Below are 55,793 nucleotides of genomic sequence, written 5' to 3'. Positions count from 1 at the left end.
GCGGTCCAGCTGATCGACGGCGGCCGCAAGAAGTGGGAACTGGACGGCCGCACCCTGGTCGCCGAGGTGCCCGAGCGCGCCGCCACCAGCTACGTCGCCAAGGACCAGGACCTGTCGATCCGGGCCTTCCGCGACGAGGCCGTGGCCGCGATCAACACGAAGAACCTGGTCGACGTGCGCTCTCCCGACGAGTTCTCCGGCAAGCTGCTCGCCCCGGCGCACCTGCCGCAGGAGCAGTCGCAGCGGGCCGGGCACATCCCGTCCGCGATCAACGTCCCGTGGTCGAAGGCCGCGAACGAGGACGGCACCTTCAAGTCCGACGCCGAGCTCGAGGAGCTCTACGGCGAGGCCGGTCTGGACAGCTCCAAGGACACCATCGCCTACTGCCGGATCGGCGAGCGCAGCAGCCACACCTGGTTCGTGCTGCGCGAGCTGCTCGGCAAGTCCAACGTCAAGAACTACGACGGTTCGTGGACCGAGTACGGCTCGCTGGTCGGCGTGCCGGTCGAACTCGGCGCGGGGAAGTGACGGGAACCATGACTGCGTCCTGCGGCGCGCCCGAGCAGACGGCGGATCTGCCGGCCGGTTTCGATGCCACCTCCGCCTCCGTCCTGCAGGGCAAGGTGCTGGCCGGGAACGCCCCGGTCGCCGGCGCCTTCGTCCGGCTGCTGGACTCCACCGGTGAGTTCACCGCCGAGGTCGTCTCCTCGGCCGACGGTGACTTCCGGTTCTTCGCCGCCCCCGGCGACTGGACCGTCCGGGCGCTGTCGCGCTCCGGCAACGGCTCCGCCCCGGTGACCGTCGGGACCGGCGTGCACCCGGTCGACGTGCTGGTCGCCTGACTCGTCCTGCACCTGTTCTGCACTGTTCTGCACAGACGCCCTGCCACCGGTGAGGTATTGCTCACTGGTGGCAGGGCGTTCTGCGTGGGGGCGTGGCCGGACCTGCTCCGATAAGCTGCGATGGTGGAAATCTTCTTCACCGGACTGCTGGTCGCCGTGGGCCTGTTGATCACCTGGTTCGCGATCTACGTGGTGTACCGGCTGCTGCACGAGGACAAGTGACCTCTCCTTCCGATCCATCCGACGACAACGGTGTCGCCCGCGACGGTGCGGGTGACGGACCGGTACGGGGCAGTGGCGACGCCGCCATCGTCGCCGCCGACGAGCGTGCGGTCTCGACCCGTGACCTGAACATCGCCGACGCGCCTGCGCTGCCGATCCCGCCGGACACCGCGAACGTCCGCCTCGGGCCGGAGATCCACCCGGACTGCGTCACCCTGCTGCCGCTGGTCGGCGTCTGGCAGGGCGAAGGTCTCTACGGGAACGAGCCCGACGCCCGGACACCGCAGTTCGGCCAGCAGATCGTGATCTCCCACGACGGCCGCCCCTTCCTCCGCTACGAGTCGGTGACCTGGACCCTGGGCGGCGACGGCGGCCCCGACAAGCCGGCCGCCCGCGAGGTCGGGTTCTGGCGCCCGCAGCCCGACGGCTCCATCGAGCTGCTGGTGGCGCACGCCGAGGGCCGGATCGAGATCTTCTACGGCCAGCCGCGTTCCGTGGCCAGCTGGGCGCTGTCCACCGACGGCATCTTCCGCACCGCCTCGTCCAACAACCCGGTCGTCGGCGCCACCCGCCTCTACGGCGTCACCCCCGACGGCCGCCTGGCGTACGTGGAGGAGCGCGCGCACAGCGACGTCGAGCTCGCCCCCCACGCCTCCGCCGCCCTCACCCGCGTCGTCGGCTGACCCGGGTGGGTCAGGCGAGGGCGGCGGAGACGACCTCGCGGGCCTCGGCCTGCACCTGGGCGAGGTGCTCGGGGCCGCGGAACGACTCGGCGTAGATCTTGTAGACGTCCTCGGTGCCGGAGGGGCGGGCGGCGAACCAGGCGTTCTCCGTCGTCACCTTGAGACCGCCGATGGCGGCGCCGTTCCCGGGCGCGTTCACCAGCCGGGCGGTGATCTTCTCCCCGGCCAGGGTGTCGGCCTTCACGTCCTCCGGGGAGAGCTTGGCCAGCTTGGCCTTCTCCGGCTTGGTGGCCGGCGCATCCACCCGCGCGTAGGCCGGGTCGCCGAACCTCGCGGTCAGCTCGCGGTACCGCTCGGACGGCGAGATCCCGGTCACCGCACGGATCTCGGAGGCCAACAGGTCCAGCAGGATGCCGTCCTTGTCCGTCGTCCAGACGGTGCCCCGCTTGCGCAGGAACGACGCCCCGGCGGACTCCTCGCCGCCGAACCCGATGGATCCGTCGATCAGCCCGGGGACGAACCACTTGAAACCGACGGGCACCTCGACCAGCCGGCGGCCGAGATCGCCCACCACGCGGTCGATCATCGACGACGAGACCAGCGTCTTGCCCACGCCGGTGTCCGGCGACCACTCGGTGCGGTGCCGGTACAGGTAGTCGATCGCCACCGCCAGGTAGTGGTTCGGGTTCATCAGACCGCCGTCGGGGGTGACGATCCCGTGCCGGTCGGCGTCCGCGTCGTTCCCGGTGGCGATGTCGTACTGCGAGGCCTTGTCCACCAGCGAGGCCATCGCGTACGGCGACGAGCAGTCCATCCGGATCTTGCCGTCCCAGTCGAGCGTCATGAACGACCAGGCCGGATCGACATCCGGGTTCACCACAGTGATGTCGAGACGCAGCCGCTCGGCGATCGCGCCCCAGTAGGCCACCGACGCCCCGCCCAGCGGATCCGCACCGATGTGCACGCCGGCGTCGCGGATCGCATCGATGTCGACGACGTTCTCCAGGTCGCCCACGTAGGACGCGAGGAAGTCGTAGTAGCCGGTGGTGTCGGCGTCCCGGGCCTGCTCGTAGGGCATCCGCTTCACCCCGGCCAGCCCGCCGCGCAGCAGGTCGTTGGCCCGGGCCGCGATGACCGAGGTGGCGTCGGAGTCGGCGGGGCCGCCGTTCGGCGGGTTGTACTTGAAACCGCCGTCCCGGGGCGGGTTGTGGCTCGGCGTGACGCAGATGCCGTCGGCCAGCCGGGTGGTCCGGCCACGGTTCGCCTTGAGGATCGCGTGCGACACCGACGGGGTCGGGGTGTAGCCGTCGTTGACATCGAGCATCACCGTGACGCCGTTGGCCGCCAGCACCTCCAGCGCGGTGGCGGTGGCCGGGGCGGACAGCGCGTGGGTGTCGGCGCCCATGTACAGCGGGCCGTCGGTGCCCTGGGAGGCGCGGTACTCGCAGATCGCCTGGGTGATGGCCAGGATGTGGTCGCGGTTGAACGCGGCGTCGAAGGCGGAACCGCGGTGGCCGGAGGTGCCGAACACCACCTGCTGCGACGGGTCGGAGACGTCGGGGTGCAGTTCCTCGTAGGCGGACAGCAGCGCGTCCACGTCGATCAGGTCGGACGGCTGGGCGGGCTTTCCGGCGCGGGGGTCCATGTCGCCGATTATGGTCCGCCCGGGCACGCCGCGCCGCGCGGGGGCGGGCGGCACCCGGCCCCACCGCCCGCCCACACGTCAGGCCGGGACCTCCAGCAGGGCCGCCAGCCGCGGCGTCCACCCGCCGTCGACCAACGGTGACCCGTCGAGCTCGGTGACCGGCGCCAGCAACCGGACCGAGGATGTCAGCCAGACCCCCTGGGCCGCTTGCAGATCGGCCACCGTCAGAAGTCGACGCGAGGTCGCCAGACCGGCCGCGTCGGCTGCCCCGAGCAACCGCCGTACGGTGATCCCGTCCAGAATCCCGTCGGCGGGCGGCGTGCAGAGCACCGGTCCCGTGTCGTCCTCCAGCAGCGCCACCACGCTGGACCGCGGCCCCTCCAGCACCGCTCCGTCGGATCCGACGAACAGCACGTCGTCCAGCCCGCGGGCGGCCGCCCACCGGAGCGCGCCCATGTTCATCGCGTACGACAGGGTCTTGGCGCCGAACAGCAGCCACGGCATCCGGGCCGCGTCCGCCCCCGACACCGCCCGCTCCAGCAGCGCCACCCGGATCCCGGCGGTCCGCTGCGCCACGCTGCTCGCCGGCACCGGACCACCGGTGACGTAGCAGGTCGGGATGCCGCCCTCCGGCCCGCGGGTGGCGATCAGCCGGACGACCTGGTCCGCACCCTGCCGGGCGCCCAGCACGGCGTCGACCCCGCGTGTCCAGTCCTCCGGGCCGGGCAGCACCAGGTCCAGCAGGTCGGCCGAGAGCTGCAGCCGGGCCAGGTGTTCCGGCAGGTCACGGGGAACACCGGCGACCGCGAGCGTGGTCTCGAAGCAGCCGTCGCCACGGGTCACCCCGGCGTCGTCGGCACGCAGCAGCGGCCGGTCGGCGGGCACCAGGGTGCCGTCCAGCAACGCCACCAGCAGATCGGATGCCACGGTTCAGAGCTTGCGCAGCCGCACCTTGGAGACGGCGTGGTCCGGCCCCTTGGTCAGCACCAGGTTGGCCCGCCCGCGGGTGGGCAGGATGTTGTCGACCAGGTTCGGCTGGTTGATCCCGTTCCAGTACTGGTTGGCCAGCTCCACCGCGCGGGTGTCCGACAGCTCGGCGAACCGCACGAAGAACGATTCCGGGTCGCTGAACGCCGTCTCCCGCAGCCGCAGGAAGCGCTCCACGTACCACCGGCGGATGTCCTCGGTCTCGGCGTCGACGTAGATGCTGAAGTCGAAGAAGTCGCTGACCGCCAGCGCGCTGGCCTCGTCACCGCCCCGGGCCGGCTGCAGCACGTTCAGGCCCTCGACGATCAGCACGTCCGGCCGGTGCACCACGACCTCGTCGTCGGGGAGGATGTCGTAGGTCAGGTGGTCGTACCGCGGCGCCCGCACCTCGGCGGCGCCGGACTTCACCTCGGCGACGAAGCGGAGCAGCCGGCGCCGGTCATAGGACTCCGGGAAACCCTTGCGGTCCATCAGGTTCCGCTGCTCGAGCACGGCGTTCGGGAACAGGAAGCCGTCGGTGGTCACCAGTTCGACGCGCGGCGTGTCCGGCCACCGGGCCAGCAGTTCGCGCAGCACCCGGGCGGTGGTCGACTTCCCGACGGCGACCGACCCGGCAACACCGATGACGAACGGGGTGCGGGCCGAGCGCTCGCCGAGGAACGTCGAGGTGGCCCGGTGCAGCGCACCGGTGCCGGCCACGTACAGGTTGAGCAGGCGGGAGAGCGGCAGGTAGATCGTCGCGACCTCGTCCAGGTCGATCGGGTCCTCGAGCCCTGCCAGCCGGCTCAGCTCGCCGCTGGTCAGCGGGAGCGGCGTGGACCGGGCGAGCGCCGCCCATTCCTCGCGCCCCAGCTCGACGTACGGACCGCCGCCCTGGAAACCGGCACCGAACAACGCGGCGCCTCCCGGGCCGTCGAGCAGCCCGATGTCACCGATGGAGACTTCACTGTCACCCGCCATGGGGCAGATTGTGCGCGCATCCCACCCCCGTCGTCGCTCCACAAGGGCCGGACGTGGCCCGCTTCACACCGACCGGGTGATCGACACGGGTGCGGGACGGCGACTACCGTGGAACATCTGAACGATCACTCAGATGTTCAGCAGAACAGCGTCGAAGGACCACCCATGACCGTCGCCACCGCCCGGGAGACCCCGGACCTGCCCGCCCCCGAGGCGGTGTCCGAACTGGCCGACATCTTCGGCGTGCTGTCCGATCCCGGCCGGCTGACGCTGCTGATCACCCTGCTGGACGCCGGCGAGCTGTGCGTGCACGACCTGGCCGCGGCGGCCGGGATGAGCGAGTCCGCGGTCAGCCACGCGCTGCGCCTGCTCCGCGCGCACCGGGTGGTGCACGTCCGCAAGGCCGGCCGGATGAGCTTCTACCGGCTCGCCGACTCGCACGTCCGGCAGCTGCTCGACCTGGGCCTGCAGCACATCGGGCACTCGTCATGAGCTGCACCTGCGACCGGGACGGGACGGGCGCGGGAGGGATCGCGGGAGCCGGACCGGCCTGCGCCGCCTGCCCGCTGCGCGACCTCGGCGCCGACGGCCGGGACCACGGCCACCACCGGCACGTGGACACCGCCCACGACCACGGCGATCACAGCGACCACGGCAGTAAGAACCACGGCAGCAAGGACCACGGCCACAGCCACGGCGTGCAGCCGGGGGCCGACCGCAAGTACCTGTGGATCGCACTGCTGCTGCTCGGCGGGTTCATGGTCGGCGAGGTGATCGTCGCGCTGATCAGCGGTTCGGTCGCGCTGCTCGCCGACGCCGGCCACATGCTCAGCGACGTCGGCGCGCTGGCCGGATCGCTGTGGGCAATCTCGCTGGCCGCCCGGCCGGTCACCGACCGCTGGACCTTCGGCCTCAAGCGTGCGGAGATCCTGTCCGCGGCGATCAACGGGATCACCCTGCTGGTGGTCGGCGCCCTGGTCGGCGTGGAGAGCATCGGCCGGCTGATCGACCCGCCGCCGGTGGACGGCGGCCCGGTGCTGGTGGTGGCGATCGTCGGCGTGCTGGTCAACGTCGCCGCGACCTGGGTGCTGGCGCGGGCGAACCGCACCAGCCTCAACGTCGAGGGTGCCTTCCAGCACGTGCTCACCGACCTCTACGCCTTCATCGGCACGGCGATCGCCGGCCTGGTCGTCGTGCTGACCGGGTACGTCCGGGCCGACTCGATCGCCTCGCTGCTGGTGGTGGCGCTGATGTTCCGGTCGGCCTGGAGCCTGCTCCGCGAGTCCGGCCGGGTGCTGTTGGAGGCGGCGCCGAAGGGCATGTCACTGGAGGACATCCGGTCCCACCTGCTGGAGGTACCGGAGGTGATCGCGGTGCACGACCTGCACGCCTGGACGGTGACCTCCGACCTGCCGGCGCTGTCCGCGCACGTGGTCATCTCCGACCGTTGCTTCGAGCGGGGACTGAGCCCGGTCGTGCTGGACCACCTGCAGGAATGCCTCTCGGGACACTTCGACGTCGAGCACTCCACCTTCCAGCTGGAGCCGGCGAGCCACCAGCGCCACGAGGCCGGCGCCCACCACTGAGCCGCACCACCGCGCACCCGGGAAGTGACCGGCCCGAACGGTGGTTGCACCAGACTGGGACCAGCACCCGACCCGAAGGACACCATGTGACCGCATCACCACTGCTCGGACTGCCCGGCGCCGTCGCCGGCTCCGGCGACGACGAGGCCGTCGCCTGGCACTACGGCGACCCGATGGGCGAGCAACGCGCCGCCGGGCGGCACCCGCTGCTGGTCGACCTGTCGCACCACGACGTGCTGATGGTCACCGGCCCGGACCGGCTCACCTGGCTGCACACCCTGACGACCCAGCACCTGACGGACCTGCCCGACGGCAGCCGCACCGACGGACTGGTGCTGGACCCGCAGGGCCGCGTCGAGCACGCCTTCACCATCACCGAGGTCGGCGGCACCGTGTACCTGGTGACCGACCCGGGCCACGGCGAGGCCCTGCTGAAGTACCTGACGATGATGGTCTTCTGGTCGAAGGTCGAGGTGGCGCCGGCCGACCTCGCCCGGCTCCGGCTGATCGGCGCACGCACCGACGGGACCCTCACCACCGCAGACCTTCTCGACCGGGCGCCGACCCCCGGCCAGGCCATGGAGCAGAGCGGCATCCTGATCTCCGCCGACCCCGCCGGCATCGACCTGCTGGTCCCGCGGGCGGAATTCGCCGCCGTCGCCGGGAAGCTGCTGGCCGCCGGCGCCCGCCCGGCCGGGACCTGGGCGCACGAGGCGCTGCGGATCGCCGCCGGCACCCCTCGCCTGGGCATCGACACCGACGAGAAGACCATCCCCAACGAGCTGCCCTGGCTGGACACCGCCGTGCACCTGCACAAGGGCTGCTACCGCGGTCAGGAGACGGTCGCCCGGGTGCACAACCTCGGCCGTCCGCCGCGCCGGCTGGTCCGGCTGCACCTGGACGGTTCCGTCGACCGGCTGCCCGAGATCGGCAGCGCGCTGCTGACCGCCGACGGCCGGGTCGTCGGCCGGGTCGGCAGCTCCGCGCACCACCACGAGAACGGCCCGATGGCGCTGGCCCTGCTCAAGCGGTCGGTGCCGCTCGGCGCGCCGCTGCTGGCCGACGGGGTGGACGCGGTCGCCGATCCGGACGACATGGCCGACCCGGACACCGCTCCCCCGGTCTCGGCGATCGACCGCCGCGCCTTCTCCCAGGTGCGGCGCCCGTGACCGTGCTCCCGGAGACCACCCAGGAACTCGTCGGCATCGACGAGATCCGCGCCGCCGCCGACCGGATCCGCGGGCACGCGGTGCGCACCCCGTTGCTCGACTCCCCCTGGCCGGAGCTGCTGCTCAAGCCCGAGAACCTGCAGCCCATCGGCGCTTTCAAGATCCGCGGCGCACTCAACGCCATCGCCCACCTGGACCCGGACGTCCGCGCCCGCGGGGTGCTCGCCCACTCCTCGGGCAATCATGCGCAGGCCGTCGCCTGGGCCGCGCGCTTCTACGGCGTCACCGCACACATCGTGATCCCGGACAACGCCCCGCGCCGCAAGATCGAGGCCACCGAGGCCCTGGGCGCGACCGTCGAGCTGGTACCGGTCGAGCAGCGGTTCAGCCGCCCGGAGGAACTGGCGCAGCAGACCGGGATGCCGATGATCCCGCCGTTCGACCACCGGGACGTGATCGCCGGCCAGGGCACCATCGGCCTGGAGATCGACGAGGACGCACCGGCGGACCTGACCACCGTGCTGGTGCCGGTGTCCGGTGGCGGCCTGATCTCCGGGATCGCCGCGGCCATCGCCGCGCTGCGCCCGGACGTGCAGGTGATCGGGGTCGAGCCGGAGCTCGCCGGGGACGCCGCCGAGTCCAAGCGGACCGGCCGGCGGATCGGCTGGACGCCGGCGGACACCGCCCGGACCGTCGCCGACGGCCTGCGCACGTTCAGCGTCGGCGAGCTGCCGTGGCAGCACATCAGCAGCCAGGTGGCCGACATCATCACCGTCACCGAGGACGAGATCCTCGACGCCACCGGGCGTCTCGTGCTCGACGCCCGGCTGGTCGCGGAGCCCTCCGGCGCCGTCACCACGGCCGCCTTCCTGCACCACCGGGACCGGTTGCCGGCCGGTACCACCGTCGCCGTCGTCTCCGGCGGCAACATCGACCCCACCGTGCTGCGCTCCGTGCTGGGCGCCTCCTGACGGTCACCGGGCCACCCGTTCATGGGCCAGACTGGGCACATGACGCAGCAGTCCACGTCCCCGACCGGCCCCACCGAGCTGGTCCGGGTGATCCGCTCCGGCTTCCACGAGTGCAGCCACTACGGCTCGATGGTGGTGACCGGCCCGGACGGGACGGTGCTGCACGCCTTCGGTGACGTCACGGCCCCGGTGTTCCCGCGCTCGTCGAACAAGCCGTTCCAGGCCACCGCGATGCTGGCCGCCGGCGCCGACCTGCACGATGCCGACCTGGCGCTGGCCGCCGCGTCGCACTCCGGCGAGGCCGCGCACACCGAACGGGCGCTGCGCATGCTGGCCCGGATCGGGCTGGGCGAGGACGACCTCGGCTGCCCGACCGCGCTGCCGCTGGACGAGCGCTCCCGGAACGAGGTGCTGGTCGCCGGTGGCGCGCCGCGGAGGATCTACATGAACTGCTCGGGCAAGCACGCCGGCATGCTCACCGCCTGCGTCGCGGCCGGGTGGGACACCGCCTCGTACCTGGACACCGAGCACCCGCTGCAGCGCTCCGTCGCCGCCACCGTCGCCGGGCTGGCCGGCGAGGACCCGGTCGCCGTCGGCATCGACGGCTGCGGGGCGCCGCTGTTCGCCATCTCGCTCACCGGCCTGGCCCGCGCCTTCGGCCGGGTGAACGCCTCCGCCCCGGACACCCACCAGGGCTCCGTGGCGACCGCCATGCGCGCCTTCCCGGAGATGGTGGGCGGCACCGGCCGGGAGGACACCCGGCTCATGCAGGCGCACCCGGAACTGCTGGTCAAGGGTGGTGCCGAGGGCGTGCACTGCGCCGCACTGCCGGACGGCAGCACCGTCGCGGTGAAGATCAGCGACGGCGGCGACCGGGCCCGGATGCCCGCGCTGGTCAGCGGGCTGCGGCTGCTCGGGATGGACTCGCCGTTGCTCGACGAACTGGGCACCGGGACGGTGCTCGGCGGCGGCGTGCCGGTCGGTACGGTCGAGCCGGCGCCCGCACTGCGCCCGGCCTGATCACCCGCGCCATCGGCGCAGGCCCCGCGGTGCCTGTGACACCGTCGGTGATCGGCGGGACGGCGCACGGAGAGCCCCGGCGGACCTGTACTCTGGGAACCACGACAGACACTGAACCCGGGGCCGCCCATGTGGCCGCCCCCTTTCAACGTGCAAGGGGGTCCGCTCATGGGGCGAGGCCGTCAGAAGGCGAAGCAGACCAAGGTCGCCAGGGACTTGAAGTACTCGACCGGGTCTCTCGACACCCACGCGTTGGAGCGTGAGTTGTCGACCGGTGGGCCGGTGAATCCCCCGGTCACCGAGGACGACGACGAGGACGACCAGTACTCGGACTACGCGTCCTACGCGGAGGACGACGACGAGGACGAGCCCGCGGGCGGGTACGCCTCGCGCACCTCGCACCGCTGATCGATCAGCCCCGGCGCAGCAACCGCTCGCGCTCGGTCCGGCTGACCAGCCGCTCCTCGCACTCCGCCGTCACCGCCGGTGCCTGCCACGGCCGGTCGCTGCTGCGCAGGTCCCGGGTGGGCACGAAGCGCGGATCGACGGGACGGGCGAACCTGAGCATGGTGTCCTGCCTGGGCTGTGGGTGCTGGTCGTGAGCAGGAGGCGCGGTCGGGCCGGCTGATACCCGCGGGAACCACCGACCGGGTGCCAGGATGGGCCGGTGACGGCTGATCACGGCGACCGTGTCGACGGTGCCGACCTCGATGCCTGGTGGGACTTCGACGACCCCGCGGCGAGCGCCGACCGGTTCCGGCAGGCGCTGGCGGTGCTGCCGGCCGACCGCCCGGTGATCGCGGCGGAACTCACCACGCAGCTGGCCCGCGCCCTCGGACTCGCCGGTGACGGCGCCGGCGCGAGCGCGCTGCTGGACCAGGTCGATACGAGCACACCGGTCGTGCAGGCCCGGGTGGCCCTGGAACGCGGCCGCCTGCTGCGCTCCGGTGGCGCCCCGGAGGCCGCGGTCCCCTTCTTCCGGACCGCGCTGGATGCAGCCGGATCGGCGGGCGAGGAGTACCTGACCGTCGATGCGCTGCACATGCTGGCGATCGTGCTGCCGGACGAGGCCGACGAACTCACCGGGCAGGCGCTGATCGTCACCAGCCGATCGGCCGACCCCCGCGTCCGCCGGTGGGCCGGGGCCCTGCGGAACAACCTCGGCTGGTCCCATCACGACGCCGGCGACCACCAGGGGGCGCTGCGCCAGTTCGAGGGTGCGCTGGAGGTGTACCTGGAGCACGGCACCGCCGAGCAGGTGCACATCGCGCACTGGTCGGTGGCCCGCGCACTGCGGTCGCTGGGCCGCCACGACGAGGCCCTCGCCATCCAGTCGAGGTTGAGCCAGGACGACGCGCCGGACGGCTACGTCGAGGAGGAACTCGCCGAGCTCTACGAGGCGCTCGGCAGGCCGGACGAGGCCACCCACCACCGCCACCGAGCGCAACACCTGTTGCCCCCCAGCTGATATCGCGCCGTAACGATCGGGACCAGGTATCTCGCAGTTCGAGAAGACCATCGCCACATCAGTTGTCATCGGGTGCGACAATTCCTACGCCGCAACCGATGTCACGCAAGGTACCGAAAGCACCGCACCATAGCCGGGAAAGCCCGTTTCGTCCAAGTGACAACTCGGTCACCGTTGCATGCGGACCGGCGCGCCCTGTCGTGTCGTGCGGGGTTCCGGCCGCACGATGTGCGTGCCGCCTGCTGCGGCGCCCTCACCGATCACCCGTCAGACCCCGGGAGCCCGCTCGTGACCATCCGCATCCAGCCGAACGGCACCACCACGAAGATCCAGTTCGTCCTGCCGGACGACGTGCACGACGGCCCGGTGTCCGCCGTCGGCACCTTCAACGACTGGCGCCCGGGCGCCCACCGACTGGTGCGGCGCAGCAACGGCACCCGCAGCGTCTCGGTCGCGGTGCCGGCGGGCGAGGAGATCCGCTTCCGCTACCTGGGCGCGGGCGGCGTCTGGTTCGACGACGTGGACGCGCACGAGGTCACCGCGGACGGCTCGCTGATCCGGGCCTGAGCCCGGGACCGCCGCGGATCGCTCAGAACCGCGGGTGCTCGCCCTCGAGCAGCACCCGCGGGGCGTTCGCGTCCGAGGCCTCCATGGTGCCCAGCACGTAGGCCGGCACGTGGCGGGCGGTCAGGATCGCCATCGCCCGGTCGACGTCGTCGGGGGCGAGCACGCAGGTCATGCCGATGCCCATGTTGAAGGCCTGTTCCATCTCCGGGCGCTGCACCCGGCCGTGCCCGGCGATGTAGCCGAACACCGGCAGCGGGGTCCAGGCGCGTCGGTCCAGCCGCGCGGTCAGGTGGGACGGGATCACCCGGGCCAGGTTGCCGGCCAGACCGCCGCCGGTGATGTGCGCGTAGGCGTGGACGTCGGTCTCCCGGACCAGCCGCAGGCAGTCCTGGGTGTAGATCCGGCAGGGTTCGAGCAGCTCCTCTCCCAGCGTCCGGCCGAACTCCTCGACGTGACCCTCCAGTTGCAGCCGGGCGATGTCCAGCAGCACGTGGCGGACCATCGAGTAGCCGTTGGAGTGCACCCCGGAGGACTCCATGCCGATGACCACGTCACCGGCCCGCACCCGGTCCGGCCCCAGGATGTCGTCGGACTCGACGACACCGACGGCGGTGGCGGCCAGGTCGTAGTCCTCCCGCGCCATCAGCCCGGGGTGCTCGGCGGTCTCGCCGCCGACCAGGGCGCAACCCGCCTTGACGCAGCCGTCGGCGATGCCGGACACGATGGCGGCGATCTTCTCCGGGATCACCTGGCCGCAGGCGATGTAGTCCTGCAGGAACAGCGGCTCGGCGCCGCAGGCGACGAGGTCGTCGACGACCATCGCGACCAGGTCGATGCCGATGGTGTCGTGCACGTTCATCGCCTGCGCGATCGCCGACTTGGTGCCGACGCCGTCGGACGAGGACGCCAGCACCGGCTCCCGGTACTTGTTCATCGGCATCCGGAACAGCGACGCGAAGCCGCCGATGCCGCCCATCACCTCGGGCCGGTGCGTCTTCTCGGTGAACGGCTTGATCATGTCGACGGCGGCCTCGCCGGCGGCGATGGAGACACCGGACCCCTCGTAGGTGGCCCCGGATCCGATCGGGTGTCTGGTGCTCTGGTCGTTCACGTCTCGATGGTCCTTCGTGGTGCTGCGCCGCGCACGCGCACGACGTCACCGGCAGCCGGCCGGCGCGGGTGTGGGGTCAGGGTCGGGTGAGTGCGTCCTCGGCGCCGTACCCACCGACCGCGACCGGGGCGGCGCTGCCGGCGACACCGCGCTCGATGCCCTCCAGCACGTGCTTGCCGACGACCGCGGGGATCGGGATCGGGTACTCGCCGGTGAAGCACGCCGTGCACAGCCGGTTCTTCGGCTGCTCGGAGGCGGCGATCAGCGACTCCAGCGTGACGTAGCCGAGGGTGTCCGCGCCGATGGACCGGCGCACCGCCTCGACGTCACCGGCGTTGGCGATCAGCTCCGCCCGGGAGGCGAAGTCGATGCCGTAGAAGCAGGGCCAGCGGACCGGCGGGGAGGCGATCCGGACGTGCACCTCGAGGGCGCCGGCCTCGCGCAGCATCCGGACGAGCGCTCGCTGGGTGTTGCCGCGGACGATCGAGTCGTCGACGACGATCAGCCGCTTCCCGCGGATGACGTCGCGCAGCGGGTTCAACTTGAGCCGGATGCCCAGCTGCCGGATGGTCTGCGAGGGCTGGATGAAGGTGCGCCCGACGTAGGCGTTCTTCACCAGGCCCTGGCCGTACGGGATGCCCGAGGCCTGGGCGTACCCGATGGCCGCCGGCGTGCCGGACTCCGGCGTCGGGATGACCAGATCCGCCTCGACCGGGGCCTCCATGGCGAGCCGGCGGCCGATCTCGACGCGGGTGGCGTGCACGCCGCGGCCGGAGATGGTGGTGTCCGGGCGGGCCAGGTAGACGTACTCGAAGACGCAGCCCTTGGGCTCGGCCGGGGCGAAGCGCTCGCTGCGCAGCCCGTCGGCGTCGATGGCCAGCAGCTCGCCCGGCTCGACCTCGCGGACGAAGGAGGCGCCGACGATGTCGAGCGCGGCGGTCTCCGAGGCGACGACCCAGCCCCGGTCCAGCCGGCCCAGCACCAGCGGGCGCACGCCGTGCGGGTCGCGCGCCGCGTAGAGCGTGTGCTCGTCGCAGAAGACCAGGCAGAAGGCACCCTGCAGGGTGGGCAGCAGGCTGAGCGCGGCTCCGAGCACCCCGGCATCGGTGGCCGCCGCGGCGAGCAGCCGGGTGACCACGTCGGAGTCGGTGGTGCCGCGCCCCTTGGCGGCGCGGCCGCCGAGCCGGGCCGCCTGCGCGGAGAGCTCGGCGGTGTTGACCAGGTTGCCGTTGTGGCCCAGCGCGATCCCGGAGCCGACCTCGGTCACCGCGTAGGTGGGCTGGGCGTTCTCCCAGGTGGTGGAACCGGTGGTGGAGTAGCGGCAGTGGCCGACGGCGATGTGCCCGCGCAGCGAGGACAGGGTCTGCTCGTCGAAGACCTGGGAGACCAGGCCGAGATCCTTGAAGACGACGATCTGGCTGCCGTCCGCGACGGCGATGCCGGCGGCCTCCTGGCCGCGGTGCTGCAGGGCGTACAGGCCGTAGTAGCTGAGCTTGGCGACGTCCTCGCCCGGTGCCCAGACACCGAACACACCGCACTCCTCGCGCGGGCCCTGATCGGTGGCGGCGTCCCAGTCGTCCGTGATGAGCGGGAGGGGCGTTGCAGCACCAGTACCCACGTGACCGTGCTCCTGTCGCAGATGATCGGGCGGCATTCCACCGGCCACGACGGCCGGCGAACGGAGGGGAACAGCGGTACCCCACTGTACCCGGTCCGGACCCCCGCCCGGGAGCACCGTCAGGCGGCGAGGGCCGCCGCTGTGGCGCTCACCTCACGGATCGCGGTGCGCACGCCGGCGTCGGCCATCAGGCCGTCCGCGGTGCCCAGCTCTCGCGACGACGCGTCCGGCGCGGAGGTCGACAGCACGACCACGATCCGGTTCGCGGTGAACCCGGCGGAGTGGATGGCCAGCACACCGGACAGGCAGCAGCCCCAGCCCTGCTTGGCGCCGGCGCCGGTGATCGCGTTCATCCCGAAGTCCTGGTCGAACCCGTCCCAGCCCTCGTCGGTGGAGGCGAGCATGGCGGACTCCAGCCACGGACCGGTCACCGGCGACTGCAGCGCCTGGCGGAGCAGGGACGCGACATCGGCGGCGGTGACCTGCACGTCGCCCCAGTAGCCGGGCGACGGGGTGGGGGTGCTGTCGGCGAGCCCGTACCGCTTGACGGTGCGCTCGATGATCGCGTCGCCGCCGAGGGTGTCGTAGAAGTCCTGCGCCGCCTCGTCGTCGGACTCGCTGATCATCGTCCACAGGTTCTTCGCGGTGACCGGGTCGAGGTCGTCCGGGCCACCCGCGGTGGTCAGCACGTCGGTGGCGATGAACAGCTTCACCAGGCTCATCGCCGGCACGGTGCCGCCGGACCCGGCGGAGGCGATCGTCTGCCCGAACTCCCGGTCCAGCACCACCACCTGCTCGGAGACCCCCGCCCGCGCCGCGGCCAGCACCGACCGGGACGCCAGCAGTGCCACCGTCTGGTCGTCCTGAGTGCTGACCGGCTCGGTGGGCCCGGTCGAGGAGGTGGTCGCGACTGTGCTCGAAGAGCTCGCCGACACAGTGGGTGAGTTGCTGCTCGTCGAGGTCCGCGACGGCGCCAGCGGCGCGCCCGCCGACGGCAGCACCGACAGTTGCTCCGGCGTGCTCTCGGAAGTGGTGCTCCTGGTGCTGGTGGTCAGCGGCGCCACGGTGACCGGGTCGGCGGCAGTGGCCACCGCAGTCGTGCCTGCGACGCTGTTCCCCAGCGCGACCTGCTGATCGTCGTAGTTCCGCTCGTCCAGCACCACGAGGCCGCCGGCGGCGATGACCACCACGGCACCGGCGGTCAGCAGAGCCCGGTGCAGTCGCATGTCACGCCCTTCCTGTGCATCGTGCCCGGCGGCCGGGCCCTGCCCGAACGATGTCCGCCCAGCTGGTCAGTTCCCTGCGAGCAACCTGTGAGGCGGCTGTCCGCGTCCCGGATCCGGTGTGACCTCACCCTCATGCAACGGCAGCGCAGCGGCTCCGGTTCGGATCAGGTCAGCGGCAGCAGCGCCGACAGGTCCGCCCGCGTCCCGCTGGCCCGCACCCGCCCGTCGGCGACGGCGTCCTGCCAGCCGAGCCGGCCGGCCACCAGGTCCACCCAGGTCGCGGCATCGGTCTCGACGACGTTCGGCGGGGTGCCCCGGGTGTGCCGCAGCCCCTCGACGGCCTGCACGGCGGCGATCGGCGGCACCCTGACCTCGACCGACTTCCCGGGGTGCTGCTGGGCGAACCAGAGCAGGGTGTCCCGGACGATGCGGCGCAGCTCGTCCGGCTCCAGCCCGGCGGCGGGCGTCGTGCGCGCCGTCTCGAGGGCCGCCGTGGCATCCTGCCGGTTCACAGTTCTTCTGGGCATGATGTCGCCAGGCTAACGAGTGCGGAGCGAGGTGGGGCGGTGCTGCCGGTGCTGCGCTCCCCCGACGGTGCCGCCCTGCTGCGGTGGGCGCCGCGCCGCCCGGGGCCGCCCCGGGTCAGGGTGCTGGTGCTGCACGGCGGCAACGAGATCTCGGAGTCCCCCACCCGATGGACCGACCCGGCGGTGCTGCGGATGTGGCTGATCGCCCGGATGCTGCACCGGCGGATCCCCGACGCCGCGGTCGCACTGCTGCGCGACCGGATCCGTGGCTGGAACGACAGCGGCGTCGAGGCGGTGGACGACGCCCGTTGGGCCGCAGATGTTCTCACCGGCGAGGACGCGGACGTCCCGGTGGTGCTGGTCGGCCACTCGATGGGCGGCCGGGTCGCGGTCCGGGTGGCCGGCGATCCTGGGATCCGCGGTGCGGTGCTGCTCGCCCCCTGGCTGCCGGACGACGAGCCGGTCGACACCGCGCTGCGGGCAAGGGTTCTGGTCGCCGTGCAGGGGTCGGCCGACCGCACGTGCAGCGAGGAGTCCACCCGGTCCTGGTTCAGCCGGGCCGGACTGGAGGGCATCACGCCGATCCGGGTGCTGCTGCCCGGTGCCGGACACGCGATGGTCCGGTCGTTGCGGCGGTGGGACCGGCTGACCCGGCGCGGTGTCGAGGCCGTGCTCAGGACGCCGGCGCGTCCCTGAACTGCTCCACCTCGGCCAGGGTCGCCCGCAGCACCTCGCGGTCCAGCACCCGCCGCCCGCCGGCGGCCGGCACACTCGCCGAGAAGTGCACCGTGTGCACCGCTGTCGCCCGCACCAGCGCCACCACGTTGCCCGGTCGCACTCCGCCACCGGCGATCACCTCGACCTCCCGGTCGGACCGGCGCACCAGCTCGGCCAGCAGCTCCGCACCGGCCGCGGCATCGGGCGCACCACCGGAGGTGAGCACCGCATCGACGGGCAGCTCCATCAGGTCGTCCAGTGCGTGCAGCGGATCGGTGCACGCGTCGAACGCACGGTGGAAGGTCACCGGGGCCGACCCGGCGGCACCCAGCAGCCGGTGCATCGCCTCGACATCCACCCGGCCGCCGGCGGTGAGCGCGCCGACCACCACCCCCTCGGCACCGGCGTCCAGTGCATGCTCGATGTCCTTGGCCATGCAGCGGATCTCGTCCCGGTCGTAGACGAAATCCCCTGCCCGGGGCCGGATCAGCACCCGGGCGGGCAGCAGGTCGGCGCAGGCGGCGATCATCCCGGCCGACGGGGTGATCCCGTCCAGCTCGAGGGCCGCACACACCTCGATCCGGTCCGCGCCGAGCAGGGCCGCCAGCCGCGCGGCGGGCACCGCGTCGACGCAGACCTCCGTCCGCAGGCTCACCGGTCGCCACCCAGCCCGTGCAGGAACGCGTACCGGACGGCCTGCGCCCGGTCCCGGACCCCGGTCTTGGCGAAGAGGTTGTTGATGTGGGTCTTGACGGTGGCCTCGCTGACGAACAGGGCGGCGGCGATCTCCTGGTTCGACAGCCCGCCGGCGATCTGCCGGAGCACCTCGGTCTCCCGCTCGGACAGCTCCACCGGGAGGTCCGGTACGGCAGCGACCGGGGTCGGCGGGTGCGAGGCCAGCCGGACCAGCTGTGCCTGCACCTCCGGGTCCAGCACCGACTGGCCGGCGGCCGCCGCCCGTACCGCGCGGGCGATGTCGGCGCGGCCGGCCTGCTTGGTGAGGTAGCCACGGGCACCTGCGGACAACGCCGCCAGGATCGACGGCTCGTCGGCGTGGGTGGTGAGCACCAGGACGGCGACCTCCGGCGCGGCGGCCAGGATCCGCGCGGTGGCGCCGGCCCCGTCCAGCACCGGCATCCGCAGGTCCATCAGCACGACATCCGGCCGTAGCCGCAGGGTCTCGGCCACCGCCGCGGCGCCGTCGGCGGCCGTGCCGACCACCTCCAGGCCCGGGGTGAGGTCCAGCATGGTGGCCAGCGCCTCGCGGATCGCGGCCTGGTCGTCGGCGATCAGCAGCCGGATCGGCGGGGCGTCCATACCGGCATCCTCGCTCATCCGGGCAGCTCGGCGTGCACCGACCAGCCGCCGGACAGCGGCCCGACGGTCAGCGGACCGGCGTCCACCCGGCCACCCAGCAGCCCGGCCCGCTCCCGCATGCCGACCAGCCCCATGCCCGAACCGGCGCCGGACCCCGCACCGCCCGGCCCGTTCTCCACCCACAACTGCACCGCGCCGTCGCCGAGGACCAGGCGTGCGCGGACGAGCCCGCCAGGCGCGTGTCGGCGGGCGTTGGTCAGCGCCTCCTGCGCGATCCGCACCACCGTCTGCGCCACCTCCGTCGCGGGCTCGCGGGCCGACCCGGTCACCGTGAGATCGGAGGTCCCGTCGAACAGCGCGGCCAGCGTCTCCCGCAGCGGCAGCGCGTCCGACCGGAGTGCCCGCACCGCCCGGCCCGCCTCGGTGGTGCCCTCCCGGACCAGGCTGTGCGCGGTGCCCACGGCGGCCCGGGCCCGCTCGACGTCCCCCTGCTCCAGCAGCAGGTCCGCCAGCTCCAGCTGCATGCCGACACCGGACAGCGTGTGCGCGAGCACGTCGTGGATGTCCCGGGAGATCCGCGCCCGTTCCGCCAGCGCCGCCTCCCGTGCCTCGGCGCGGGCGGCCCGGCGGTCGGCGGCCGCCGCGGCGAGCGCGCTCTCCACCGCCCGGTCGCGGCTGCGGTTGGCGATGCCGAGAAAGACGGGCAGACCGACGGTGAATCCCAGGTACCAGGGCCAGCCGGACACCACCCCGGCGTGGTCCAGCAGCAGCACGGCGAGTGCGCTCGCGATCGAGGACCCGGAGGCCAGCGGGACCGAGATGCGGGCCGGCAGACGGTATCCGGCGCTCCCGGCGACCAGGTAGGCGAAGGCCGGCGCGATGGACGCCGACGACACGGCGAGCAGGGCGACCGCCACCACCGTCCACGCGGTCAGCAGTCCGGACTGCCAGCGGTCCGGGATCCGGACCACCGTCGGGTGCCGCAGCAGCACGCCCGCGGTGTTCAGCACCAGCAGCAGGGTGGTCAGGCCGGCGAGCCCGGTCAGGCCCAGCGGCCGGATGTTGATCCAGGCCGCGGCGAGGATCAGCGCACTGACCACCAGCTGGGTCCACCGCTCCCCACGCCACAGCCGCCGCCTGCCCTCGGGCAGGTCGGCGGCGGTGGTGGCCGGTGCGTCGCTCATGGCGACTGCGATCATCGCGCACTCATGGCCGGGACCGGCTGCGGGGCGAGCCGGTGCGCCCGGACGGCGACGGCGATCACCCGGCCCAGCACCATGGTCAGCGCCATCAGCACGAAGAACGGGGCGAAGGAGTCGACCGAGATGCCGGTGTTGATCATGAACTCACCGACCTGGTTGCGGAAGGCATCGACGTTGTCCACGGCCCAGACGAAGCCGACCCGGAGCAGCATCGCGACCAGCCAGGTGAACAGGAACGGCAGGCCGGTGACGGTGACGAACCCGGTACCGGTGCGTTCCAGCTTCGTGGTGAGCACGGCGACCGCGGCGAAGGCGGCACCGATCGCGATGCCGGCGCCGTAAACGACGAGAGCCGCTCCGGTCAGCGGGATGTCGCGCAGGTAGATGACGGCGAACACCCCGACGATGATCACCGGCCGGGTCACGTGGGACAGCTTGTAGGCGCGCCGGCCGAACTGGGTCAGCATCATCATCGCGAAGATGCCGCCGCTGATCAGCAACGAGGTGACGAACTCACTCATGTCGGACTCCCTGGATGTCCGGCCCGGCGGGGTGCCCGGCCTGTTGACATCAAGGTTCGTCCGGAAAGGCCCCCGGCGGATCGGCCCGGGGGTTGGTTCCGCGCTCCACCCGGGGGTGGAGCGCGGGGTGGACCGCGAGGGTCAGCCGAAGAGCGCCGGCAGCGTCCCGGACCAGGCGGCGCGCAGCTCGTCGAGCCCGAGCACCGCGACATCCTGGATGTCCAGGGTCTTCTCGGTCGCGTCGACGACGCCGACCTTGGCCCACGGCTGCTGGCGGAAGCTGCACATCTCGGTGAACCGCAGCTCCTCGGTGCGCGGCACCGCGACCAGCACCCGGGCCGAGGACTCGCTGAACAGCGCGACGAACGGGTCGGAGTCCGGCGGCAGCACCACCCGGGCGCCGGTCTCGCCGGACAGGCACATCTCGACCAGCGCCTGCGCCAGGCCGCCCTCGGACAGGTCGTGCGCGGCGGAGATCATCCCGTCCCGCGACCCGGCCACCAGGATCTCGCCGAGCAGCCGCTCGGCGGCCAGGTCGACCTGCGGCGGGACCCCGCCCAGGTGACCGTGTTCCACCTCGGCCCAGGCGGAACCGTCGAACTCGTCGCGGGTCTCGCCGAGCAGGATCAGCGTCTCGCCGGTGTCGTGGCCGATGCCCGGGATCGTGCGCCGCCGGACGTCGTCGATCACCCCGAGCACGCCGACCACCGGGGTGGGCAGGATGGCGGTGGCGCCGGTCTGGTTGTAGAAGCTGACATTGCCGCCGGTGACCGGGATCCCGAGTTCTGCGCAGCCGTCGGCCAGGCCGTGCACGGCCTGCTGGAACTGCCACATCACCGCCGGGTCCTCCGGCGAGCCGAAGTTCAGGCAGTCGGTGACGGCCAGCGGCACCGCACCGGTGGTGGCGACGTTGCGGTAGGCCTCGGCCAGCGCCAGCTGCGCGCCCCGGTACGGGTCGAGCAGCGTGTAGCGGCCGTTGCAGTCGGTGGACATGGCCAGGCCCTTGGCCGAGTCCTCGGCCACCCGGACGATGCCGGCGTCGGCGGGCTGGGCCAGCACGGTGTTGCCGCGCACGTACCGGTCGTACTGATCGGTGATCCAGCCGCGGGAGCACAGGTTCGGCGAGGCGATCATCCGCAGCAGCAGCGGCCCGAGGTCCGAGACCTCTGGGCGGACAAGGGATGCCGTGGTGTCGGCCTGCAGGCCGTCCTGCGAGGCGGGCCGGGCGATCGGCCGCTCGTAGACCGGGCCGGAGTGGGCGACGGTACGCGGCGGCACGTCGACCACGACCTCGCCGCCGTGGGTGATCACCAGCCTGCCGGTCTCCGTCACCTCACCGATGACCTCGGCCGCCACCTCCCACTTGGCGCAGACGGCGAGGAAGTCGTCCACCTTGTCCGGGGTGACGATCGCGCACATGCGCTCCTGCGACTCGCTGGACAGGATCTCGGCCGCGGTCATCCCCTCGGCCCGCAGGTGCACCCGGTCCAGGTCGATCGCCATCCCGCCGTCGCCGGCAGCGGCCAGCTCGGAGGTGGCGCAGGACAGGCCGGCGCCGCCGAGGTCCTGGATACCGACCACCAGATCGGCGGCGAAGACCTCGAGAGTGCATTCGATGAGCACCTTCTCGGCGAACGGGTCGCCGACCTGCACGCTGGGCAGCTTCTTCCCGGAGCCCTCGCCGGAGAACGTCTCGGAGGCCAGCACGGACACGCCGCCGATGCCGTCCAGGCCGGTCGCCGAGCCGTACAGGATGACCTTGTTACCGGCGCCGGAGGCGTGCGCGGTGTACATGTCGGCCGAGCGCAGCACGCCGATGCAGGCGGCGTTGACCAGCGGGTTGCCGGCGTAGGAGGCGTCGAAGACGACCTCGCCGCCGATGTTCGGCAGGCCCAGGGAGTTGCCGTAGCCGCCGACGCCGGCGACGACACCCGGGACCACGCGCTGCGAGTCGGGGGCGTCGGCCGGGCCGAAGCGCAGCTGGTCCATCACCGCGACCGGGCGGGCGCCCATCGCCAGGATGTCGCGGACGATGCCGCCGACCCCGGTCGCCGCGCCCTGGTAGGGCTCGACGTAGGACGGGTGGTTGTGCGACTCGACCTTGAACGTCACGGCCCAGCCGTCGCCGAGGTCGACCACACCGGCGTTCTCGCCGATGCCGGCGAGCATCTTGCTCTGCATCTCCGGCGTGGTGGTCTCGCCGAAGTAGCGCAGGTGCACCTTGGACGACTTGTACGAGCAGTGCTCGGACCACATCACCGAGTACATCGCCAGTTCCGCGTCCGACGGGCGCCGGCCGAGGATCTCCCGGATGCTCGCGTACTCGTCGTCCTTGAGTCCGAGCTCGCGGTACGGCTGGGCCTGATCCGGTGTGGCGGAGGCGGTCTCGACGGTGTCCTGGGCCGGCACGGTCATGCGGCAACCTTCTGCAGATGGTCGACGACGGAGAGGAAGAAGCCGAGGCCGTCGTCGGTCGGGCCGGTCAGCGGGTCGATGGCGTGCTCGGGGTGCGGCATCAGCGCGGCGACACGCCCGTCGGCACTGCAGATCCCGGCGATGTCGCGGAGCGCGCCGTTGGGGTTGGCGGTGTAGTCGGGGGCCTGCGGGACGGCGCTGCCGATGTAGCGGGCCAGCACCCGGCCCTCCCCCTCCAGCTCGTCGAGCACCGCGGCGTCGGCGACGTACCGGCCCTCGGCGTTCTTCAGCGGGATCAGGATCTCGGCACCGGCCTCGAACCGGGAGGTCCAGGCGGAGCTGGTGTTCTCGATCTTCAGCCACTGGTCGCGGCAGATGAAGCGGAGCCGCTCGTTGCGCACCAGCGCGCCGGGCAACAGGCCGGCCTCGCAGAGGATCTGGAAACCGTTGCAGATACCGAAGACCGGCAGCCCGCCGCGGGCGGCGTCGATGACGGCGCGCATCACCGGGGCCTGCGAGGCGATGGCGCCGGCGCGCAGGTAGTCGCCGTAGGAGAACCCGCCGGGCACCACCACGGCGTCGACGGCCTTGATGTCCTCGTCGGCGTGCCAGAGGGCGACGGCCTCGCAGTCGGCGTAACGCGCGGCGCGGGCGGCGTCGACGTCGTCCAGCGTGCCCGGGAAGGTGATGACCCCGATCCGGGCCGTCATGCCTGGACCCGGGTCACGGTCCAGGTCTCGATGACCGGGTTGGCGAGCAGGGTGCCGGCGATCTGCTCCAGGTCCTCGTCGGTGACGGTGTCGTCGACCTCGAGGTCGAAGTGCTTGCCCTGGCGGACCGAGGAGACCCCCGGGTGTCCGGTACGGGCGAGCGCGGCGAGGATCGCCTTGCCCTGCGGATCGAGGATCTCGGTCTTGATCACGACGTCGACGGCAACGCGGGCCACGGCGGGGCTCCCTGTGTTGATGTTGACCCCGGTCCGCACTTCCAGCCGGGGTTCGGCCGTACCCCAGCCTATCGCGCCGCGGCGGCCCTCCTGGCCTCCGTGCGTTTGTGCCGGCGGACGAACAGGTAGATGACCGGCAGCGTCGCGATCAGCGGGAAGATGATCGCCACCGGACGCAGCAGCCACCAGATCAGCGTCGGTGAGGTGGCCTCGGACTGCAGCCCGAAGATAGCCCACTCCACGCCGCGGGACAGCGCCATGCCGGTGGTGTGGAACAGGAAGAGCGGCAGCGCGAACCGGGTGATCAGGCCCATCACCCGGGCGAACACCCCGCCGGAGCCCAGATGCCGGATCACCCACGGGCGGATCAGCTCGGACACCCCGACCTGGAAGATGGTCAGCGCGATGATGCAGACGGTGGGCGGCGCCATGTTCGACCCCTGGCCCGGCACGCCGACCATGGATCCCGGGTAGAGCCCGGAGAACACCAGACCGACCAGCGCGAACAGCCCGGTGAGGGTCATCGCCCAGGCCAGCTGCCGGGACTTCTCCGACTGGTAGGCCCAGTTGGTCCGGCCGGCCACCGAGGCCTCGGCGCGGTCCAGCCCGGCGATGCGTTCGTGGAAGTAGCCGAGCTGGAACGCGAAGCCCCAGACGAAGATCATGTTCGCCCACTCCACGTAGGGCACGTGGTAGCGGAAGCGCAGGATGTCGACGATCACCGACAGGCCGCCGAGGACGATCAGCACCAGCAGGTCGAACCGGCGGTGCAGCCAGACGGTGATCGGCATCATCAGCACGAAGAACAGGTACGCCGCGACGAACCAGAGCGGCGAGACCACCAGCATGACGGCCTTGCCCATCCAGTCCAGGTCGAACACCGTGCCGACGACGATGCCCAGCACGATCCAGGTGAGCAGCAGCAGGCCGGCCGGGACGGCCAGTTCGCGGGCCTGGCGCAGCACGAAGTGCCAGATCCGCTCACCGCGGCCGGCGGCCCGGCCCCAGGCCTTCAGGTGCACGAAGGCGCCGATGTAGAAGAAGACCGGCAGCACCTGGAGCAGCCAGGTGAAGATCCACAGGCCGGAGCTGAAGCCGAGCGGGCTGGTGGCGAACGGGCCGTCGTCGTTCCAGATCAGGATGGTGAAGCACCAGTGCCACAGGATCACGACCATCAGCGAGAAGGCCCGCAGGAAGTCGGCGAACGGATCGCGCTGGGTGAGGACCGCCTCGTCCGGTGCCGTCCCGCCCGGTGTCTTCTCGTTCATGCCCACCTCGTCACCCACCCGCGCGCCCTGCTGCCACGGGACACACCCGCCGCACGGCTTCCGGGTCCACCATAGGACCATGACCACATCCGGAGTCCGGACCGCGCCGCAGGTCCGCCACGTCCGGCACGCGCGTCGGTACCGGTGGATCGCACTGGCCGTCGCGGTCCTGCTGCTCGTGCTGAGCAACGTCATGTCCAACCGGGTGCTTCCCGGCTGGGCCTACGTGCCGTGGAACTTCGGCATGGCGGTGCTGCTGCTGCTGGTGGCGAAGTGGGGCGGGGCCGGGCCGGTGGCGGTCGGGCTGGGCATCCGGCACTGGCACCGGCCGGTCGGGGTGGGCCTGCTGCTGGCGGCCGGCACCGCGCTGATCTTCGCGCTCGGGATGATCCTGCCCGGGACGCGTGATGCGTTCCTCGACTCCCGGGCCGCCGACGCCGGGGTCGGTCTGATGCTCTACCAGGTGCTGGTGCGGATCCCGCTGGGCACGGTGGTGCTGGAGGAGGTCGCCTTCCGCGGTGTGCTGCCGGCGCTGTTCGGCGCCTCCCCGGCGATCCGCTGGCGCTGGGGACCGGTGCTGGGCGCGTCGTTCCTGTTCGGTCTGTGGCACATCCTGCCGTCGATCGGCATCGCAACCGGCAACCAGGCGGTCGCCGACGCGCTGGGCGGCAGCCAGGTGTGGGCGACCGTGCTGGCCGTGGTGTCGATGACCGTGGCCGGGGTGCTGATGTGCGCGCTGACCCGGCTCGGCAAGGGCGTGAAGACCACGATGCTGTTGCACTGGGCCACCAACTCGCTCGGCTTCGTCGCGGCCTGGCTGATCCTGCACTGATCCCGGCGCCGGGTGGGGTCCGGGGCTGGGAATAGCCTCAGCGGTATGCAGATCACCAAGTTCGGCCATTCCTGCCTGCTGGTGGAGGACGCGGACGCCCGCATCCTGATCGATCCCGGCAACTTCTCGGACGGCTTCCAGGGCGTCACCGGGCTGACCGCCGTGCTGGTCACCCATCAGCACCCGGACCACCTGGACATGGCGGCACTGCCCGCGCTGCTGGCCGCCAACCCGGACGCCCGGCTGATCACCGACCCGGAGACGGCGGGCAAGCTGGTGGCGGGCGGGGTGGAGGCTGTCGCGGCGTCGGCGGGCGACGCCTTCGACGTGGGCACGCCGGTGACCGTGCACGGCCGGGACCACGCGGTCATCCACCGCGAGCTGCCGGTGATCCCCAACGCCTCGTTCCTGATCGGCGGACGGCTGTACCACCCCGGGGACGCGCTGCACGTGCCGGACGTGCCGGTGGAGGTCCTGGCGCTGCCGGCCGCGGCGCCGTGGATGGCGGTCAAGGAGGCCATCGACTTCCACCGCGCGGTCGGTGCGGCCCATGCCTTCCCGATCCACGACGCGGTGATCGCGCCGGTCGCGGTGGGCGCGTACTTCGGCCGGTTCGAGACGATGGGCCCTTCTGGTGCGACCTGGCAGGTGCCGGTGAGCGGTACTCCGTTCGAGCTCTGAGGCGGGCGCGTGACGCTGGACCTGACCCGCTTCCGGGCACTGAGCTTCGACTGCTACGGCACGCTGATCGACTGGGAGAGCGGCATTCTTGCCGTCCTGCGCCCGTGGGCGGACGCTGCCGGGGTGGTCGCCTCCGACGAGGAGCTGCTGCAGGCCTTCGCCGCCGCCGAGTCCGATGTCGAGGCGGAGCAGCCGACACTGCTGTATCCCGATGTGCTCGCCGCGACCATGGACCGGGTGTGCACGGCGTTCGGGGTGGCGGAGTCGGCGGAGTGGGCGGGCCGGCTCGGCGCTTCCGTCCCGGACTGGCCGGCCTTCCCGGACTCCGCGGACGCGCTGGCGTCCCTGGCCCGCCGCTACCGGCTGATCATCCTGTCCAACGTGCACCGCGCGGGTTTCGCGGCCAGCAACCTGCGGCTGCGCGGTGAATTCACGGCGGTCATCACCGCCCAGGACGTCGGCGGCTACAAGCCGGGCCCGGCCCACTTCACCGCGCTGGCCGGCACTCTCGACGATCTCGGGGTGGCCCGTGACGAGCTGCTGCACGTCGCGCAGAGCCTGTACCACGACCACGTACCGGCCCACCGGGAGGGCCTGGCCTCGGTGTGGATCAATCGTCGGCACGACGCTCCCGGGTGGGGCGCCACCCGGGAACCGGGCGACGGGGTGGGCTACGACCTGGAGTTCCCGACCATGGCCGCGTTCGCCGCCGCCGTGGAGGCTGCTTTCGGCGACTGAGTGTCCCGCCTGGTGGCACGGTGCAGGAGCAGGGTCGCAGCGATGCCGATCGCCGCACCGATCACCGTCTCCAGCAAGCGATCCCGCAGCAGCACCAGCGGGTCGACGTGGTGTGCCAGCTGCAGCATGACCAGCGCCAGCGGGGTGACGAAGAGCAGCGCGAGCCCGTAGTTGCGGCCGACGAAGAGCTCCGCCCCGAGCTGCGCGGCGATGGCGACGACCAGCAGCACCGGTGCCGAGGGTGCGGGCAGCAGCACGATCGCGGCGATGGCCAGGCCGCCCAGCGTCCCCGCCACCCGGTGTCCGGCCCGGACGAGTCTCGCCGTGCGGCCGGCGCCGCCGATGGCCGCGGCGGCCGCCACCATCGCCCAGTACGGATGTCCCAGCCCGGTGACCGTGGGCACCAGCCCCGCAACCGCGATCACGATGCCCGCCTCCACCGCCGCGACGGCATTGATCTGTCCGGGGGCAGCCGGCGCGGCCGGACCCGGCGCCTGCCCGATGGTCCCGATCCCCAGCGCCACCACCGCCGAGGCGACCGCCACCCCGAGCGCCAGCGGCAGGTGGGCCAGGGTCTGCGGCACCGAGGCGCAGGCGGTCAGCGCGAAGAGGTGGAACAGCGCCCCCGGCGGATGCCAACGCAGCCGCTGCGACAGCGCGGTGATCACAGCGGCCGCGACGGCGGCGACCGGGATCACCAGCCACTGCCGGTCCGGCGAGATCGCCACTGCCGCACCGATCGTCACCGCGGCGACGAAGGCGATGCCGGCGGCGACCTGGGTGCGGAACCGGGCCCGGCGTGGTCGGTTCCGGCCGTAGAGCGAGCAGAAGGCGCCGAACGCGCCGTACAGCGTGAGGTCGGCCCGGCCGATCCCGACCAGGACGACCAGGGGCACCGCCATCGACACCGCAACCCTGGTGGCGACCCGGTGCGCCGCGGCGTGCGGCCCGACCGACGTGAACTCTCTGAGCAGACTCATGACGGTTCGATAGTTTACCCGTGAACTAGTTCGGTGGTCCTACGCTGCCCGTGTGAGTTCCTCGACACCCGACGCGGTGGATGCGATCCAGGCCCGGTGGCTCGAGCTGCGACCCGGCCTGGATGTCGAGGTGATCGGCATCATCGGCCGGATCCTGCGGTCGGCGACGGTGATCAACCGGCACAGCGACGAGCTGCTGGCGGGGTTGGGACTGGGTCGTGGCGAGTTCGACGTTCTGTCCGCCCTGCGCCGGACCGGCGGGCCGCTCTCCCCGGGGGCGCTGCGCGATGCCACCTCGGCGTCGGGCGCTGCGGTGACCAAACGGCTGAAGGCACTGGCCACCCGGGGCCTGGTCGTCCGGCACCCGGATCCGGCCGACGGCCGGGCCGCGCTGATCGATCTCACGGAGGCCGGCCGGGATGTCATCGACCGGGCACTGCCGGCCCAGCTCGATCTGGAACGCTCGCTGATCGCCGACCTGCCCGCGTCGCGCCGCCCGGCCGTCGAGGCTGCCCTGCGCGATGTCCTTGCCATGCTGGAGTGATGGTGGCCACACCGGGGCCCTGTCACGTTCGACGAATCCGCGGTGTCTTGATGCTCGAACGGATCCCGCTCCGGGATCCACCGGCACGAAGAGGTGCGTCATGGCTGCTCCGCTGCCCCGTGCGGTCTTCCCCGCTCCTGCGCCTGTCCAGGGCTCCCGCGCCCGGATCCCGCTGACGCTGCCCGGTGGGGTGTTCGGCAAGCTACTGGGCTGGTACTCGCGCCGGACGTACGGGAAGGTGATGGATCCCGGACTGGCGCTGGTGCACCACAAGCGGCTGATGGTCGCGGTGGTGTCGTTCGAGCAGCGGATCGCGAAGGCGAAGGCGCTCGATCCGCGGCTGAAGGCGCTCGCCGAGCTGGCGACGGCGGTCCGGGTGGAGTGCGAATGGTGCATCGACTTCGGCTTCCACGAGTTCGTGAAGCTGGGCCTGGACGCGGAGCTGCTGGCGGAGGTGCCGCGGTGGCGCGGATCGGAGCGGTTCTCGCCCTTGGAGCGGGACGTGCTGGAGTACGCGGATGCGATGACGGCGACCCCGCCGACGGTGACCGATGACTTGGCCGGGCGGCTGCGGGAGGAGCTCGGCGTGCGGGCCTTCGTCGAGCTGACCAAGATGATCTCCGTGGAGAACGAACGGGCGCGGTTCAACGCGGCGCTGGGGCTCGCGTCGCAGGGGTTCTCGGAGAGCTGCCGGGTGCCGGTCCGGTGACCGATCCGGGTCCGTTCTCCGCGCATCGTGGGCTGCTGTTCACGGTGGCGTACGAGATCACCGGGTCGGTGGTGGACGCCGAGGACGTGGTGCAGGAGACCTGGCTGCGGTGGTCGTCGCGGCCCGGCGGTGATGACGGGAGCCCTGAGGAAGTCCACGACGTGCGGGCGTATCTGGTGCGGATCGCGACCAGGCTGGCGCTGAACGCGGTGCGCTCGCGGACCCGGCGGCAGGAGGACTACGTCGGGCCGTGGCTGCCGGAGCCGCTGCTGACCACGCCCGATGTGGCGGACGACGTGGTGATGTCGGAGTCGGTGTCGATGGCGATGCTGCTGGTGCTGGAGTCGCTGTCACCGCAGGAGCGGGCGGTGTTCGTGCTGCGCGAGGTGTTCGGGTTCGCGCACGGCGAGATCGGCGAGGCGGTCGGCCGTTCCGATGCGGCGGTGCGGCAGATCGCGCACCGGGCGCGGGAAGCGGTGCAGGCGAGACGGCCGCGGTTCGAGACGGATCCGGCGCAGGTGCAGTCGGTGCTGGAACGGTTCTGGGCGGCGGTGACGACCGGCGAGCTGGAGCAGCTGATGGACGTGCTGGCCCCGGACGTGGTGGTGCACAGCGACGGCGGCGGCATCCGTTCCGCTGCCCGGCGCCCGGTGTCCGGTCGCGACAACGCGGGCCGACTCATCCTCGGTCTGGCCGGCAAGGCCACCGCCGCAGCGAGTTTCGAGACCGTCCTGGTCAACGGGATGCCCGGCGTGGTGCTCCGGCTCAACGGCGAGGTCGACACGGTGGCGGTGTTCGAGACCTACCAGGGTCTGGTGTCCCGCATCTACATGGTCCGCAATCCCGACAAGCTCACCTCCCGTGATCCGGTGCGGCTGAGTCGCTGAGCCACTCCGGGCGATCGGCACCCAGGCGCGTCGTCGATGTCCAACAGGGCAGAGTGTCGCCGAGACTGCCGGGCGGTGCCACCACCTCGACCGCGGTCGTGGCGCCCTGCAGAGTGACCATTCTCGGAATCGATTGCGGCTGTGCCGGTTCGTTGTCGGCGGGGGCTGCGACTCCGGTGAGCCAGCGGGCGGTGGTGGCGAGCGAGAGCCGGGCGTGGCTGGTGCGTCCGCTGGTGATCCGGTCGGCGATCGCGAGCATCGCGGCGGCCGCGGCCAGGTACCCGGTGCCGTGGTCGAGCACCTGCGCCGGGAGCGCGGCCGGCGGACGGTCGGGGCCACCGGCTTCGAGGACGGCGAGTCCGGATGCGGCCTGGACCAGCGAGTCGAACCCGCGCCGGTCCGCCCATGGACCAGAGGTGCCCCAGGCGGAGAGGGAGATCACCGCCAGGTGCGGGTACCGCTCGCGGAGGTCGGCCGCGGACAGCCCGAACCTGTCGAGGGCGCCCGGACGGTAGCCGTGCACCAGGACGTCCGCCGTGCTCAGCAGCTCGTGAAGCACTGTTCTGCCGGCCGCGAGATCGACGGTGGCGCTGCGTTTCCCGGAGAGGGTGTCGACGGCGGCGTCCTCGAGTTCCGGGTACTGCGGCGGGTCGATACGGAGCACGTCGGCTCCCCAGGCCGCGAGTGTCCGGGTGGCGACGGGGCCGGCGATGACCCGGGTCAGGTCCAGCACTCTGACTCCCGCAGCGGGGAGGGGCGGTGGCGCCTGGGTCGTGTTCGCGGGGCCCGCTGCCCGGTCCCAGGCCACGAGTGGGGCATCGGCGGAGGCGCGGCCTTGTGGGTGTGCCGCCCACTCCTGCGGCGTCCGTACCGCCGCGCAGAGCGCGCCGACGGCGGCGAAGCGTTCCTCCCAATCCGTGGATGTCCGGGTGAGCAGTCGTTGTCCGACGATGTCCGAGTCGGGGCTCTCTGGTCCGAGATCGAGTGCGGTCAGCGCTCGTTCGAGGTGCCAGGGGTAGTTGGTGTGCAACCGCACCCAACCGTCGGACGTCGGCCAGAACCGGGACAGCGGCGCGAACAACGTCTCCGGTACCGACTCCCCGAGGCGATGGGCGTACCGCTCGCTCCGCCCGGCGATGGCTGCGTCGGCCAGGCTCACCTCCGGGCTTCCGGGATGACCGCCCCGAGCTGACCACAGGATCCCCGCGGCTGCGGTGGAGCAGCCGATGGTGGCCGCGAGCGCGGGGAGCACCGGCAGTCGGGAGGGCAGGCTCGCATCTCCGGTCCAGCGGACATCCGGGACCGTCGATGACTCCGACAGCGCGGTCTCCGGCAGCGAAGACCCGGAGAGCGCGACCCACGCCGTGGTGAACAGCGCTTCGACTGCCTCGATCTGGTCCACACCGCGGACGGTAGACCCGATCTCGCTCCTGCGCTCCGTCGGCAGGTCAGAACGGGGGTGGCTCGTCGGCATCGGTCACCTGCTCTGTGGCGTCAGTCGTGGTGGTGATCCAGGTGTCGGTGTGGGTCCATTCGCCGGGGTCGGTGGTGGCCGGTGGTGGTTTCTCGGCGATGCGGCCGGTGGCGGTGGTGAAGGTGGCGGAGCGGTCGGGGTGCTTGCGGATGGTCCAGTCGGTGTGGGTCTTGAGTCGGTGGTGGAAGCGGCAGTAGGGCTCGAGGTTGCACAGGTCGGTGGCGCCGCCGGCGTCGGGATCGTCGTGGTTGTAGGGGATGTGGTGGTCGGTGTCGCAGCGTTCGGCGGGTCGGCTGCAGCCGTACCAGGAGCAGGTGCGGGACAGGGCGCGGACCTTGCGGGCCAGGTCGGTGGAGGGCACGTAGCGGCGCTTGGACGCGCCGACGGGTGCGCCGGTGGCGGGGTCGATGATGACGAGTTGGACGGAGGTGAACAGGGCGGCGATGGTGCGGGCGAGGTCGGGTGAGACGGCGCCGTAGTGCTCGAGGTGGCCGGGGTGCTGGGCGAGTTCGGCGTAGGTGTCCAGGGACAGGGTGAGCAGCAGGTGCGGGGTCAGTCCGCGGCGGACGGTGCGCGGTCCGGGTGCTGGGCTGATCAACGGGTGGGTGCAGTTCTCGTGGGCGTCCTCGCAGGGCCGTTCCTGGTGGCAGCGGGGTCCGAGTCGGGTCGCGAACTCCCTGACCCGGCGGGCACGGGCTTCTTCCTTGGCTTCTTTGGCTGCCGCCCAGGCGAGCTCGTCCACGACGGTGTCGGCGGGCCCGGCAGGTCCGGGCGCCTGTTCGTCAGGGTCGACCGTGGTGGTCGTGCCCGCATCTGGATCTGTGAGTGCTGCCCCGGAACGGGTCTCAGGGTCGTTCGAACCGGTCGGCGCCTGGGCGGCGTCGGCCTGGTCGTGATGAAGTTCGTCCTCGTCCGGTGGCGGGTCGTCGGTCCGTGGATCCTGCGCGGGACCGGATCCGAAACCTTCACCACTGCAGGATGTCTCGCCGCCTTCTACCGACATCTCGTCACGACCGGACCCTGGGTCGACGGCCCGCTCGTCACCCACGTCCGCGCTGCGCCCGGAACTGTCGACGGCCCGGTCGACCGGCTCCGCACCGGCAGGGTTCAACTCGTGAGCGTCGCCGGCACTCCCTTCGGCGGCACTCCGCCCGGCTGAGTCCTCTCCGCAGGCCTCCCACTCCGTGGAGTTCCGCTCGTCCGGGTCCTGATCGTCGGCCCGCCTGTGCTCGGCGCGCATGCCATCGGCACTCCGGGCATCGGGCGCGATACCGCCACGGCCCCGCTCCTCATCGAGGTCGTGGTCCTGCTCGTCGCTGGCGGTGTCCACGACGGGCTCACCGGTGTGATCGCGTCCCAAGCCCTCGTCATCTGCACCGTGGTCGACGTTCTGGTCGTCGACGTCGTACCCGCTGATGTCCTCACCGTCAGCTTGATCGACGTCAGAACTCTTGTTGTCCGGACACTCGCCGGCGCCGTAACGTCCCGACCCTTCATCACCGCCACTGTCGACGGCCTGACCATCGGTGTCGTCGCCGCCATGACGGTTCTCGTCGTCCGGGCAATCTCTCTCCGGGCTCCGACCAGAGGAACCCTCTTCATCGAGGTCCTGCTCGCCCGAGCGCTCGCCGTCAGCGCGGTCGGCTCCGAAGCCCTCGTCGTCGACACCGTTGTCGCCTTCCGGGCCGACCGTGTCTGCACCTCTGAGGTCCTGACCGTCGGCTTCCTCCCCGTCAGAACTCTCCTCGTCCGGGCCGTGGCCGTCCGGGCTGCCGTCGAAGAGATCGGTATCGGCAACCTGGTCGGCGCCGTCGTCCTCACCGTCCGAACTGTCGCCACTCGATCCGTCGCCACCGTCAGGGCTCTCAGCGTGGGGGCCGTCGCCGTCCGAGCCCTCACTGTCGGGGCCGTCGCCGTCCGGGCTGTCGCAGTTGAGGCCCTCGCCGTTCCCAGCGGGGTTCTCGTCCCCGCCTTCGTCGTCGGGGCTCCCACTGTCGCCTTCGGGATTCTCGATGTCGCCGTCGCCGTCGCCGTCGCCGTCGCCGTCGGTGTCGGTGTCGCCGGCGGCGTGGCGGGCCAGGTCGGGGTCGGCGGCCAGCACCGCGGCGGCGGCCAGGATCCCGGACACATCCACCGCCCCTCCTTCGGCCAGCCGGGCGAAGATCGACACGAACACATCCGCCCGACGCTGCGCCAACGTGCGCCCGTCCTGCTCGTCCAGGGTGCGGGCGATCGCATCGATCAACTCCTGCACCATCACCGCGTCCTCCACCCGCAACTCGGCGTAGAACCGGGACATCGCATGATCCAGATCCCGCCGCCCCGTGCACCGCTGCTGGAAAGCCCGCTCCTCCGCCTCCGCGGCCGCCACCGGGTGCATGTCCAGCCACAACCGGTCCAGCAGCCGCTCCAACTGCGCCGGCGCCCGACCCGGCACCATCGCCAACGCCCGCGCCTCGAACTCCCCGACCCGCTCCGGGTCCTCCACGCGCATCGCCCGGTCGTGCACCATCCGCGCCCGCTGCTGATCCAGACCGCCCCGCTCGAACATCGCCCACGTCGCCGGCAACTCGCCGACCAGGTTCAACGCCCGATCCACGAACAGATCACCCGACACCGGCGAGAGCGTCAACGCCGCCGACACCTCCGCACCCGCCATCCGCCGCCGCGCGTCCGCCCGCTCCCTCGACTCCTTCGAACCTGCAAGCCCGGCCTGCTCCGCCGCAGCGGCTTTCGCCGGGTACTTGAGCAGACCGATCGCCGACGGGATCTTCTCCGGCGCCGCCAACGCCGCCGCCCACAGATACATCCGCGCCTGGACGAACGACACCGCCTCCCCCGCCGCAGCCACCCCGTCCGCCACCGCCCGACCCGAGAGCTGCAACGGATCCTTGGACACCAACGCGGCCAACGCCGCCACCGCACGCCGATCCGCCGGCAGCTCCCGCCCCTTCCTGCGGCGACGCGCCATCACAACCCTCCCTTCGACGAGAACCGGAAACCTCACCCCGAGGCAACTGCCAACAAACTTACCAGTTCGGAACACGCGATGGAACAGATGTTCAGAACTTCTCGAACTACTTCGCTCCGCGACCCTCGGGTGACACCCTGCTATCTGCAACAGATATCGTGCAAGCAGCCGGCGACCGGCTGTTCGATGGGCGGCACGCATACGGCATCGCCGGCGGAACCAACCTCCGCACAGCAGATCTCAGTCACTGCGACAACAGCGCAACCCCACCGGTTGCCTTCGCCGTGCCACTCGACCCTCCCCGAGGAAACATCCCGCGAATCAGTTTCGACAGGCAGACCCACCCGCCCTTCGACATTAGAACCACCACGGCCTTTCTCGGAGAACAACGCACCACGAGGCACCGACAGGTGCCCCGAATGCGACACCCGAGCCGATCCGCGGCCCCCGACATAGCCGCCGATACTTGCTATCCACCAGCACTTTTCGGGCTTCATGAGGACACACTCTCCTGGTGTCGGATGGACTCAACCTCACGGCGAGGTTGAGTCCATGCGGTTCCATCCCTGGCCGTCGGCGTGGTGCCGCATCCACCTCATCGCCGGACAGGCTCCGGCATTCACCGGAAGCGAGTGCGAGTCGGGTCCGCCGGCGACGGTGTCGGCAGGACCGGAGAACGCCGACCACCCGGCGCTGCCGACCAACCACCCAGCATTTCGCCTGACGTGCTCCCTGTGGCGTATCGATCGGCACACTGCTCGACCCCGGCCGGACCGCTCCGTCGCCGCCCGCCCGTTCGACCCGCCGCCACGTGCCGACACCCATCCTGGCGCGGTCGACCCCGGATAGCGACGTCATCGTTCAGTCCCAGCGCCGCAACGTCATGACCTGAGCCCACACCCGCGCACCCGCGCACCCGCGCACCCGCGCACCCGCGCACCCGCGCACCCGCGCACCCGCGCACCCGGAAGGGCAGCCTGACCGGTCGACGGCGCTCAGGTCATCGGCGTCGGCGACGTCACAACGGCAACCGGCGGAACGACATCTGTTGAGCTGCAGCCTGTTCCGATACAGAGACGCCGGCTGCACACGCACGGACTGCACGTGGGCTCCGTCACGCAGGCTTCCGCAGCGACTTAGGGTCCACTAACTTCCAGGGAAAGGAACAGCAACGGCAGGAGCAGGCGCGTGCGGGACGAGGAACTGGGCCAGGACGAGGCCACACTGCGACTGGTCGCGTGCCCGGAGTGCTCGGCACCCGCGGAGATCGTCGACTCGTCGAGGATCGGCTCCACCGGCGGGCCGATGGAGGTGGTCAGGGTCCGCTGCGTGGTCGCGCACCAGTTCCTGATGGCCGCGGAGCGCCTGCACCACCTCTGAACAGCCGCGACCCACCACCACACAGCACCCGCGAGCTACACCGGCCAGTCCCCGAAGGACCGTCCGGAGATCCTCTCGTAGGCCTCGACGTAGCGCGCCCGGGTCGCCAGCGCGACATCGTCCGGCAGCGGCGGCGGCGGGGTGTCGGAGGCCCGGTCCCAGCCCGAGTCCGGGCCGGTCAGCCAGTCGCGGACGTACTGCTTGTCGAAGGACGGCTGCACCGCACCCGGCGCGTACCCGTCCGCTGGCCAGAACCTGGACGAGTCCGGGGTGAGCACCTCGTCGCCGAGTGTGAGGGTGGTGCCGAGCAGTCCGAACTCGAACTTGGTGTCCGCCAGCAGCACCCCCCGACTCGCGGCATGCACCGCCGCCCGGGCGTAGACCGCGAGCGTCACGTCCCGCAGCTGCTGCGCCCGCTCCGCACCGACCGCGGCCACCACATCGGTGAAGGTGATGTTCTCGTCGTGCTCCCCCACGGCCGCCTTCGCCGCCGGGGTGAAGATCGGCTCCGGCAGTTTCGACGACTCGACAAGCCCGGCCGGCAGGGCGATCCCGCACACCCCGCCGGTCGCCCGGTAGTCCGCCAGCCCTGATCCGGTCAGGTACCCCCGCGCCACGCACTCGACCGGGAACATCTCCAGCCGGCGGACCAGCATCGCCCGTCCGCGGACCTCCGCCGGCACGTCCTCGACGCTCAGCACGTGATGGCCAACCAGGTCCTCCAGCAGGGAGAACCAGAACACGCTCATCGCGGTCAGGATCCGGCCCTTGTCCGGGATCGGGGTGGGCAGCACGTGGTCGTAGGCACTGATCCGGTCGGTGGCGACCATCAGCAGCACATCACCCGGTCCGTCGACAGGCGCGTACAGCTCGCGGACCTTGCCGGAGGCGAGGTGTGTCCAGCCGGGCAGGTGCAGGGGTGTGCTCACGCGCGGAGCCTACCGGTCGCCGCGACGCAGGAACCAGGCAGTGGACGCGGCCGCCAGAAGCCATGCCGCACAGCGACTGTCAGAATCCGAACACACATCGTCGCAGAACTGTGCTACACCTGACAGCAGGACCGCATCGTTCGGTTGCCTCTTCTCCTGATTGCACACGGCTCACGCCGGCTGTGCTGTGTTCCGTTCCCGGGATCCGATCGACGACGTCGAACCCCGCGAACGGCCCTGTCACCACCCGCACCACTCCGCATGATCGACCCCATGGAGGCCGGAATGACCGACAAGGATCTGACCCACCTGTACGTGCTGCTCGACCGATCGGGCTCGATGCAGAGCATCCGGACCGACACCGTCGGCGGGTTCGCCGCCTTCGTCGAGCAACAGAAGTCCGCCCCCGGGCGCTGTCTGGTGACCCTGGCCCAGTTCGACGACCACTACGAGATCGTCTACCGCGACAAGGATGTCAACGACGTCGGCGAGCTCGACCTGCAGCCGCGCGGCAGCACCGCACTGCTGGACTCCATGGGCCGGCTGATCACCGAGGCCGGCGCCGAGCTGGCCGCCCTATCCGAGGCGCAGCGGCCGTCGTCGGTGATCGTGGTGGTGATGACCGACGGTCTGGAGAACGCGTCGCGCGAGTGGACGCCACAGGCGATCCGGGCGCTGGTCGAGCAGCAGCGGTCCGACTACCAGTGGGTGTTCACCTATCTCGGCGCGAACCAGGACGCCATCGCCGTCGGCGAAGGTCTCGGTGTGCACCGGGATTTCGCAATGACCTTCACCGGCCGGCGGGCCCGCACGGCCATGCGCAGCGCCGGCGCCAACGTCGCGGCGTACCGGACCGCGGTCGCCGGCGGGGCGCCGCCCGTCCAGGCCGCCCCGGCCTTGGCCTGGTCCGACGCCCAGCGGGCCGACGCGCGTGCCGAGGACACCGACGACGAGAACTGAACTCCGGCAACAACAACCATCAGAACGACAACTACGCGGACGGGACGAGACCCCGGCGTCGCAGCAGCGGAGCGATGTCGGCGTCCCGTCCGCGGACCGCCCGGAACGAGTCCATCGCGTCCCGGGAACCACCGACGGACAGCAGCTCGGCCCGGAACAGGTCGCCGTTCTCCCGCCGCATGCCGCCGTGCTCCTTGAACCACTCCACGGTGTCGGCGTCGAGCACCTCGGCCCACAGGTAGGAGTAGTAGCCGGCCGCGTAGCCGCCGGCGAATATGTGCTGGAAGTAGGCCGTCCGGTAGCGCGGCGGGATGAGATCCGATGCCAGGCCGGCCTTCTCCAGCGCCTCCGCCTCGAACTCGGCCGCCGACGGGATGTCGGTCTCCGGGGTGACCCGGTGCCAGGCCTGGTCCAGCACGGTGGCGGCCAGGTACTCCACAGTGCCGAAGCCCTGACCCCAGAGCTGTGCCGCGTCGATCGCCGCCACCACGTCCGCCGGCAGGGGTTCACCGGTCTCCACGTGCACGGCGTAGTGCAGCAGCACCTCCGGCCACATCGCCCACATCTCGTTGACCTGGCTGGGGAACTCGACGAAATCGCGAGGGACGGAGGTGCCGCTGAACCGCGGGTACGCGACCGTGGAGAACAGGCCGTGCAGCGCGTGCCCGAACTCGTGGAAGAGAGTGCTGACCTCGTCCAGGGTCAGCAGCGCCGGGCCGCCCGCAGCGGGGGCCGGCACGTTGAGGTTGTTGACCACCACCGGGGACTTGCCGAGCAGCCGGGACTGGTCGACGAAGGAGTTCATCCAGGCGCCGCCCCGCTTGCCGATGCGGGCCAGGTAGTCGCCCAGGTAGAGCCCGATCGGGGTGCCGTCAGCATCGCGGACCTCCCAGACCCGCACGTCCGGGTGGTAGCCCTGCAGATCCTCGCGCAGGTGGAAGGTCACCCCGTAGACCTCGGTCGCGGCATGGAACACACCGTCCGACAGCACCCGGTCGAGCTCGAAATACGGTCGCAGGGCTGCGGTGTCGAGGTCGTACCGGGCGGCGCGGACCCGCTCGGCGTAGTAGGCCCAGTCCCAGGGTGCGAGTTGCACGCCGTCGACGTCCGCCAGCTCCTGCAGCGCGACCCGCTCCCGGGCGGCGTTGGCCATCGCCGGCGCGACGACCTGTTCGAGCATGCCGTCGACGGCATCCACGGTGCGTGCGGTCTGGGTGGCCATGGTCAGCGCGGCATGGTGCTCGAACCCCAGCAACCGGGCGCGGCGGGCCCGCAGCCGGGCGATCTCCACGGCCAGATCACCGTTCTCGGGTGCGCGCTCCACCGAGGCCCGGTGCAGGCGCTCGCGCACGGACCGGTCCCGGAGCGCGGACAGCGCCGGTTGACCGCTGGGCAGGATCAGCCGGATCAGGTACTTGCCAGGGTGGCCGTCGGCGGACGCCGCAGCGGCAGCTGCAGCGATCTGCGCCGGCTCGAGTCCGTCCAACTCGGAGGCGTCGTCCAACAGCAGCGCGCGCTCCTCCATCGAGGACTGCAACTGCTGACGGAACCGGGTGGTCAGCTCTGAGATCCGCCGGTTGAGCTCACGCAGCTCCGTCTGCCCGGCATCGTCGAGTTCCGCACCGGCCAACCGGAAGTCCCGGTGGTAGCGCTCGACGAGGAAGATCTGCTCCGGGTCCAGCCCGCTGTCCAGCCGCGCCTCGTGCACTCGCGAGATCCGCTCGAACAGCGCCCGGTCCAGGTACAGCGCATCGGAGTGCGCGGCCAGTTCTGGCGCGTACGCGGCCTCGACCGCCTGCAGATCCGGGCCGGCGACCGAGGAGATCAGGTTGCCGAAAACGGCGCCGGCCCGCTCCAGCGTGCGCCCGCTGCGCTCCAGCGCCTCGACGGTGTTCGCGAACGTCGCCGGGGCGGGATCGGCGGTGATGGCGGCGATCTCGGCCAGGTGCTCGGCCATCCCGGCGTCCAGTGCCGGACCGAAGTGCTCGGTACGGATCTGCGCGAACGGCGGCAGGCCGAACGGCAGGGTGGACTCGTGCAGCAGCGGGTTGTCGGTCACGGCCCCAGGGTAGGCCGCTCACCGTGAACCGCCAGGATCAGGCGGGTCGCACCAGGCGGGCGGGCGGCTCCGTGGCGACCAGGTCGGCCAGGTCGTCGAGCGGGATGCCGAGCGCCCGGGCCAGGGTGACCACCGTGCCGAAGGCCGGCGTCGGGATCCGCCCGGTCTCGATCTTCCGCAGCGTCTCGACGGAGATGTCGCAGGCAAGGGCGACCTCGATCGGGCTCCGGCCGCCACGCGCGGTCCGCAGCGCGGAGCCGAGCATCCGGCCTCGTTCACGATCGGCCTCGGTCAGCGGGGGACGCACCATGCCGACGATTCTAGCGGGATAACTGTACCGTGATACAAATACCGGGATAGAAATACCAGCAGCACGGGAGGACCATGTGATCGAACTCAAGAGCCCCAGCCAGATCGACGGCATGCGCGCCGCGGGCAAGGTGGTCCGCGAGGTGCTGGAGACCGTCCGTGCGGCGGCGGCTCCCGGTGTCAGCACCCTCGAACTCGACGAGGTGGCCCGGGACGTCCTGCGCCGGAACGGGGCCATCTCGCCGTTCCTGGACTACCAACCCGCGCCGTCGATGCCGCCGTTCGCCGGCGTGATCTGCGTGTCGGTCAACGACGCGGTGCTGCACGGAGTGCCGGGCAAGGAACGCCTGGCCGACGGCGACCTGCTGAGCATCGACGCCGGGGCCACCCTCGGCGGTTGGACCGGTGATGCCGCGATCAGCCTGTCGGTCGGTGAGCCGGACCCGGCCGACACCGCACTCATCGCGCTGGCGCAGCAGGCCCTGGCGGCGGGTATCGCCGCTGCCGTTGTGGGCAACAAGGTGGGCGACATCTCCGCCGCCATCGGCCATGTGGTCCGCAGCGGCGGCTGCCGGATCAACACCGACTACGGCGGGCACGGCGTCGGCCGCACCATGCACGAGGCCCCGTCGATCCCCAACGACGGCCGGCCCGCGCGCGGGTTCCCACTGAAGCCCGGACTGACCATCGCGATCGAGCCGTGGTTCTTCGCCGGCGGCGGCAAGGCCTACCGGACCGACCGGGACGGCTGGACGTTGCGCAGCGTGGACGGCAGCCGCGGGGTGCACGTGGAACAGACGGTGGCGATCACCCCGGACGGGCCGGTCGTGCTCACGGCGTGAGCCCGGGCGCGCGGTAGGGCAGCCTGTCCTGCACAATGTGCATTGTAGGAGCGAGCCGGAGGTCCGCCGCCGCGACGGACCTCCGGCTCTTCGACAGTGAACATCGGTGGTCAAGCAGATCCGCCGAACTGCAGATCCGGGAGCTGGGCTCGGTCCCCGCCGCGGGATGAACCGGATCAGCCACCGCCGTTCCTGTCGAACAAGGTAAGGCTAACCTAGCTCTCGCGGCGCCGTCAAGCCCCCGGATCTACTCTCGATCCATGCGTGTTCTCGTGGTCGGCGCCGGCGCCGTGGGCGGGTACTTCGGTGCCCGGTTGGCGGCCGCCGGAAGGGATGTCGCCTTCCTGGTCCGGCCCGCCCGGGCGGCCACCCTCACCGAGCACGGGCTCCGGATCAACGAGCCCGACGGCAGCGGCTCCCGGATCCGTCCGACGCTGGTCACGGCCGACCGCCTGCAGCCCGGCTGGGACCTGGTGCTGCTGTCGGTGAAGGCGTACGCCCTCGATGCCGCCCTGGCCGACCTGACGCCCGCCGTCGACGGGCGCACCGCGATCCTGCCCGCGCTCAACGGCATGCGGCACATGGACGTGCTGCGCGAGACGTTCGGGTCGTCCGCGGTGCTCGGCGGCGTGGCGTTCATCTCCGCCCACCTCGACGACGCGGGCGTGATCGAGGTGGGCGGCGTCCTGCCTGCGCTCACCTTCGGGGAGACGGACGGCCGACTGTCGGACCGGATCACCGGCGTCGACCGCACGCTGCGCGACGCCGGCTTCGCGACCCGGCTCTCGGAGACCATCGGGCTCGACATGTGGGAGAAGTGGTACCTGCTGGCGGCCGCCGGCGCGTTCAACACCTTGATGCGCGGGCCGATCGGGCCGGCGGTGGCCGTCCCCGGCGGCCGGGAGACCGCGCTGGCGATCCTGGCCGAGACGGGAGCGGTGTGCACCGCCGCCGGTTCCGCCCCGCGGTCGGCCGCCGTCGAACGGGCGCGGGCCATGATGACCGACACCGATTCACCCTTCACCACGTCGATGTACAAGGACCTGGTCGCCGGGCACCCGCTGGAGGACGAGCAGATCATCGGTGACCTGGTCGACCGGGCGGAGACGGCCGGGGTGGACGTCCCGTTGCTGCGCGCAGCCCGGGCCGCGCTGGCGGTGGGCGGTGCCGGAGCGGGTGCCAGACCAGTCTGACAACGGTGTCAGAATGGTGGGACCCACCCACCCGGAGGACCGCGATGCCCCAGCTCCACGCCGACGCCGTGCTGTTCGACCTCGACGGGACCCTCGTCGACTCCACCGCCAGCGTCATGCGCAACTGGGCCAAGGTCGCGGTCCGGCTCGGTCGCGCCGGTGAGGACCTCGTCGCCGACAAGCACGGGATGCCCGCGCGTCAGGTGGTCGAGCTGATCGCACCGGACCTCGGTCCCGACGGCTGGGACGAACTCGCCGCCTTCGTCCTCGACGGCGAGGTCAACGACACCCACGACGTGGTCCCGACTCCCGGCGCGCTCGACGTGCTCGCCGCGCTGCCGCGGGACCGCTGGGGCGTGGTCACCAGCGGCACCCGGAAGCTCGCCACCCGCCGGATGCAGGCCGCCGGGATCCCGGTCCCGGACGTGCTGGTCACCGCCGACGACGTGCGGGTCGGCAAGCCCGACCCGACCCCGTTCCGGCTGGGCGCCGAGCGGATCGGTGTCCCCGCCGACCGCTGCATCGCCGTCGAGGACGCGCACGCCGGCATCGTCTCGGCCACCGCGGCCGGGTGCCAGGTCCTCGGCCTGCTGACCACCTACGACCGGCTCGAGGTGCCGGCCGTGCCCGACCTGCGTTCCGTCGCAGTCGGTCTCGCCGACGGCGTGATCACCTTCGGCTGGGACTGACCCCACCGCGCCGGGCGGAGGTCCCGGCGCTACCCTCGGGCCATGAAAGCTGTCCAGTACCGGCAGTACGGCGCCGGCCCCGAGGTCGTCGAGATCGCCGACCCGACACCGGGTCCCGGCCAGATCCTGCTGCGGATCACCGCGGCCGGGCTGTGCCACTCCGACGACTTCATCATGTCGCTGCCCGCGGAGAAGGCCGCCCGCTACGCCCTGCCGATGACGCTGGGCCACGAGGGGGCCGGGGTCGTCGCGGCGCTCGGCGACGGGCTCGACGAGCAGGCCGGGATCGCCGTCGGGGACGCCTGTCTCGTCTACGGCGCCTGGGGCTGCGGGGTCTGCCGCAACTGCTCGCTGGGCCGGGAGAACTACTGCACCCGGGCAGCTGCACTGGGACTCCGGTCCCCCGGACTCGGCGCCCCCGGGGCGCTGGCCGAGTACATGCTGATCGACTCGCCCCGGCACCTGGTGCCCATCGGCGATCTGGATCCGGTGGCCACCGTCCCGCTCACCGATGCCGGCCTCACGCCGTACCACGCGATCAACCGCTCGCTGAGCACGCTGGTCCCGGGGTCCACGACGGTGGTGATCGGCGCCGGTGGGCTCGGTCACGTGGCGATCCGGCTGCTCCGGGCGATGACCTCGACCCGGGTGATCGCGCTGGACGTCAGCGACGAGAAGCTGGAGCTGGCAAGGGAGGTGGGCGCGCACGAGACGGTGCGGTCGGACCCCGCGGCGATCACCGCGATCCGGGACCTCACCGGCGGGAACGGCGCCGAGGTGGTGCTGGATTTCGTCGGGGCGCAGCCGACGGTGGACATCGCCACCCGGGTGGTGGCGATCGCCGGCGACGTGCATGTGATCGGTGTCGGCGGCGGGGCCGCCTCCGTCGGGCAGGTGCGGACTCCACTCGGGGTGTCGGTGTCGGCGACCTACTGGGGCACCCGCAACGAACTGGCCGAGCTCGTCGAGCTGGCCCGCCTCGGCGCGCTCACCGTGGAGACCGAGACCTTCGGCATCGACGACACCCCGGAGGCCTACCGCCGGCTGCACGACGGCACGATCCGCGGCCGCGCGGTGATCGTGCCCGGCTGAGCCCGCTCACGGCTGACGAACTCAGAGGATCGAACCCGGGGTGTATTTCGCCACTTCCGGGTGGGCGGCGGTGATGTCGCCGATCTGCGCGATCACCGACTCGATCTGCGCACCGGCCATCCCGGTGAAGGACAGCGGATCGGCGAGCAGTTCGTCCAGCGCGGCGCGGTCCAGCGGGAGCCGGTCGTCGGCGGCCAGCCGGTCCAGCAGGTCGTTGTCGGCCTGGCCGCTCTCCCGCATCGCCAGCGCGACACCCACCGCGTGCTCCTTGATCGCCTCGTGCGCCGTCTCCCGGCCGACACCGGCCCGCACCGCCGCCATCAACACCTTGGTGGTGGCCAGGAACGGCAGGTACCGCTGCAGTTCCCGGTCGATGACCGCCGGGTGCGCGCCGAACCCGTCGAGCACGGTCAGGAAGGTCTCCAGCAGGCCGTCGATCGCGTAGAAGGCGTCCGGCAGCGCGATCCGCCGGACCACCGAGCAGAAGACGTCGCCCTCGTTCCACTGGGCCCCGGCCAGCTCGCCGGCCATCGACGCGTAGCCGCGCAGGATCACCGCCAGACCGCAGACCCGTTCGCAGGAGCGGGCGTTCATCTTGTGCGGCATCGCCGACGACCCGACCTGACCGGGCAGGAACCCTTCGGTGGCCAGCTCCGCCCCGGCCATCAACCGGATGGTGGTGGCCAGCGACGACGGGCCGGCGGCGAGCTGCACCAGCGACGAGACCACCTCGTAGTCCAGCGATCTCGGGTACACCTGACCGACCGAGGTGAAGACCGCGTCGACCCCGGCGGCCTCGGCGACGACCGCGGACTCGAGTGCCTGCACCGCTTCCGAGGAGCCCAGCAGGTCGAGCATGTCCTGCCCGGTGCCGACCGGACCCTTGATGCCGCGCAACGGGTATCGCTCCAGCAGCGCATCGATCCGCCGGTACGCGACCAGCACCTCGTCGGCCGTTGAGGCGAACCGCTTGCCCAGCGTGGTGGCCTGCGCCGGGACGTTGTGCGACCGGCCGGTCATCACCAGTTCCGCGTACTCCCCCGCACGCCCGCCCAGCCGGCCCAGCAGCGCGACGGTACGGTCCCGCACCAACCGCAGCGCCTGCAGGATCTGCGCCTGCTCGACGTTCTCGGTCAGGTCGCGGCTGGTCATGCCCTTGTGGATCTGCTCGTGGCCGGCGAGGTCGTTGAACTCCTCGATCCGGGCCTTGACGTCGTGCTTGGTGATCCGCTCCCGCGCGGCGATGGAGGCCAGGTCGACCCTGTCCAGCACCGCCTCGTAGTCGGCCAGCACCTGCGCGTCGACGTGCAGCCCGGCCGCGTCCTGGGCACGCAGCACCGCGAGCCAGAGCCGGCGCTCCGCCTTGATCTTGTTCTCCGCCGACCAGATGCCGACCATCTCGGGCGAGGCGTAGCGGGAGGCGAGGACGTTGCTGGTGCGGGGAGCGTCGGTCACATGCCCCATTGTCCCAGCCCGGCGGGGGTGGTCTGTTCGTGCGCTTCGGTCAGGGTTGCTCAGTCCAGGGCGGCGGCCACCGCGTCGGCGACAGCGTTCAACGTCGCAGTGTCGGTGGTGCCGGTCCCGGTGACCGACACCGATCGGGCGCCGCCGGCGGCGGCCGAGAGAGTCCGGATGGACGCGGGCAGCGGCGCGCTGCTCGAGCCGGCTGCGGACTGCGCGCTCGACGGGAGGCCGTAGAGGTCGGTGCCCGATGGTGTGGCGCCGGTGACCGCCGCGGTGGGGCCGAAGGTGACCACCACGTCGCCGGCGGAGGGCGAGGTGAGCACGAAGGACACCAGGCCGGTGCTGCAGCCGTCGGGATCCGCGCCGGTGCCGGCGTAGTCGAAGTCGGCGTCGGGTGCGGCCTGCTCCAGCGCCGTGACGGCCGCGTCGATCACTGCGGCGGGCGGGGCTTCACAGGTCGCGCCGCCGCCGCTGGTCTGTGCACCGTCCGCCGCCGACGACGCAGCGGCCGAGGTCGCGGCGCCCGAGGCCGCAGTGGCACCGGAACTGGCGGCGGACTCTAGCTCCTGGCCCCCACCGGCGGAGCCCTGGGACGCCATGTCGCCCGCGAGCGGAGCGGCCATGGCGGTGGCCGCCGCGGTGGTCGCCGCCCTGGTGGCGGAGCTCGCGGTGTCCGTGGTGCCCGGGCTGGGCAGCAGGACGAAGGCGAGGACCACGGCGGCCGCCGCGGCCAGGCCGCCACCGCCCTTGATCCACCGGGACCGGCGGACGCGGCGGTCGTCGTCGTCGAGTTCGGCCTGACGGCGGGCATCACGCAGCACCGACAGCGGGGAGACGGTGGACTCCGGCTCGTCCTGCAGTGCGGTCGCGAAGAGCGCGCGCAGTCGCTCCTCGTCCGCGGGATCGATCTCCCGGTCCTCGTTCATCCCTGAGTTCATGCCCGAGTTCATGCCTGTCCACCTCCTTCACCCTTGCCCGAACCGCCACTGCCAGAACCACCACTGCTACCCGAACCGTCTGTGCCGCCGGATTCCAGCGCGGCCTTGAGCGCCACCAGACCGCGCGCGGTCTGCGACTTCACGTTGCCCTCCGAACAGCTGAGCGCCTTCGCGGTCGCGGCGACGTCGAGTCCCTCGAAGTACCGCAGCACCAGCACCGCCCGCTGACCGGCCGGCACCGCCGCGAGCGCCTCCCGGACGCGGACCTGATCGGTGACCTGCTCGGCCAGGTCGGCGAACACCGGCGTCTCCGGCATCGTCTCGACCGTGCGCTCGCGTCGCCACGGTCGACGGGACTCGTCGACCGTCGCCCGCACCAGGCACGAGCGGACGTAGGCATCGAGGGCACCGCGGTCCCGGATCCTTTCCCATGCTCCGTACAGCTTCACGAACGCGATCTGCGTCAGGTCATCGGCGCGGTGCCAATCACCGCAGAGCAGGTACGCCGTGCGGCGCACCCTGTCCCTGCCGGCGGCCACGTACTCGGCGAATGCCGATTCGTCGCTCGCCTGCACGAACGCCTCCCACCTGTGGACTAGGACGGAACCCCGGGCGCGGTCGGTTGCACGGACACGACCGCCCGCGCATTCTTTCCCATCCGGGTGCCGGCGGTGGGGCGGTTGGGGTCATCGTGCGGAGTGACGCATCCGGACTGCCGGTTCGCGTCGTTCCTCCGATAGCGTGACGCACAGACCGGTCACGGCAGGTGACCGACCCGACGAGCGGAGTGCGTCCGTGCGCCGAGCAGCTGTGGTCCGCAGGTTCCTCGCCCTCGCCGCCGGCGGGGTGGTGCTCGGGGCGTGCGGTGGGGAGTCCACCGGGAGCGGGACGGTGTCGGCGTTGCCGACGAGCTCGGCCACATCGAGCACCCCGTCCTCGAGCGCTCCGTCCGCTTCCGCATCGTCCGCAGCCTCGTCGAGGCCGGTCTCCTCCGGCACTGCGGTCGTGGTGACCACATCGCGCACGAGTGTCGCGACCTCCACCAGCGCGGCACCGTCGAACGGCGCCCCGCCCACCACCAGCACCAGCACCAGCACCAGCGCGGCATCGGTCTCCGGCGGGGACTCCTGCGATGCCGACGGGCTGACCTTCACCACCGACAGCCGGATGACGGCGGAGCAGGCGCTGACCTGCCCGCAGATGGTGGAGGTGTGGACCGGCTACCTGACCGGGATCGGCGACGGGTCGTTGGACCCGGACCTGCCGTTCATGGGCGGCTGGCGCTGCTCCTTCGACGGTGCGCCGGAGGAACCGCCGGGCACCTGCACCCTGCCGGACACGGTCATCGGCTTCACGGTGACCGTCGGCCGATCCGTGGGAGCCGGGTCGGACGGCTGCACCGCTCCGGCGGTGAACCTGCGCTGGCCGACGGTCGTCCTCACATCGCAGGCGGGCACGATGCCCTGCGCGGACATGACGTCGTACTGGGCGGCCCTGCAACGCGGCGACGGGGTCCCTGTCGGGCCGCGCGCGATCGATCTCGGTGACGGCTACGAGTGCCGGTACGGCGGGAACGATCCCGGATCGACCTTCATCGCGTCGTGCGGCACCAACGGCAGCGACACCTACTTCGAGATCAACGGCCTGGCCTGACCGTTACAGGTCGGCCACCCAGATCACGGAGCCCTCTGTCGGCTGCTGGGAACCCTGCGGGCCCGGCTCGACGGAGATGCCGAGGTTCGTGTCCCCCGCACCGACGGTGGCGGTGAGCGGCTCGGTCGCGCCGGTGGGCTGCGTCATGACGCCCACCGACCGTGCCGCGGCGCCGCGCAGCACCCACAGCTGGTAGACCTGCCCGGTCGGCAGCGCCGGCAGTGAGGTGGGATCGACGGTCGCGGCCGAGCAGGACGCCGAGTACCGGGCCACTGCGTTCGTGCCCGCCGACACAGGGATCACCCGGGTGTCGGTCGCCTCGGCCACACACTCGGCGGCAGTGGGAGGGGCGCTGTTCCGGTTGACGATCACGATCGTGCCGATGGCCAGCGCGGCGACGACCGCTGCCGCCGCGATGAACGCGGAGGTGCGGCGGAACCAGCGCTTCTGTGCCGCTTCCCGGGCGTGCCGCGGTCCGGTACGCACCGGCTGCTCCGCAGCGGCCGGCGCCGGCTCGGCAGGAGCAACCGGCTCGGTGGGCAGCAGCGGCGGCAGCTGCGGGATCGTGCGGATCATATTCAGCACGTTCTCCCGCAAGGACGCCGGCGGTGTCACGGCCACGGCGGCACCGAGCATCGCGGTGGCCTCGCCGAAGCCGAGCATCTCCGCGGCGCAGACCGGGCAGTCCTCGAGATGCGTGGCGAACTCGATGGTCTCGTCCGGGGGCAGGGCGTGCACGGCCATCGCCCCGGTGTTCAGGTGGACATCGGCGGCAGTCATGCTCCCACTCCCAGACAATCGCGCAGACGGATGAGCCCGTCCCGCAGACGTGTTTTGACCGTCGGCAACGGAGCCGACAGCAGTTCCGCGACCTCGCGGTAGGTGTAGCCGCTGTAGTACGCCAGCGTGACGGACTCCCGCTGCAGATCGGTCAGCGTGCCCAGGCACCGTTGCACCGCACGGCGCTCCATCGAGTTCTCGACGGCCTCCACCACGGTGTCGACGTCCCGCTCGGTCCCCGAGGCGGCGGCCCTCAGCTCCCGGTCCACGGACGCCTGCGCCGAGCGGACCCGGTCCACCGAGCGGCCGTGGGTGAGCGTCATGATCCACGAGGTGGCAGATCCCCGGGTGGGGTCGAAACGGCTGGCCCGACGCCAGATCTCGAGAAACACCTCCTGCGCCACCTCCTCCGCCTGACTGGGATCACGGACCACTCTGCGGGCCAGTCCGAAGACCCTGGCCGAGAACAGGTCGTACAACGACTCGAAGGCCTTCTCGTCGCCACGCGCAACGCGCACCAGCAGCACCTCGGCCGTCGGCGCACCGGACTCCGCGGCCCCCAAGGCATCGGGGCCCGTCGGCACGGCGCGCAGCGGCCGATCCGGCTGTCCTGCTGCTGGCATCTGAGTTCCTTTCGCGCGTCCGGACCCGAGCCCTGACGCTGTCATCTCTGCTTCGGTGCGGGATGCCCGGCGGATGGGTTCACGCCGGTCAGAGCGTACCGGTGTAGAGGATCTCGCGTCGGACAGCGATCACCCGGACACGCCGTGTGCACACGGCGTCCGGGTGATCCGCACCGGGTGCACCATGGACCCGTACCCGACCGGTGGCGGAACAGGACCAGCGCGACGATGACCAGCACCACAACACCCCCTCGACCTGCGGCGGAGACCCCGCAGACCCCGTGGCTGCCCACCCGGTGGGCCGCGGCGCTCGTCGGGATCGTCGCCGTCGGACTCACCTTCGGCATCGCCGAGCTGCTGGCCGCCGTCGGCGCCTGGACGGACGTGCTGTCCGACACATCCTCACCGCTCGGCGCCCTCGGCGCCGGCTTCATCCGGCTGACGCCGTTGTGGCTGGAGCGTTTCGCCATCACCACCTTCGGTACCGCCGACAAGACCGTGCTGCGCATCGGCATGGCGATCACCGTGCTGATCGCCGCCGGGCTGGTCGGCGTGCTCGCACGGCGCAGCCCGCGCCTGGCGCTGGCCGCGGCGGGCGTGCTGGTGGTGATCACCGGTGTCGCCGTGCTGCTCCGGCACGGGTCGTCCTGGACCGACCTGCTGCCACTGCTGGTCGGCGCCGCGGCCGGGTTGTCGGTGCTGGTCCGCGCCTTCCGCCGGCAGGTGGTGCACGAACCGGCCGCCCTGCCCACCACGACCACGATCGACCGGCGGAACTTCCTGCGGGTGGCCGGAATGGGCGCGGCCGTCGCAGTGGTGACCGGCGTGCTGTCCCGGTTGGTGCCGAGTGCCGCCGAGGTGCAGGCCAGCCGTGCCGCCGCGATCGTGCCGGTGCCGGGCGACGTGCAGAAGGTCACGGCGAACTTCGGTCTGCACGAGAACGGCCTGTCCCCGTACATCACGCCGAACGACGACTTCTACCGGATCGACACGGTCCTCGCGCCGCCGCTGCTCCGCGCCGAGGACTGGCTGCTCCGGGTGCACGGCCTGGTCGACAACGAGATCACCATCGGATACGGCGATCTCGTCAACCGCCCGCAGGTGCAGCGGACGATCACGCTGACCTGCGTGTCCAACGAGGTCGGCGGATCGCTGATCGGCAACGCCACCTGGATCGGCGCCCGGTTGCAGGACCTGCTCGCCGAGGCCGGCCCGCAGGAAGGCGCCGACTGCGTGCTCTGCACCAGCACGGACGGGTTCACCTCCTCGACGCCGCTGGAGGCGCTGACCGACGGCCGGGACGCGCTGCTGGCAGTCGCGATGAACGGCGAGATCCTGCCCGTCGAGCACGGTTTCCCGGTCCGCATGGTGGTGCCCGGCCTCTACGGCTACGTCTCCGCGACGAAATGGGTGGTCGACCTGGAGGTCACCCGGTTCGCCGATGTGGCGGCCTACTGGACGGTCCGGGGCTGGTCGGATCACGGGCCGATCAAGACGTCGTCCCGGTTCGACGTGCCACGGGCCGGCACCGTCCAGTACGACGAAGGACACCAGGTGGTGCTGGCCGGCGTCGCCTGGGCGCAGCACACCGGCATCACCGGCGTCCAGGTGCAGATCGACGACGGCGCCTGGGAGGACGCCGATCTCGGCGAGACGCTGTCGGTGGACACCTGGCGGCAGTGGTCGCACACCTGGACCGCCACCGGCAAGGGGCAGCACGTGCTCCGGGTCCGGGCGGTCGACGCCACCGGCGCGGTGCAGACGGATGCGGTGGCCGACGTCGTCCCGGACGGTGCGACCGGGCTGGACAGCCGCACCGTCACGGTGGTCTGAGGCGGCAGACCAAGCCGGACGGTGCTCGGCGGCGAACGCCGGGCATGACCGCGACCGACACACCACCGACCGACACGGCGGGCGACCCCGACCGGCGCCCAGTCTGGGCACCCGGCTTCTGGGCCTCCGCCGGCGCCGGCCTGGTGATCGTCGGCGCAGCCCTGGCCGTCGCGGAACTCGTTGCTGCACTTGGCCTCTGGATCGGCATCCTGAACCAGGCCGCCTCCCCGCTGCAGGCACTGGGCGCCGCGTTCATCCAGCTCACCCCGGAATGGCTGAAGGAGTTCGCCATCCGGACCTTCGGCCAGCACGACAAGGACGCCCTGCGTGGCGGCATGGCATTGACCCTGGTGCTGCTCGCCGTCGTCGTCGGACTGGTGGCGCGCAAGGCGCCCCGGGTGGCCGCGATCGTGCTGACGGTGCTGATCGCCGTGGTGCTGCTCGCCGTGTACACCCGGCCCAGCACGGTCGGGCCGCTGGACGGGGTGCCGTCGATCATCGGCGGGGCCGCCGGTGTCGCGGTGCTGGGGCTGCTGTTCCGGCGCACCTCAGTGACCACCGCACCCGCCGCACCTCCCCTCGCCGCACCGGTCGAGATGCCGGAGCGGCGCAGCAAGGCCGACGATGCCGACACCGTCCCCGCACCTACGGGTTTCGCGCCGGACCGCCGGCGGTTCTTCAAGGTGGCCGGACTGGTCGCCGTGGCCGCCGTGGCCGGCGGTGCGATCGCCAGGTTCCTGCCGTCGGCGGCCGATGTCGCCGCGAGCCGGGCCGGACTGAAAGCACCGGTACCGACCGATGTCCAGCAGATCCCGTCGGGCATCAGCCTCGACGTGCCGGACCAGCCGTCGTTCATCACCGACAACGCCGGCTTCTACCGCGTCGACACCGCATTCGTGCTGCCGAGTCTCACCGCGCAGGACTGGAATCTCAAGATCCACGGCCTGGTCGGCAACGAGATCTCCATGAACTACGACGACCTGCTGGACCGCGAACAGATCGAGCGGACCATCACCCTGACCTGCGTGTCGAACGAGGTCGGCGGCGACCTGGTCGGTACCGCGACCTGGATCGGCGCCCGGATCGATCAGATCCTGGCCGAGGCGAAGGTGCAGGAGGGCGCCGACTGCGTGCTGTGCACCAGCGTCGACGGCTTCACGCTGACCGCCCCGCTCGACGCCCTCACGGACGGCCGCGACGCGATGTTCGCGGTGGCGATGAACGGCGAGGTGCTCCCCCAGGCGCACGGGTTCCCGGTGCGGATGGTCGTCCCGGGCCTGTACGGCTATGTCTCGGCCACAAAATGGCTGGTGGACATGAAGGTCTCGAAGTTCGCCGACGAGGTCGCCTACTGGACCGAGCGCGGCTGGGACGCGCAGGCGGAGATCAAGACGTCGTCACGGATCGACGTGCCGAAGGGTTTCGCGCAGTACAGCGTGGGTCAGGAGGTCACCTTCGCCGGCGTGGCCTGGGCACAGCAGCGCGGGATCGCCTCCGTCGAGGTGCAGATCGACGGCGGCGACTGGCAGCAGGCCGAGCTCTCCGAGCCGCTGTCCAAGGACACCTGGCGGCAGTGGAAGTTCGGTTGGAAGGCCACCGACGGCCTGCACACCGTGCGCTGCCGCACCACCGACGGCACCGGTGCGGTCCAGATCGAGGACCAGACCCCGCCGTTCCCGGGTGGCTCCACCGGGTACGACTCCCGCAGCGTGACCGTATCGTGACCGAGCGTCGGGAATTCTTCCGATCCCGACCCATCCGGCCGCGCTTCACCACCGAATACCAGATAGAGCAGCGAGAGAGCCTGAAAGACAGCGCATCTCGTTCGAGTTGCTTGACCAGGAAGTTCCTCCGGAACGAGAGTCCGCATCCTGCAGGCTCTGTCCGTCGTCTCGATCCCCTCGTGATCGTCCTCAAGGAGAAATGATGTTGCTCAAGCGACTGGCCGCATTCGCCGCCGCGGGTGCCCTGACCCTGACCCTCGCCGCCTGCGGCTCCGACTCCGGCACCGGTGCGAGCAGCACCACCATGGCGCCCGCCACCACCTCGGCGATGACCTCTGAGATGACGTCGGAGATGTCCTCCGAGCCGATGACCTCCGACATGTCCTCCGAGCCGATGACCTCGGACATGGGCAGCTCCAGCATGGGCAGCTCGGCCATGGAGGGCGCTTCGCTCGTCGGACCCGGCTGTGCCGACTACGCCGCCGCGGTCCCGACCGGCGCCGGCTCGGTCGAGGGCATGGCCCAGGACCCGGTGGCCACCGCGGCCTCCAACAACCCGCTGCTGACCACCCTGGTGGCCGCCGTCTCCGGCAAGCTGAACCCGAAGGTCGACCTGGTCAGCACCCTGAACAGCGCCGAGTTCACCGTCTTCGCCCCGGTGGACGACGCCTTCGGCAAGATCGACGCCGCCACCATCGACAAGCTGAAGACCGATGACGCGCTGCTCTCCAAGATCCTGACCTACCACGTCGTCCCGGGTCGTCTCGATCCGTCGCAGGTCGTCGGCGAGCACAAGACCGTCGAGGGCGGCACGGTGACCGTGACCGGCTCCGGTGACTCGCTCAAGGTCAACGACGCCTCGGTGATCTGCGGTGGCGTCTCCACCAAGAACGCCACGGTCTACCTGATCGACACCGTCCTGATGCCGCCGGCCTCCTGATCGGAGCCCTGCACCAGAGCAGTACCAGCACCAGCTGCACAGCACCACAGCAACGCCCGCCCCGGATTCCTGCCGGGGCGGGCGTTGCCGCGTTCGGCGCCCGGACGGATTCCGGACAGTTCCGGCAGAACTTTTTCGACGGGCGATCAACTCCGGCACCACACAGGCGTCTGAAGGGGTACGAAGCCAGGCCGCGGGATCCCGCCGGCCGGACGGACAAGCCCAGGAGAACGCCATGAAGGTCCGCACCACTGCCTCCGCTCTGCTGCTCGGCTCCTTCGCCGTGCTGACGCTCTCCGCCTGCAACCCCGGGATCGCCGGTACCGCAGATGCTGTCGCCTCCTCGGTGGCGAAGGTGGCTGCGGGGGTGCAGGTCTCCGGCGGTCCCTCGGCGACGGCCAGCGCCATTTCCGCCGGCGGCGCAGCCTCGACCACCGCGCCGAACACCACCGCACCGAACACCACGAAGGCTCAGCCGGCCGGCGGGCACGGGTCCGGCAGCGGCCAGGGCACCGGCGGCGGGAACCAGGACGGGTCCGGGCCGGGTGACGGAATGGGCGGCGGCGCGGGCGAGACCTCCACGGTCACCGAGGAATCCGGCGTCGGCGAGGTCACCACCACTTCCGAGTCCGCTGAGACCGATTCCACCGAGACCTGGACCAGCACCTCGGAGTCGCACAGCACCGAGACCAGCACCGAGACCAGCAGCTGGCACCACACCCCGGCGCCGGAGATCGTGTCGGCCGAGATCACCTGCAGCATCCCGGAGGGCGCGACGGAGTACAGCGCGTTCCTCACCTACGAGGTGGCGAACGCGGACGCGATGGCGCTGTCCATCGACAACCCGGGCATCGTCGGTTCCTACGGCACCTACGACTGGCACGGCACGATCGAGATCCCGGCCAACGGCTGCTACGCCGAGTACGGCGAGCAGACGTACACGCTGACCACCGTCGGCGGCGAGGGCGAGCCGGCCACGCTGACCATCACCCGCACCGGCGAGTACACGAAGCAGAGCACCCCGCCGTTCGCCCCGGGCGGCGCCGAGTACACCCAGCCGTCGACCTCCACCTCCACCTCCAGCGCCCTGCCCACCCCGGAGGGCACCACCGAGAGCGCCCTGCCCACCCCGGACGGCACCACCACCAGCGAGGTCACCAGCACGGACACCACCGAGTGATCCCCACCAGCTGATCGCGCCGACCCGACCGGCGCGATCACCCCCACCGGCCCGGTGCAGACTCGTCCCCATGGACGAACTGCGCCGGGCCGGTGCCGTGCGGTGGGTGGTCTTCGACCTGGGGGACGTGCTGCTGCGGCGCACCACCCGGATCCCCGAGCTCGCGGAGCTCTGCGGGATCGACGCGGCGGTCTTCGAACCGCTCTACTTCGCCGGCCGGGCCGGCTACGACCGGCATTCGGATCCGGCACTCTTCTTCGGCGAGCTGTGCGCGACCGCGGGCGTCCCGGTACCGGCGGAAGACCTCCTGGCCCGGTTGGTGGAGATCGACGACCTCGGCTGGAGCGAGATCGACCCGGACACCATGGCGCTGGTCGAACTGGCGGCGCGATCCGGGGCGG

General features: G+C 71.7%; 58 protein-coding genes (2 of these 58 running past the window's edge). 30 read left to right on the top strand and 28 right to left on the bottom strand.

Annotation, left to right across the window (positions count from 1 at the left end; genetic code table 11):
• The 3 genes from GIS00_RS19360 to GIS00_RS27920 all read left to right on the top strand — a co-directional run.
• Positions 1 to 528: the 3' portion of a sulfurtransferase gene (locus tag GIS00_RS19360; RefSeq protein WP_154770072.1), read on the top strand. The gene continues 312 nt to the left of window position 1, outside the view; the window shows 528 of its 840 coding nt (coding positions 313-840); its start codon lies off the left edge, out of view; the stop codon is at positions 526 to 528.
• 8 nt (positions 529 to 536) lie between these two features.
• Positions 537 to 842 (top strand): DUF1416 domain-containing protein, encoded by a 306-nt coding sequence (locus tag GIS00_RS19355; protein WP_154770071.1) that lies wholly within the window; start codon positions 537 to 539, stop codon positions 840 to 842.
• A gap of 218 nt (positions 843 to 1,060) precedes the next feature.
• Positions 1,061 to 1,747 carry an FABP family protein gene (locus GIS00_RS27920; protein WP_322098155.1) on the top strand — a complete coding sequence of 229 codons (687 nt, stop codon included), beginning with the start codon at positions 1,061 to 1,063 and terminating at the stop codon, positions 1,745 to 1,747.
• Positions 1,748 to 1,757: 10 nt separating this feature from the next.
• Here the strand turns inward: GIS00_RS27920 and pgm are convergent, their stop codons facing one another.
• The 3 genes from pgm to coaA form a co-directional block, all read right to left on the bottom strand.
• The gene (gene pgm / locus GIS00_RS19345; RefSeq protein ID WP_154770070.1) at positions 1,758 to 3,392 is read right to left on the bottom strand and encodes a phosphoglucomutase (alpha-D-glucose-1,6-bisphosphate-dependent); all 1,635 of its coding nucleotides are present in this window, start codon (positions 3,390 to 3,392) and stop codon (positions 1,758 to 1,760) included.
• 78 nt (positions 3,393 to 3,470) lie between these two features.
• Complete coding sequence (locus GIS00_RS19340) at positions 3,471 to 4,319, bottom strand: aminotransferase class IV (protein ID WP_154770069.1); 849 nt, start codon at positions 4,317 to 4,319, stop codon at positions 3,471 to 3,473.
• Positions 4,320 to 4,322: 3 nt separating this feature from the next.
• Positions 4,323 to 5,339, bottom strand: coding sequence for a type I pantothenate kinase (gene coaA, locus GIS00_RS19335; protein ID WP_154770068.1), 1,017 nt, complete (start codon positions 5,337 to 5,339; stop codon positions 4,323 to 4,325).
• Positions 5,340 to 5,504: 165 nt separating this feature from the next.
• Here coaA and GIS00_RS19330 point away from each other — a divergent pair, with 165 nt between their 5' ends.
• The 6 genes from GIS00_RS19330 (at position 5,505) to GIS00_RS19305 (ending at position 10,493) form a co-directional block, all read left to right on the top strand.
• The gene (locus GIS00_RS19330) at positions 5,505 to 5,831 is read left to right on the top strand and encodes an ArsR/SmtB family transcription factor (RefSeq protein ID WP_154770067.1); all 327 of its coding nucleotides are present in this window, start codon (positions 5,505 to 5,507) and stop codon (positions 5,829 to 5,831) included.
• Entirely contained in the window at positions 5,828 to 6,925 is a 1,098-nt protein-coding gene (locus tag GIS00_RS19325) for a cation diffusion facilitator family transporter (RefSeq protein WP_154770066.1), read from the top strand. Before GIS00_RS19330 ends, GIS00_RS19325 begins: the two co-directional genes overlap by 4 nt.
• 86 nt (positions 6,926 to 7,011) lie before the next feature.
• On the top strand, positions 7,012 to 8,094 hold the full coding sequence (gene ygfZ / locus GIS00_RS19320) for a CAF17-like 4Fe-4S cluster assembly/insertion protein YgfZ (protein WP_322098154.1): 1,083 nt from the start codon (positions 7,012 to 7,014) through the stop codon (positions 8,092 to 8,094).
• Positions 8,091 to 9,065, top strand: a complete 975-nt coding sequence (locus GIS00_RS19315) for a threonine ammonia-lyase (protein ID WP_322098153.1) — start codon at positions 8,091 to 8,093, stop codon at positions 9,063 to 9,065. Before ygfZ ends, GIS00_RS19315 begins: the two co-directional genes overlap by 4 nt.
• A 39-nt stretch (positions 9,066 to 9,104) precedes the next feature.
• On the top strand, positions 9,105 to 10,085 hold the full coding sequence (locus GIS00_RS19310) for an asparaginase (protein ID WP_154770064.1): 981 nt from the start codon (positions 9,105 to 9,107) through the stop codon (positions 10,083 to 10,085).
• 168 nt (positions 10,086 to 10,253) lie between these two features.
• Complete coding sequence (locus tag GIS00_RS19305; RefSeq protein WP_154770063.1) at positions 10,254 to 10,493, top strand: DUF3073 domain-containing protein; 240 nt, start codon at positions 10,254 to 10,256, stop codon at positions 10,491 to 10,493.
• A gap of 4 nt (positions 10,494 to 10,497) precedes the next feature.
• Here the strand turns inward: GIS00_RS19305 and GIS00_RS19300 are convergent, their stop codons facing one another.
• On the bottom strand, positions 10,498 to 10,653 hold the full coding sequence (locus GIS00_RS19300) for a hypothetical protein (RefSeq protein WP_154770062.1): 156 nt from the start codon (positions 10,651 to 10,653) through the stop codon (positions 10,498 to 10,500).
• 99 nt (positions 10,654 to 10,752) lie between these two features.
• Between GIS00_RS19300 and GIS00_RS29080 the strand changes: the two genes are divergently transcribed.
• Positions 10,753 to 11,553, top strand: coding sequence for a tetratricopeptide repeat protein (locus tag GIS00_RS29080; protein ID WP_154770061.1), 801 nt, complete (start codon positions 10,753 to 10,755; stop codon positions 11,551 to 11,553).
• Positions 11,554 to 11,841: 288 nt separating this feature from the next.
• Positions 11,842 to 12,120 (top strand): hypothetical protein, encoded by a 279-nt coding sequence (locus GIS00_RS19290; protein WP_230313805.1) that lies wholly within the window; start codon positions 11,842 to 11,844, stop codon positions 12,118 to 12,120.
• A gap of 22 nt (positions 12,121 to 12,142) precedes the next feature.
• Here GIS00_RS19290 and purM read toward each other — a convergent pair whose 3' ends face one another.
• The 4 genes from purM to GIS00_RS19270 form a co-directional block, all read right to left on the bottom strand.
• Positions 12,143 to 13,231: a phosphoribosylformylglycinamidine cyclo-ligase gene (gene purM / locus GIS00_RS19285; protein ID WP_322098152.1), complete on the bottom strand. Its 1,089-nt coding sequence runs from the start codon at positions 13,229 to 13,231 to the stop codon at positions 12,143 to 12,145.
• A 76-nt stretch (positions 13,232 to 13,307) separates the two neighbouring features.
• Complete coding sequence (gene purF, locus GIS00_RS19280) at positions 13,308 to 14,885, bottom strand: amidophosphoribosyltransferase (RefSeq protein ID WP_154770060.1); 1,578 nt, start codon at positions 14,883 to 14,885, stop codon at positions 13,308 to 13,310.
• Between the two features lie 83 nt (positions 14,886 to 14,968).
• Positions 14,969 to 16,075, bottom strand: a complete 1,107-nt coding sequence (locus GIS00_RS19275; RefSeq protein ID WP_154770059.1) for a hypothetical protein — start codon at positions 16,073 to 16,075, stop codon at positions 14,969 to 14,971.
• A gap of 164 nt (positions 16,076 to 16,239) precedes the next feature.
• A complete protein-coding gene (locus tag GIS00_RS19270; protein ID WP_196073363.1) occupies positions 16,240 to 16,602 on the bottom strand; it encodes a sterol carrier family protein in 363 nt (120 codons plus the stop codon).
• Positions 16,603 to 16,641: 39 nt separating this feature from the next.
• Between GIS00_RS19270 and GIS00_RS19265 the strand changes: the two genes are divergently transcribed.
• Positions 16,642 to 17,298, top strand: coding sequence for an alpha/beta hydrolase (locus GIS00_RS19265; RefSeq protein WP_322098149.1), 657 nt, complete (start codon positions 16,642 to 16,644; stop codon positions 17,296 to 17,298).
• On the opposite strand, the gene GIS00_RS19260 is transcribed toward GIS00_RS19265, so the two are convergent.
• The 8 genes from GIS00_RS19260 to GIS00_RS19225 form a co-directional block, all read right to left on the bottom strand.
• Positions 17,276 to 17,974, bottom strand: a complete 699-nt coding sequence (locus tag GIS00_RS19260) for a copper homeostasis protein CutC (RefSeq protein ID WP_154770057.1) — start codon at positions 17,972 to 17,974, stop codon at positions 17,276 to 17,278. The two genes, GIS00_RS19265 and GIS00_RS19260, sit on opposite strands and share 23 nt — an antisense overlap.
• Positions 17,971 to 18,654, bottom strand: a complete 684-nt coding sequence (locus GIS00_RS19255; RefSeq protein ID WP_154770056.1) for a response regulator transcription factor — start codon at positions 18,652 to 18,654, stop codon at positions 17,971 to 17,973. Before GIS00_RS19255 ends, GIS00_RS19260 begins: the two co-directional genes overlap by 4 nt.
• Positions 18,651 to 19,835 carry a sensor histidine kinase gene (locus GIS00_RS19250; RefSeq protein ID WP_154770055.1) on the bottom strand — a complete coding sequence of 395 codons (1,185 nt, stop codon included), beginning with the start codon at positions 19,833 to 19,835 and terminating at the stop codon, positions 18,651 to 18,653. Before GIS00_RS19250 ends, GIS00_RS19255 begins: the two co-directional genes overlap by 4 nt.
• On the bottom strand, positions 19,832 to 20,359 hold the full coding sequence (locus tag GIS00_RS19245) for a hypothetical protein (protein WP_154770054.1): 528 nt from the start codon (positions 20,357 to 20,359) through the stop codon (positions 19,832 to 19,834). The genes GIS00_RS19250 and GIS00_RS19245 overlap by 4 nt, the downstream gene beginning before the upstream one ends.
• A gap of 141 nt (positions 20,360 to 20,500) precedes the next feature.
• The gene (gene purL, locus GIS00_RS19240) at positions 20,501 to 22,774 is read right to left on the bottom strand and encodes a phosphoribosylformylglycinamidine synthase subunit PurL (protein ID WP_154770053.1); all 2,274 of its coding nucleotides are present in this window, start codon (positions 22,772 to 22,774) and stop codon (positions 20,501 to 20,503) included.
• Positions 22,771 to 23,484: a phosphoribosylformylglycinamidine synthase subunit PurQ gene (gene purQ / locus GIS00_RS19235; protein ID WP_154770052.1), complete on the bottom strand. Its 714-nt coding sequence runs from the start codon at positions 23,482 to 23,484 to the stop codon at positions 22,771 to 22,773. The genes purL and purQ overlap by 4 nt, the downstream gene beginning before the upstream one ends.
• Positions 23,481 to 23,720 carry a phosphoribosylformylglycinamidine synthase subunit PurS gene (gene purS, locus GIS00_RS19230; protein WP_322098148.1) on the bottom strand — a complete coding sequence of 80 codons (240 nt, stop codon included), beginning with the start codon at positions 23,718 to 23,720 and terminating at the stop codon, positions 23,481 to 23,483. Before purS ends, purQ begins: the two co-directional genes overlap by 4 nt.
• 68 nt (positions 23,721 to 23,788) lie before the next feature.
• The gene (locus tag GIS00_RS19225) at positions 23,789 to 24,988 is read right to left on the bottom strand and encodes an acyltransferase family protein (protein WP_154770051.1); all 1,200 of its coding nucleotides are present in this window, start codon (positions 24,986 to 24,988) and stop codon (positions 23,789 to 23,791) included.
• A gap of 79 nt (positions 24,989 to 25,067) precedes the next feature.
• On the opposite strand from GIS00_RS19225, the gene GIS00_RS19220 reads away from it, so the two are divergent.
• Genes GIS00_RS19220 through GIS00_RS19210 form a run of 3 tightly spaced genes read left to right on the top strand, consistent with a single transcriptional unit; the run spans position 25,068 to position 27,239 of the window.
• Positions 25,068 to 25,820, top strand: coding sequence for a CPBP family intramembrane glutamic endopeptidase (locus GIS00_RS19220; RefSeq protein ID WP_196073362.1), 753 nt, complete (start codon positions 25,068 to 25,070; stop codon positions 25,818 to 25,820).
• A 45-nt stretch (positions 25,821 to 25,865) separates the two neighbouring features.
• Positions 25,866 to 26,501, top strand: coding sequence for an MBL fold metallo-hydrolase (locus GIS00_RS19215; protein WP_154770049.1), 636 nt, complete (start codon positions 25,866 to 25,868; stop codon positions 26,499 to 26,501).
• Between the two features lie 15 nt (positions 26,502 to 26,516).
• Complete coding sequence (locus GIS00_RS19210) at positions 26,517 to 27,239, top strand: haloacid dehalogenase type II (protein ID WP_154770232.1); 723 nt, start codon at positions 26,517 to 26,519, stop codon at positions 27,237 to 27,239.
• Here the strand turns inward: GIS00_RS19210 and GIS00_RS19205 are convergent.
• A complete protein-coding gene (locus tag GIS00_RS19205; protein WP_154770048.1) occupies positions 27,173 to 28,219 on the bottom strand; it encodes an FUSC family protein in 1,047 nt (348 codons plus the stop codon). The two genes, GIS00_RS19210 and GIS00_RS19205, sit on opposite strands and share 67 nt — an antisense overlap.
• A gap of 52 nt (positions 28,220 to 28,271) precedes the next feature.
• On the opposite strand from GIS00_RS19205, the gene GIS00_RS19200 reads away from it, so the two are divergent.
• The 3 genes from GIS00_RS19200 to GIS00_RS19190 all read left to right on the top strand — a co-directional run bounded on the left by GIS00_RS19200 (position 28,272) and on the right by GIS00_RS19190 (position 30,359).
• A complete protein-coding gene (locus GIS00_RS19200; protein WP_154770047.1) occupies positions 28,272 to 28,763 on the top strand; it encodes a MarR family winged helix-turn-helix transcriptional regulator in 492 nt (163 codons plus the stop codon).
• A 100-nt stretch (positions 28,764 to 28,863) separates the two neighbouring features.
• Positions 28,864 to 29,472 carry a carboxymuconolactone decarboxylase family protein gene (locus tag GIS00_RS19195; RefSeq protein WP_154770046.1) on the top strand — a complete coding sequence of 203 codons (609 nt, stop codon included), beginning with the start codon at positions 28,864 to 28,866 and terminating at the stop codon, positions 29,470 to 29,472.
• Positions 29,469 to 30,359, top strand: a complete 891-nt coding sequence (locus tag GIS00_RS19190; protein WP_322098146.1) for an RNA polymerase sigma-70 factor — start codon at positions 29,469 to 29,471, stop codon at positions 30,357 to 30,359. Before GIS00_RS19195 ends, GIS00_RS19190 begins: the two co-directional genes overlap by 4 nt.
• Here GIS00_RS19190 and GIS00_RS19185 read toward each other — a convergent pair.
• A complete protein-coding gene (locus GIS00_RS19185; protein ID WP_322098145.1) occupies positions 30,325 to 31,761 on the bottom strand; it encodes a CoA transferase in 1,437 nt (478 codons plus the stop codon). The two genes, GIS00_RS19190 and GIS00_RS19185, sit on opposite strands and share 35 nt — an antisense overlap.
• Positions 31,762 to 31,807: 46 nt before the next feature.
• Positions 31,808 to 34,804: an HNH endonuclease signature motif containing protein gene (locus GIS00_RS19180; RefSeq protein ID WP_196073361.1), complete on the bottom strand. Its 2,997-nt coding sequence runs from the start codon at positions 34,802 to 34,804 to the stop codon at positions 31,808 to 31,810.
• Between the two features lie 1,188 nt (positions 34,805 to 35,992).
• Here GIS00_RS19180 and GIS00_RS19175 point away from each other — a divergent pair.
• The gene (locus GIS00_RS19175; RefSeq protein WP_154770042.1) at positions 35,993 to 36,184 is read left to right on the top strand and encodes a hypothetical protein; all 192 of its coding nucleotides are present in this window, start codon (positions 35,993 to 35,995) and stop codon (positions 36,182 to 36,184) included.
• A gap of 35 nt (positions 36,185 to 36,219) precedes the next feature.
• On the opposite strand, the gene GIS00_RS19170 is transcribed toward GIS00_RS19175, so the two are convergent.
• The gene (locus tag GIS00_RS19170) at positions 36,220 to 37,113 is read right to left on the bottom strand and encodes a phosphoribosylaminoimidazolesuccinocarboxamide synthase (protein WP_322098144.1); all 894 of its coding nucleotides are present in this window, start codon (positions 37,111 to 37,113) and stop codon (positions 36,220 to 36,222) included.
• 285 nt (positions 37,114 to 37,398) lie between these two features.
• Here GIS00_RS19170 and GIS00_RS19165 point away from each other — a divergent pair, with 285 nt between their 5' ends.
• Positions 37,399 to 38,073: a vWA domain-containing protein gene (locus tag GIS00_RS19165; protein ID WP_154770041.1), complete on the top strand. Its 675-nt coding sequence runs from the start codon at positions 37,399 to 37,401 to the stop codon at positions 38,071 to 38,073.
• A 31-nt stretch (positions 38,074 to 38,104) separates the two neighbouring features.
• Here GIS00_RS19165 and GIS00_RS19160 read toward each other — a convergent pair whose 3' ends face one another.
• A complete protein-coding gene (locus GIS00_RS19160; protein WP_322098143.1) occupies positions 38,105 to 40,132 on the bottom strand; it encodes a M3 family metallopeptidase in 2,028 nt (675 codons plus the stop codon).
• Between the two features lie 37 nt (positions 40,133 to 40,169).
• Positions 40,170 to 40,442: a helix-turn-helix domain-containing protein gene (locus GIS00_RS19155; protein WP_154770040.1), complete on the bottom strand. Its 273-nt coding sequence runs from the start codon at positions 40,440 to 40,442 to the stop codon at positions 40,170 to 40,172.
• Positions 40,443 to 40,518: 76 nt separating this feature from the next.
• Between GIS00_RS19155 and map the strand changes: the two genes are divergently transcribed.
• The 4 genes from map (at position 40,519) to GIS00_RS19135 (ending at position 44,257) form a co-directional block, all read left to right on the top strand.
• Positions 40,519 to 41,283, top strand: a complete 765-nt coding sequence (gene map, locus GIS00_RS19150; protein WP_322098142.1) for a type I methionyl aminopeptidase — start codon at positions 40,519 to 40,521, stop codon at positions 41,281 to 41,283.
• A gap of 260 nt (positions 41,284 to 41,543) precedes the next feature.
• Positions 41,544 to 42,476 carry a ketopantoate reductase family protein gene (locus GIS00_RS19145; protein ID WP_154770039.1) on the top strand — a complete coding sequence of 311 codons (933 nt, stop codon included), beginning with the start codon at positions 41,544 to 41,546 and terminating at the stop codon, positions 42,474 to 42,476.
• A 44-nt stretch (positions 42,477 to 42,520) separates the two neighbouring features.
• A complete protein-coding gene (locus GIS00_RS19140) occupies positions 42,521 to 43,165 on the top strand; it encodes an HAD-IA family hydrolase (RefSeq protein WP_154770038.1) in 645 nt (214 codons plus the stop codon).
• Positions 43,166 to 43,207: 42 nt separating this feature from the next.
• The gene (locus GIS00_RS19135; protein WP_154770037.1) at positions 43,208 to 44,257 is read left to right on the top strand and encodes an NAD(P)-dependent alcohol dehydrogenase; all 1,050 of its coding nucleotides are present in this window, start codon (positions 43,208 to 43,210) and stop codon (positions 44,255 to 44,257) included.
• A 21-nt stretch (positions 44,258 to 44,278) separates the two neighbouring features.
• Here GIS00_RS19135 and purB read toward each other — a convergent pair whose 3' ends face one another.
• The 4 genes from purB to GIS00_RS19115 form a co-directional block, all read right to left on the bottom strand.
• A complete protein-coding gene (gene purB, locus GIS00_RS19130; RefSeq protein ID WP_154770036.1) occupies positions 44,279 to 45,721 on the bottom strand; it encodes an adenylosuccinate lyase in 1,443 nt (480 codons plus the stop codon).
• A 50-nt stretch (positions 45,722 to 45,771) separates the two neighbouring features.
• A complete protein-coding gene (locus tag GIS00_RS19125) occupies positions 45,772 to 46,671 on the bottom strand; it encodes a hypothetical protein (RefSeq protein WP_154770035.1) in 900 nt (299 codons plus the stop codon).
• Entirely contained in the window at positions 46,668 to 47,234 is a 567-nt protein-coding gene (locus GIS00_RS19120) for a SigE family RNA polymerase sigma factor (protein ID WP_322098140.1), read from the bottom strand. The genes GIS00_RS19125 and GIS00_RS19120 overlap by 4 nt, the downstream gene beginning before the upstream one ends.
• 111 nt (positions 47,235 to 47,345) lie before the next feature.
• Complete coding sequence (locus GIS00_RS19115; protein ID WP_154770034.1) at positions 47,346 to 47,813, bottom strand: hypothetical protein; 468 nt, start codon at positions 47,811 to 47,813, stop codon at positions 47,346 to 47,348.
• 13 nt (positions 47,814 to 47,826) lie between these two features.
• Between GIS00_RS19115 and GIS00_RS19110 the strand changes: the two genes are divergently transcribed.
• Positions 47,827 to 48,312 (top strand): hypothetical protein, encoded by a 486-nt coding sequence (locus GIS00_RS19110; RefSeq protein WP_154770033.1) that lies wholly within the window; start codon positions 47,827 to 47,829, stop codon positions 48,310 to 48,312.
• Positions 48,313 to 48,315: 3 nt separating this feature from the next.
• Here GIS00_RS19110 and GIS00_RS19105 read toward each other — a convergent pair whose 3' ends face one another.
• Positions 48,316 to 49,092 carry an anti-sigma factor gene (locus GIS00_RS19105; protein ID WP_154770032.1) on the bottom strand — a complete coding sequence of 259 codons (777 nt, stop codon included), beginning with the start codon at positions 49,090 to 49,092 and terminating at the stop codon, positions 48,316 to 48,318.
• Positions 49,089 to 49,715: an ECF RNA polymerase sigma factor SigK gene (gene sigK, locus GIS00_RS19100; RefSeq protein ID WP_154770031.1), complete on the bottom strand. Its 627-nt coding sequence runs from the start codon at positions 49,713 to 49,715 to the stop codon at positions 49,089 to 49,091. The genes GIS00_RS19105 and sigK overlap by 4 nt, the downstream gene beginning before the upstream one ends.
• A gap of 228 nt (positions 49,716 to 49,943) precedes the next feature.
• Between sigK and GIS00_RS19095 the strand changes: the two genes are divergently transcribed.
• From GIS00_RS19095 to GIS00_RS19075, 5 genes are all read left to right on the top strand, one after another.
• Positions 49,944 to 51,548: a molybdopterin-dependent oxidoreductase gene (locus tag GIS00_RS19095; protein ID WP_154770030.1), complete on the top strand. Its 1,605-nt coding sequence runs from the start codon at positions 49,944 to 49,946 to the stop codon at positions 51,546 to 51,548.
• Positions 51,549 to 51,592: 44 nt separating this feature from the next.
• A complete protein-coding gene (locus GIS00_RS19090) occupies positions 51,593 to 53,272 on the top strand; it encodes a molybdopterin-dependent oxidoreductase (RefSeq protein ID WP_154770029.1) in 1,680 nt (559 codons plus the stop codon).
• Positions 53,273 to 53,471: 199 nt separating this feature from the next.
• On the top strand, positions 53,472 to 54,212 hold the full coding sequence (locus GIS00_RS19085; RefSeq protein WP_154770028.1) for a fasciclin domain-containing protein: 741 nt from the start codon (positions 53,472 to 53,474) through the stop codon (positions 54,210 to 54,212).
• A gap of 235 nt (positions 54,213 to 54,447) precedes the next feature.
• Positions 54,448 to 55,392 carry a hypothetical protein gene (locus tag GIS00_RS19080; RefSeq protein WP_154770027.1) on the top strand — a complete coding sequence of 315 codons (945 nt, stop codon included), beginning with the start codon at positions 54,448 to 54,450 and terminating at the stop codon, positions 55,390 to 55,392.
• Between the two features lie 70 nt (positions 55,393 to 55,462).
• Positions 55,463 to 55,793, top strand: partial view of an HAD family hydrolase gene (locus tag GIS00_RS19075; protein ID WP_154770026.1) — the 5' portion only. It continues 299 nt past the right edge of the window; only the first 331 of its 630 coding nucleotides appear in the window; the start codon lies at positions 55,463 to 55,465; its stop codon lies beyond the right edge, outside the window.

The organism is Nakamurella alba, from assembly GCF_009707545.1.
GTDB lineage: Bacteria > Actinomycetota > Actinomycetes > Mycobacteriales > Nakamurellaceae > Nakamurella > Nakamurella alba.
Note: the sequence above shows the minus strand (reverse complement) of the source record. Positions and strands in the feature narration are given on the sequence as shown.

Bases quoted from the DNA above. Each gene is read 5' to 3' on its own strand.
- GIS00_RS19305 (WP_154770063.1), top strand. From the start codon at position 10,254: ATGGGGCGAGGCCGTCAGAAGGCGAAGCAGACCAAGGTCGCCAGGGAC.
- purL (WP_154770053.1), bottom strand. From the start codon at position 22,774: ATGACCGTGCCGGCCCAGGACACCGTCGAGACCGCCTCCGCCACACCG.
- purF (WP_154770060.1), bottom strand. From the start codon at position 14,885: ATGCCGCCCGATCATCTGCGACAGGAGCACGGTCACGTGGGTACTGGT.
- GIS00_RS19095 (WP_154770030.1), top strand. From the start codon at position 49,944: ATGACCAGCACCACAACACCCCCTCGACCTGCGGCGGAGACCCCGCAG.
- GIS00_RS19325 (WP_154770066.1), top strand. From the start codon at position 5,828: ATGAGCTGCACCTGCGACCGGGACGGGACGGGCGCGGGAGGGATCGCG.
- GIS00_RS19155 (WP_154770040.1), bottom strand. From the start codon at position 40,442: ATGGTGCGTCCCCCGCTGACCGAGGCCGATCGTGAACGAGGCCGGATG.
- GIS00_RS19140 (WP_154770038.1), top strand. From the start codon at position 42,521: ATGCCCCAGCTCCACGCCGACGCCGTGCTGTTCGACCTCGACGGGACC.
- coaA (WP_154770068.1), bottom strand. From the start codon at position 5,339: ATGGCGGGTGACAGTGAAGTCTCCATCGGTGACATCGGGCTGCTCGAC.
- sigK (WP_154770031.1), bottom strand. From the start codon at position 49,715: ATGCCAGCAGCAGGACAGCCGGATCGGCCGCTGCGCGCCGTGCCGACG.
- GIS00_RS19205 (WP_154770048.1), bottom strand. From the start codon at position 28,219: ATGAGTCTGCTCAGAGAGTTCACGTCGGTCGGGCCGCACGCCGCGGCG.
- GIS00_RS19135 (WP_154770037.1), top strand. From the start codon at position 43,208: ATGAAAGCTGTCCAGTACCGGCAGTACGGCGCCGGCCCCGAGGTCGTC.
- GIS00_RS19225 (WP_154770051.1), bottom strand. From the start codon at position 24,988: ATGAACGAGAAGACACCGGGCGGGACGGCACCGGACGAGGCGGTCCTC.
- GIS00_RS19195 (WP_154770046.1), top strand. From the start codon at position 28,864: ATGGCTGCTCCGCTGCCCCGTGCGGTCTTCCCCGCTCCTGCGCCTGTC.
- GIS00_RS19145 (WP_154770039.1), top strand. From the start codon at position 41,544: ATGCGTGTTCTCGTGGTCGGCGCCGGCGCCGTGGGCGGGTACTTCGGT.
- GIS00_RS19300 (WP_154770062.1), bottom strand. From the start codon at position 10,653: ATGCTCAGGTTCGCCCGTCCCGTCGATCCGCGCTTCGTGCCCACCCGG.
- GIS00_RS19080 (WP_154770027.1), top strand. From the start codon at position 54,448: ATGAAGGTCCGCACCACTGCCTCCGCTCTGCTGCTCGGCTCCTTCGCC.
- GIS00_RS19255 (WP_154770056.1), bottom strand. From the start codon at position 18,654: ATGAGCGAGGATGCCGGTATGGACGCCCCGCCGATCCGGCTGCTGATC.
- purB (WP_154770036.1), bottom strand. From the start codon at position 45,721: ATGGGGCATGTGACCGACGCTCCCCGCACCAGCAACGTCCTCGCCTCC.
- pgm (WP_154770070.1), bottom strand. From the start codon at position 3,392: ATGGACCCCCGCGCCGGAAAGCCCGCCCAGCCGTCCGACCTGATCGAC.
- GIS00_RS19355 (WP_154770071.1), top strand. From the start codon at position 537: ATGACTGCGTCCTGCGGCGCGCCCGAGCAGACGGCGGATCTGCCGGCC.
- purQ (WP_154770052.1), bottom strand. From the start codon at position 23,484: ATGACGGCCCGGATCGGGGTCATCACCTTCCCGGGCACGCTGGACGAC.
- GIS00_RS19215 (WP_154770049.1), top strand. From the start codon at position 25,866: ATGCAGATCACCAAGTTCGGCCATTCCTGCCTGCTGGTGGAGGACGCG.
- GIS00_RS19270 (WP_196073363.1), bottom strand. From the start codon at position 16,602: ATGCCCAGAAGAACTGTGAACCGGCAGGATGCCACGGCGGCCCTCGAG.
- GIS00_RS19180 (WP_196073361.1), bottom strand. From the start codon at position 34,804: ATGGCGCGTCGCCGCAGGAAGGGGCGGGAGCTGCCGGCGGATCGGCGT.
- GIS00_RS19165 (WP_154770041.1), top strand. From the start codon at position 37,399: ATGACCGACAAGGATCTGACCCACCTGTACGTGCTGCTCGACCGATCG.
- GIS00_RS19310 (WP_154770064.1), top strand. From the start codon at position 9,105: ATGACGCAGCAGTCCACGTCCCCGACCGGCCCCACCGAGCTGGTCCGG.
- GIS00_RS19245 (WP_154770054.1), bottom strand. From the start codon at position 20,359: ATGAGTGAGTTCGTCACCTCGTTGCTGATCAGCGGCGGCATCTTCGCG.
- GIS00_RS19330 (WP_154770067.1), top strand. From the start codon at position 5,505: ATGACCGTCGCCACCGCCCGGGAGACCCCGGACCTGCCCGCCCCCGAG.
- GIS00_RS19275 (WP_154770059.1), bottom strand. From the start codon at position 16,075: ATGCGACTGCACCGGGCTCTGCTGACCGCCGGTGCCGTGGTGGTCATC.
- GIS00_RS19105 (WP_154770032.1), bottom strand. From the start codon at position 49,092: ATGACTGCCGCCGATGTCCACCTGAACACCGGGGCGATGGCCGTGCAC.
- GIS00_RS19125 (WP_154770035.1), bottom strand. From the start codon at position 46,671: ATGAACTCGGGCATGAACTCAGGGATGAACGAGGACCGGGAGATCGAT.
- GIS00_RS19085 (WP_154770028.1), top strand. From the start codon at position 53,472: ATGATGTTGCTCAAGCGACTGGCCGCATTCGCCGCCGCGGGTGCCCTG.
- GIS00_RS19090 (WP_154770029.1), top strand. From the start codon at position 51,593: ATGACCGCGACCGACACACCACCGACCGACACGGCGGGCGACCCCGAC.
- GIS00_RS19250 (WP_154770055.1), bottom strand. From the start codon at position 19,835: ATGATCGCAGTCGCCATGAGCGACGCACCGGCCACCACCGCCGCCGAC.
- GIS00_RS19110 (WP_154770033.1), top strand. From the start codon at position 47,827: ATGACGGCGGAGCAGGCGCTGACCTGCCCGCAGATGGTGGAGGTGTGG.
- GIS00_RS19220 (WP_196073362.1), top strand. From the start codon at position 25,068: ATGACCACATCCGGAGTCCGGACCGCGCCGCAGGTCCGCCACGTCCGG.